42 protein-coding genes and 10 pseudogenes (1 of these 52 running past the window's edge) are annotated in these 57,671 nt (G+C 67.1%); 27 read left to right on the forward strand and 25 right to left on the reverse strand.

The window, feature by feature from the left end:
• Positions 1 to 220: 220 nt before the first annotated feature.
• The 6 genes and pseudogenes from KM933_RS29195 to KM933_RS29220 all read right to left on the reverse strand — a co-directional run bounded on the left by KM933_RS29195 (position 221) and on the right by KM933_RS29220 (position 7,577).
• Positions 221 to 1,596, reverse strand: a pseudogene (locus tag KM933_RS29195) (IS1380 family transposase).
• A gap of 209 nt (positions 1,597 to 1,805) precedes the next feature.
• Positions 1,806 to 2,669 (reverse strand): DUF1963 domain-containing protein, encoded by an 864-nt coding sequence (locus KM933_RS29200; protein WP_221357679.1) that lies wholly within the window; start codon positions 2,667 to 2,669, stop codon positions 1,806 to 1,808.
• 160 nt (positions 2,670 to 2,829) lie between these two features.
• Positions 2,830 to 3,477 carry a DUF6461 domain-containing protein gene (locus KM933_RS29205; RefSeq protein WP_221357680.1) on the reverse strand — a complete coding sequence of 216 codons (648 nt, stop codon included), beginning with the start codon at positions 3,475 to 3,477 and terminating at the stop codon, positions 2,830 to 2,832.
• Between the two features lie 253 nt (positions 3,478 to 3,730).
• Positions 3,731 to 3,874 (reverse strand): annotated as a pseudogene (locus tag KM933_RS29210) (IS5/IS1182 family transposase); the annotation flags it as partial.
• A 340-nt stretch (positions 3,875 to 4,214) separates the two neighbouring features.
• The gene (locus KM933_RS29215; RefSeq protein ID WP_221357681.1) at positions 4,215 to 5,918 is read right to left on the reverse strand and encodes an NAD-dependent malic enzyme; all 1,704 of its coding nucleotides are present in this window, start codon (positions 5,916 to 5,918) and stop codon (positions 4,215 to 4,217) included.
• A 339-nt stretch (positions 5,919 to 6,257) separates the two neighbouring features.
• Positions 6,258 to 7,577: an MFS transporter gene (locus KM933_RS29220; RefSeq protein ID WP_221357682.1), complete on the reverse strand. Its 1,320-nt coding sequence runs from the start codon at positions 7,575 to 7,577 to the stop codon at positions 6,258 to 6,260.
• Between the two features lie 107 nt (positions 7,578 to 7,684).
• Between KM933_RS29220 and KM933_RS29225 the strand changes: the two genes are divergently transcribed.
• Positions 7,685 to 7,996: an ArsR/SmtB family transcription factor gene (locus KM933_RS29225; RefSeq protein WP_221357685.1), complete on the forward strand. Its 312-nt coding sequence runs from the start codon at positions 7,685 to 7,687 to the stop codon at positions 7,994 to 7,996.
• A gap of 53 nt (positions 7,997 to 8,049) precedes the next feature.
• Here KM933_RS29225 and KM933_RS29230 read toward each other — a convergent pair whose 3' ends face one another.
• The gene (locus KM933_RS29230) at positions 8,050 to 8,502 is read right to left on the reverse strand and encodes a winged helix-turn-helix transcriptional regulator (RefSeq protein WP_221357686.1); all 453 of its coding nucleotides are present in this window, start codon (positions 8,500 to 8,502) and stop codon (positions 8,050 to 8,052) included.
• Positions 8,503 to 8,706: 204 nt separating this feature from the next.
• On the opposite strand from KM933_RS29230, the gene KM933_RS29235 reads away from it, so the two are divergent.
• Both KM933_RS29235 and KM933_RS29240 read left to right on the forward strand, forming a co-directional pair.
• Positions 8,707 to 9,561, forward strand: a complete 855-nt coding sequence (locus tag KM933_RS29235) for an enoyl-CoA hydratase/isomerase family protein (protein WP_221357687.1) — start codon at positions 8,707 to 8,709, stop codon at positions 9,559 to 9,561.
• Between the two features lie 166 nt (positions 9,562 to 9,727).
• Positions 9,728 to 10,642 (forward strand): alpha/beta hydrolase, encoded by a 915-nt coding sequence (locus KM933_RS29240; protein ID WP_221357690.1) that lies wholly within the window; start codon positions 9,728 to 9,730, stop codon positions 10,640 to 10,642.
• Positions 10,643 to 10,914: 272 nt separating this feature from the next.
• On the opposite strand, the gene KM933_RS29245 is transcribed toward KM933_RS29240, so the two are convergent.
• On the reverse strand, positions 10,915 to 14,406 hold the full coding sequence (locus KM933_RS29245; RefSeq protein ID WP_221357700.1) for a DNRLRE domain-containing protein: 3,492 nt from the start codon (positions 14,404 to 14,406) through the stop codon (positions 10,915 to 10,917).
• Positions 14,407 to 14,935: 529 nt separating this feature from the next.
• On the opposite strand from KM933_RS29245, the gene KM933_RS29250 reads away from it, so the two are divergent.
• The 3 genes and pseudogenes from KM933_RS29250 to KM933_RS29260 all read left to right on the forward strand — a co-directional run.
• The gene (locus KM933_RS29250) at positions 14,936 to 22,135 is read left to right on the forward strand and encodes a polymorphic toxin-type HINT domain-containing protein (RefSeq protein WP_221357701.1); all 7,200 of its coding nucleotides are present in this window, start codon (positions 14,936 to 14,938) and stop codon (positions 22,133 to 22,135) included.
• Positions 22,136 to 22,146: 11 nt separating this feature from the next.
• Complete coding sequence (locus tag KM933_RS29255; protein WP_221357702.1) at positions 22,147 to 22,593, forward strand: immunity 26/phosphotriesterase HocA family protein; 447 nt, start codon at positions 22,147 to 22,149, stop codon at positions 22,591 to 22,593.
• A 166-nt stretch (positions 22,594 to 22,759) separates the two neighbouring features.
• Positions 22,760 to 23,405 (forward strand): annotated as a pseudogene (locus tag KM933_RS29260) (IS5 family transposase); the annotation flags it as partial.
• Between the two features lie 182 nt (positions 23,406 to 23,587).
• Here the strand turns inward: KM933_RS29260 and KM933_RS29265 are convergent.
• Positions 23,588 to 23,684: pseudogene (locus KM933_RS29265) on the reverse strand (transposase); the annotation flags it as partial.
• Positions 23,685 to 24,049: 365 nt separating this feature from the next.
• Here KM933_RS29265 and KM933_RS29270 point away from each other — a divergent pair.
• Positions 24,050 to 25,284, forward strand: a pseudogene (locus KM933_RS29270) (IS110 family RNA-guided transposase).
• Here KM933_RS29270 and KM933_RS29275 read toward each other — a convergent pair.
• Positions 25,207 to 25,377 (reverse strand): hypothetical protein, encoded by a 171-nt coding sequence (locus tag KM933_RS29275; protein WP_221357776.1) that lies wholly within the window; start codon positions 25,375 to 25,377, stop codon positions 25,207 to 25,209. The pseudogene KM933_RS29270 and the gene KM933_RS29275 overlap by 78 nt on opposite strands.
• 200 nt (positions 25,378 to 25,577) lie before the next feature.
• Here KM933_RS29275 and KM933_RS29280 point away from each other — a divergent pair, with 200 nt between their 5' ends.
• The 5 genes from KM933_RS29280 (at position 25,578) to KM933_RS29295 (ending at position 30,291) form a co-directional block, all read left to right on the forward strand.
• Entirely contained in the window at positions 25,578 to 26,645 is a 1,068-nt protein-coding gene (locus tag KM933_RS29280) for a tyrosine-type recombinase/integrase (RefSeq protein WP_221357704.1), read from the forward strand.
• Positions 26,642 to 27,658: a hypothetical protein gene (locus KM933_RS39745; RefSeq protein WP_260334330.1), complete on the forward strand. Its 1,017-nt coding sequence runs from the start codon at positions 26,642 to 26,644 to the stop codon at positions 27,656 to 27,658. Before KM933_RS29280 ends, KM933_RS39745 begins: the two co-directional genes overlap by 4 nt.
• Positions 27,659 to 27,667: 9 nt before the next feature.
• Entirely contained in the window at positions 27,668 to 28,093 is a 426-nt protein-coding gene (locus KM933_RS39750; RefSeq protein ID WP_260334331.1) for a hypothetical protein, read from the forward strand.
• Between the two features lie 608 nt (positions 28,094 to 28,701).
• Positions 28,702 to 29,955: an IS256 family transposase gene (locus KM933_RS29290; RefSeq protein WP_221357705.1), complete on the forward strand. Its 1,254-nt coding sequence runs from the start codon at positions 28,702 to 28,704 to the stop codon at positions 29,953 to 29,955.
• A gap of 12 nt (positions 29,956 to 29,967) precedes the next feature.
• Positions 29,968 to 30,291: a hypothetical protein gene (locus KM933_RS29295; protein ID WP_221357706.1), complete on the forward strand. Its 324-nt coding sequence runs from the start codon at positions 29,968 to 29,970 to the stop codon at positions 30,289 to 30,291.
• Between the two features lie 96 nt (positions 30,292 to 30,387).
• Here the strand turns inward: KM933_RS29295 and KM933_RS29300 are convergent, their stop codons facing one another.
• From KM933_RS29300 to KM933_RS29310, 3 genes are all read right to left on the reverse strand, one after another.
• On the reverse strand, positions 30,388 to 30,609 hold the full coding sequence (locus tag KM933_RS29300) for a hypothetical protein (RefSeq protein WP_221357707.1): 222 nt from the start codon (positions 30,607 to 30,609) through the stop codon (positions 30,388 to 30,390).
• A gap of 7 nt (positions 30,610 to 30,616) precedes the next feature.
• On the reverse strand, positions 30,617 to 30,901 hold the full coding sequence (locus KM933_RS40715; protein ID WP_430727384.1) for a peptidoglycan-binding protein: 285 nt from the start codon (positions 30,899 to 30,901) through the stop codon (positions 30,617 to 30,619).
• 364 nt (positions 30,902 to 31,265) lie between these two features.
• On the reverse strand, positions 31,266 to 31,649 hold the full coding sequence (locus KM933_RS29310) for a hypothetical protein (protein WP_221357709.1): 384 nt from the start codon (positions 31,647 to 31,649) through the stop codon (positions 31,266 to 31,268).
• Positions 31,650 to 32,116: 467 nt separating this feature from the next.
• On the opposite strand from KM933_RS29310, the gene KM933_RS29315 reads away from it, so the two are divergent.
• A complete protein-coding gene (locus KM933_RS29315; protein ID WP_221357716.1) occupies positions 32,117 to 33,268 on the forward strand; it encodes a sensor histidine kinase in 1,152 nt (383 codons plus the stop codon).
• Positions 33,265 to 33,922: pseudogene (locus KM933_RS29320) on the forward strand (response regulator). Before KM933_RS29315 ends, KM933_RS29320 begins: the two are co-directional and overlap by 4 nt.
• 148 nt (positions 33,923 to 34,070) lie before the next feature.
• Here KM933_RS29320 and KM933_RS29325 read toward each other — a convergent pair.
• Positions 34,071 to 34,508: pseudogene (locus tag KM933_RS29325) on the reverse strand (transposase); the annotation flags it as partial.
• 163 nt (positions 34,509 to 34,671) lie between these two features.
• Positions 34,672 to 35,355 carry a hypothetical protein gene (locus tag KM933_RS29330; protein ID WP_221357717.1) on the reverse strand — a complete coding sequence of 228 codons (684 nt, stop codon included), beginning with the start codon at positions 35,353 to 35,355 and terminating at the stop codon, positions 34,672 to 34,674.
• Between the two features lie 250 nt (positions 35,356 to 35,605).
• Here KM933_RS29330 and KM933_RS29335 point away from each other — a divergent pair, with 250 nt between their 5' ends.
• The 7 genes from KM933_RS29335 (at position 35,606) to KM933_RS29365 (ending at position 39,264) form a co-directional block, all read left to right on the forward strand.
• Positions 35,606 to 35,860 carry a hypothetical protein gene (locus KM933_RS29335; protein WP_221357720.1) on the forward strand — a complete coding sequence of 85 codons (255 nt, stop codon included), beginning with the start codon at positions 35,606 to 35,608 and terminating at the stop codon, positions 35,858 to 35,860.
• The gene (locus KM933_RS29340; RefSeq protein WP_173894990.1) at positions 35,829 to 36,356 is read left to right on the forward strand and encodes a DUF6879 family protein; all 528 of its coding nucleotides are present in this window, start codon (positions 35,829 to 35,831) and stop codon (positions 36,354 to 36,356) included. Before KM933_RS29335 ends, KM933_RS29340 begins: the two co-directional genes overlap by 32 nt.
• Before the next feature lie 30 nt (positions 36,357 to 36,386).
• Complete coding sequence (locus tag KM933_RS29345) at positions 36,387 to 37,238, forward strand: helix-turn-helix domain-containing protein (protein WP_221357722.1); 852 nt, start codon at positions 36,387 to 36,389, stop codon at positions 37,236 to 37,238.
• A gap of 323 nt (positions 37,239 to 37,561) precedes the next feature.
• Positions 37,562 to 37,957 carry a DUF6415 family natural product biosynthesis protein gene (locus tag KM933_RS29350; RefSeq protein WP_221357724.1) on the forward strand — a complete coding sequence of 132 codons (396 nt, stop codon included), beginning with the start codon at positions 37,562 to 37,564 and terminating at the stop codon, positions 37,955 to 37,957.
• A 242-nt stretch (positions 37,958 to 38,199) separates the two neighbouring features.
• On the forward strand, positions 38,200 to 38,466 hold the full coding sequence (locus KM933_RS29355; protein WP_308013579.1) for a hypothetical protein: 267 nt from the start codon (positions 38,200 to 38,202) through the stop codon (positions 38,464 to 38,466).
• 149 nt (positions 38,467 to 38,615) lie between these two features.
• Positions 38,616 to 38,957 carry a hypothetical protein gene (locus KM933_RS29360; RefSeq protein WP_221357725.1) on the forward strand — a complete coding sequence of 114 codons (342 nt, stop codon included), beginning with the start codon at positions 38,616 to 38,618 and terminating at the stop codon, positions 38,955 to 38,957.
• Between the two features lie 43 nt (positions 38,958 to 39,000).
• The gene (locus tag KM933_RS29365) at positions 39,001 to 39,264 is read left to right on the forward strand and encodes a hypothetical protein (RefSeq protein WP_221357733.1); all 264 of its coding nucleotides are present in this window, start codon (positions 39,001 to 39,003) and stop codon (positions 39,262 to 39,264) included.
• 20 nt (positions 39,265 to 39,284) lie between these two features.
• On the opposite strand, the gene KM933_RS29370 is transcribed toward KM933_RS29365, so the two are convergent.
• Positions 39,285 to 39,488, reverse strand: coding sequence for a hypothetical protein (locus KM933_RS29370; RefSeq protein ID WP_221357735.1), 204 nt, complete (start codon positions 39,486 to 39,488; stop codon positions 39,285 to 39,287).
• Positions 39,489 to 39,595: 107 nt separating this feature from the next.
• Between KM933_RS29370 and KM933_RS29375 the strand changes: the two genes are divergently transcribed.
• From KM933_RS29375 to KM933_RS29385, 3 genes are all read left to right on the forward strand, one after another.
• A complete protein-coding gene (locus tag KM933_RS29375) occupies positions 39,596 to 40,129 on the forward strand; it encodes a P-loop NTPase family protein (RefSeq protein WP_221357758.1) in 534 nt (177 codons plus the stop codon).
• Between the two features lie 49 nt (positions 40,130 to 40,178).
• Complete coding sequence (locus KM933_RS29380) at positions 40,179 to 40,742, forward strand: hypothetical protein (protein ID WP_260334332.1); 564 nt, start codon at positions 40,179 to 40,181, stop codon at positions 40,740 to 40,742.
• A 401-nt stretch (positions 40,743 to 41,143) separates the two neighbouring features.
• Positions 41,144 to 42,466, forward strand: coding sequence for an AlbA family DNA-binding domain-containing protein (locus KM933_RS29385; protein WP_221357740.1), 1,323 nt, complete (start codon positions 41,144 to 41,146; stop codon positions 42,464 to 42,466).
• 97 nt (positions 42,467 to 42,563) lie between these two features.
• On the opposite strand, the gene KM933_RS29390 is transcribed toward KM933_RS29385, so the two are convergent.
• The gene (locus KM933_RS29390; RefSeq protein WP_221357741.1) at positions 42,564 to 42,875 is read right to left on the reverse strand and encodes a hypothetical protein; all 312 of its coding nucleotides are present in this window, start codon (positions 42,873 to 42,875) and stop codon (positions 42,564 to 42,566) included.
• 503 nt (positions 42,876 to 43,378) lie between these two features.
• On the opposite strand from KM933_RS29390, the gene KM933_RS29395 reads away from it, so the two are divergent.
• The gene (locus tag KM933_RS29395) at positions 43,379 to 44,101 is read left to right on the forward strand and encodes a DUF6461 domain-containing protein (RefSeq protein WP_260334333.1); all 723 of its coding nucleotides are present in this window, start codon (positions 43,379 to 43,381) and stop codon (positions 44,099 to 44,101) included.
• 48 nt (positions 44,102 to 44,149) lie between these two features.
• On the opposite strand, the gene KM933_RS29400 is transcribed toward KM933_RS29395, so the two are convergent.
• The 5 genes and pseudogenes from KM933_RS29400 to KM933_RS39760 form a co-directional block, all read right to left on the reverse strand.
• Positions 44,150 to 44,575 carry a hypothetical protein gene (locus KM933_RS29400; protein ID WP_221357742.1) on the reverse strand — a complete coding sequence of 142 codons (426 nt, stop codon included), beginning with the start codon at positions 44,573 to 44,575 and terminating at the stop codon, positions 44,150 to 44,152.
• Positions 44,572 to 45,420: an IS5 family transposase gene (locus KM933_RS29405; protein ID WP_221357744.1), complete on the reverse strand. Its 849-nt coding sequence runs from the start codon at positions 45,418 to 45,420 to the stop codon at positions 44,572 to 44,574. The genes KM933_RS29400 and KM933_RS29405 overlap by 4 nt, the downstream gene beginning before the upstream one ends.
• 405 nt (positions 45,421 to 45,825) lie before the next feature.
• Complete coding sequence (locus KM933_RS29410) at positions 45,826 to 46,713, reverse strand: GNAT family N-acetyltransferase (RefSeq protein ID WP_221357747.1); 888 nt, start codon at positions 46,711 to 46,713, stop codon at positions 45,826 to 45,828.
• Between the two features lie 111 nt (positions 46,714 to 46,824).
• A pseudogene (locus tag KM933_RS29415) lies at positions 46,825 to 47,181 on the reverse strand (transposase); the annotation flags it as partial.
• Positions 47,182 to 48,658: 1,477 nt separating this feature from the next.
• Positions 48,659 to 48,784, reverse strand: a complete 126-nt coding sequence (locus KM933_RS39760; protein WP_260334334.1) for a hypothetical protein — start codon at positions 48,782 to 48,784, stop codon at positions 48,659 to 48,661.
• A 192-nt stretch (positions 48,785 to 48,976) separates the two neighbouring features.
• On the opposite strand from KM933_RS39760, the pseudogene KM933_RS39765 reads away from it, so the two are divergent.
• Together KM933_RS39765 and KM933_RS29420 are read left to right on the forward strand one after the other, a co-directional pair.
• Positions 48,977 to 49,186 (forward strand): annotated as a pseudogene (locus KM933_RS39765) (helix-turn-helix domain-containing protein); the annotation flags it as partial.
• 474 nt (positions 49,187 to 49,660) lie between these two features.
• A pseudogene (locus KM933_RS29420) lies at positions 49,661 to 51,484 on the forward strand (AfsR/SARP family transcriptional regulator); the annotation flags it as partial.
• Between the two features lie 538 nt (positions 51,485 to 52,022).
• Here the strand turns inward: KM933_RS29420 and KM933_RS29425 are convergent.
• The 3 genes from KM933_RS29425 to KM933_RS29435 all read right to left on the reverse strand — a co-directional run.
• Entirely contained in the window at positions 52,023 to 52,388 is a 366-nt protein-coding gene (locus KM933_RS29425) for a hypothetical protein (RefSeq protein WP_221357753.1), read from the reverse strand.
• Between the two features lie 112 nt (positions 52,389 to 52,500).
• Positions 52,501 to 52,887, reverse strand: a complete 387-nt coding sequence (locus KM933_RS29430; protein WP_221357754.1) for an SCO4402 family protein — start codon at positions 52,885 to 52,887, stop codon at positions 52,501 to 52,503.
• Positions 52,869 to 57,671, reverse strand: partial view of an RHS repeat domain-containing protein gene (locus tag KM933_RS29435; RefSeq protein WP_221357755.1) — the 3' portion only. It continues 1,671 nt past the right edge of the window; only the last 4,803 of its 6,474 coding nucleotides appear in the window; its start codon lies beyond the right edge, outside the window; it ends in the stop codon at positions 52,869 to 52,871. The genes KM933_RS29430 and KM933_RS29435 overlap by 19 nt, the downstream gene beginning before the upstream one ends.

Here is a 57,671-nt window from a genome sequence, read left to right on the forward strand (position 1 = left end):
ACGCGGGCACAGCCCCTGAACTGCCCAGCACTCAGAACAAGCACCGTTGCAGTACTAACCTCGAAGTTTCGTGACGGTCCGCCGACGGAGTCGGTGGACCGTTTCGCATTCTGTGAGTGGTCGTGGGCAGGCCAGTAGCCCGAGTGTCGCGTCGGGTGGGCGCCGGGTTCCACTCTCCGGGCTGCGATGGTGCTGCTCGCAGGGACGGGGAAGCTGCTGTTCAGCCGGGGTTGGGGAGGAGAGCGAACCGGGCCAGGGCTGCGGTGATTTCTCGTGTCCAGGGCCAGTGGCTGGCGAAGCGGAGAATGCGCTGGCGGCCGGTGGTGACGAGTTGTCCGGCCGCGGTGAACAGGCGGAGCCGCAGGCGGCGGGGCTCCCAGAGCCTGACCTTGCCGGTCAGGGTGAGCATGGGCATCCAGGCCAGCAGGGCGAGTGCGATCTGGACGATCTCCAGCCAGATCCGGTTCTGGGCGGTGCGGTGCAGCGGCAGGTTGCGTAGGCCGCTGGCCCGGGCGGCCCGGATGTGGTCCTCGGCCCTCGCCCTCAGCCGGTGACGGAGTTCGAGTTCGGCGATCGGCCTGCCGACGGTGTTTGTCGCGAAGCACGTGAGACGCATGCCGTCCGTGTCCGTGAACCTCAACTGGGCTCCGGGATGCGGCCGTTCCTTGCGGACGATCAGCCGCATGCCCTGTGGCCAGCTCTCCAGCACGTCACCGGTGAGCTCGGCGATCTAGGCTCCGTCCCTCACCTCGCAGTCCGTCTCGACGGCCGGGGTCCATGTCGGCTCAGGGATCTTCAGTGCGTGCTGGTGGATCGCCTCGGTGATCGTCATTCCGACGGAATGCGGCAGCCATCGACCCCGCTGGGCGAGCCAGGAAACGAACTCGTGGGTGCCGCCTGCGGAGTCGGTGCGGATCAGGGTCTGTCGTCCTCGCCGGTATTTCTTGGGGAGTTGGGCCAGGGTGAGGCGGGTGGCGGTGATGTGGTCGGCGGCAGTATTCGATCCCGCGTTCCCCGGCCGCAGCAGGGCCGCGACGGGTTCGCCGGTTCCGCCCGAGCCGTGGTCGAGGAAGGCTGTCAGCGGGTGATGGCCGTAGGTCTTCTTCCAGGTCGCGGCAGCGTCCTGCTCGTCGGAGCCGGCGATCACGAGGACGCCGTCGATATCGACTACGACCTGGCCGTCGGCGTCCGGGACGTTCTCGCCGGCCAGCGACTAGACGCGGCCCCGGACTTCGGACCGTGCGGCTCGGGTGGCCTGCAGGGCCTTCTCGCCGGAGGCGGCGAGGGTGTCGATCAGGCGGGAGACGGTCGGGTCGGAGGCGACCGGCCCGAAGACGGCCGGCTCACACCGCAGCATCGCGACGTCCGCGAGGCAGTCCCCGCCCAGTGCGACCGCCAGGGCGACATCCAGGAGCATCTTGCCGGGATCGTGGACAGCCCGCGGCTTCCGCCACGGAGCCAGAGCCTGGGATACGGCCTGGTCAAGACCGTCTTGCGGACCGTTTCGACGAGCAGGACCGACCCGGCCTGGGAGACGATCTGGCGGCCGTCGTCCTGGACGCGGACGCGCGGGTATGACGAGATAGGCTCTCTCACCTGGAAAGTGCTCTTTTCCTTGCAGCCAACAGGACCCTCAGCAAGTCCTATCGTTGCAGGTCAAGAGCACTTTCCGTGTTTCTGATCAGCTCTTGGACAGCTCGCCTCGTGAAAGCGCGAGGCTAAGGCGGTCCCGTGCGCCGCTTGTACGCCCTCGTGGTCGAAGACCAGTGGCCTGCCGCTCCGGCTCGCCCCCCGTCATGGCCTGCTCAGGGGTTCCAGAAGACGGTGGTGAACACGCGCTCGAAGCGTCGGGCTGCGAGGTCCTCGCGCTGGATCACCCAGTGGACGGTCGCACCTTCCCGCTTTTCCACGTCCCTGCCGGCGTACCAGTCGGCGAGGAGCACCCAGTCGGCCACGTCGTCCGAGACGGGACCGTCCCAGCGGCTGGCGCCCACCGCCTGCGCCGCGACGGACGCCGCGACGTCGACCGGGTCGAACTCCACGATCTCCTCGTCCGCGTATCCTCCGATCTGCATCTGCGCCGAGGGCGCGATGAGGTCCTTGGTGTCCTCCCAGATCTCGACGAGTTCGGAGCAGTAGGGATGCCCGGGAAGGTATACGGCTTCCTCCTCACCGGGGGGAACGACGAACCGGTGGCGGGGGAGCGACACGTCGGTCCGTGCGCGGAGCGGCCCCTCCGGATAGCTCGCGAACACCCTGTCGTACTCGGCGATGTTCGCCGGGTTCCATGCGTACCGATCCCGTCGCGTGACGGCCGCGTCGGCTGGCACGTGGATCACGGCGCCCATGGAAGTGCACTCCCCGGTCTCGGGCAGGGCGAAGAACAGCAGCCGGCCGTCGGGCGGCAAGGGGAGGTCCGTCGCGCCGGCCGGCAGTGCGGCGAGGTCGACCGAGGCCACGAAGGGGTGTCCGGGGTCCGGGGTGTCGGCCGGAAGCATCAGAGCGCCGCCGAACCGTCCCACGACCGGTCCGGTGTCGTCGTCGGACAGTGCCAGGGTGGCACAGGGACGGGCCGTGGCCAGCCACCGCTCCACATCGTCGGCCGGCACGCCTTGGGCCTCGGCTTCTTCACGGAAAGGACGGAACCGGTCCCGTATCGCAGACGTCATGGGCGCACCGTACCGAACGAAGCGGAGGGCGGGGACAGCGCATTTCCCTTGTGGCGCCCACCCGTTGGCGTTCGACGACACGGCGTCACGAGCAGACCCCGAAGGCACCCCCGGCGGTCGGGCGCTGCCGCTCGCCCGACCGACGTCACGGGCAGCACCGTCAGCCGAACGGCAGGACCACCAGCGGAACCTGACGCAGGGCGCTCAGGGTGAGCGGGAGGCCGGCCAGAGCGCAGACGGCACGCATGGTGATGGAGCTGTCGGCCTTGCCCGGCTCGAGGTATCCCTCCTCCACGGTGCCGGCGGCTTCGAATGCCGCGCGCAGTTCGGCGGGCATACGGGGAAGATCCTCCTCCAGGGCGAGACCGTCGACGTCGACCCATGCGACCTGCTTGCCATTGACGGCATAGGTGAGGCTGGCGTCCCCGTTGATGCTGAACACGCTCGTGGCCGCCATCCGTCCATCGGCGGACAGTGCCTCCGCCGCGTCCTCGAAGGTGAACCCGGAGTCGTCGTAGACGAAGGTCCACTCGCCGACGCGTCCCGCCAACAGCGCCGCGGACGACCCCGGGTCCATACCGAGAGCCGCGCACGGCAGTGACGTCCACTCATCCGGCCTGCTGTCGGGCAGTTCGCAGGGCTGCATCAACCTCGTTTTGGCGCCGAGCCTTTCCAGCGCCTCCGCCGGTTCGATGCCGTGCACGACGTGCAGGACGTGGTTCGGGGCGTCGGAGGCCAGATCAGTGATCCATATTGGCGTTCCTTCGGGGTCGAGTGTGTGCGGCGGAAAGCCGGGCGTGGGCATCATGGACCTCTTTCCTCAGGGGCGCGTGTGGCCTTCCCGGCAGCGCTGCCGCAGGTGACGCCGGGAGGACCTGCGGCTGGCAACGCCCCGATCGGGGAATGACGACGGTTACCGTAGCCCCCGCCCCCCTCTCGCCACATCCCTCGACTGGACCTGTTGCACCGGTAATGCAGAACGACGAGATGCATCCAACGAGCACACGTGCTCGCCGTCCTGAGCGGCGAACTCGGCGGCGGGGCACTGGGCCTTTCCCAACCTCAGTTGAGGCATGGTGAAGGGCGAGAACGGTCTTCACGATGTCGGTGATCCGGTTGGTACTGCAGCGGAGCTTTCGCAGGAGGCGCCAGCTTTTGAACATGACCATGGCCTCCTCGCCGATGCATCGGTTCTTGGCGTGGCTGCTGCGGCGGAGGCGTACTGGTCGGCAGCCCCGCCCGCGCGGAGACGACGGACAGGACGTGCCAGCCCGTCCATATTCCGGCCAGTAGGGGACCGGCGAGTCCGGCGGCTCCCCGTGCCATCGTCGCGAAAGGCAACTGCGCCAGCGCCTTGGCGGCGGCGCGAAGAGGCCACCCGGACCCGGCTGCACGTGCCCGGCCCCAAGGAACAGTTCCTGTCATGTCCGGGCGCCCCTTTATGGCTTTCATGGGCATGGCTGCGTCCAGTGCACAGGATCGGATCGCGGTCGCCGCCCGTGGGACGCGCCTGCCCTGCTGCTGGTGGTCGGCGGGGGCTGCGGCTCAGACTGCCCTGATGGGCCGGTAGGCCGGCTGCCACATGGCGGCCCGGATGCGCTCTTCGATGCGCTCGTCGATCTCCGTGCGGGCCACGCCGTCGTCCGCGGCGGCCCGGGCGACGGCGACCGCGACCGCGACGGACGTCTCGTGGAGCTGTGTGATCAGGGGCAGGATCGGCGCACCGGCGGCGGTGGCGTCGGTCTGCGCGGCGACGGCGTGCGCGGCCGCGGTGAGCATGGCGTCGGTGACACGGTCGGCTCCGGCGACCAGGGCACCCAGGCCGAGTCCGGGGAAGACCAGCGCGTTGTTGGCCTGCCCGATCTGGTAGGTGACGCCCTCGTGGTCGACCGGGCCGAACGGGCTGCCCGTGGCGATCAGGGCCCGGCCCCCGGACCAGGCCAGGAGGTCGGCGGGAACGGCCTCGGCCAGACGGGTGGGGTTGGACATGGGCAGGATGATCGGCCGGTCGGCGTGCGCGGCCATGGTGCGGACGATGTCCTCGGTGAAGGCGCCGCCCTGGCCGGAGGTGCCGATCAAGATGGTGGGCCGCACCCGTGAGACCACTTCGGCCAGCGGGATACCACCGAGGGTGTCGTCGTGCTGCCAGCCCTCGACGTCGGCCGAGGAGCGGGCGTAGCGCAGCTGGAAGTCGCGCGTGCCGCTCTGGCCCTCGGTGAGCAGCCCGTGCCGGTCCACCGCCCAGATCCGGGACGTGGCCTGCGCGGGATCCAGTCCGTCGGCGACGAGCGCGTCACGCAGCTGGTCGGCGACACCGACGCCCGCGGTCCCGGCGCCGAAGACGACGATGCGGTGCTCGCGCAGAGGCAGGCTGCTGGCGGCGACGCCCGCCAGGACAGCGGCCAGATTGACGGCGCCGGTGCCCTGGATGTCGTCGTTGAAGGTGAAGGCATTCTCCCGGTAGCGCTCCAGGATGCGGCGGGCATTGGCCGGGCCGAAGTCCTCCCAGTGCAGCAGGGCCTTGGGGAACAGCGCCGTTGCCGCGCTGACGAAGGCGTCGATGAAGCAGTCGTAGGTCTGCCGGTCGACACGCTTGTGGTGGGTGCCGAGGTAGAGGGGGTTGTCGAGGAGTTCCTCGCGGTTGGTGCCGGCGTCCAGCATCACCGCGAGGGTGCGGTGCGGGTCGACGCCCGCGGCCGCGGTGTAGACGGCCAGTTTGCCGACCGCGATGTCGATGCCGCCCACGCCCCAGTCGCCGATACCGAGAATGGCCTCGCCGTCGGTGGCGACGATGAGGTCCACATCGCCGGGACCCAGACCTGAGGCACGCAGGGAACGTTCGATGTCCTGGGGGGCATCAGCGCTCAGGTAGATGCCGCGGGGACGACGGTACTCAAAGCTGTAACGCTCGATCGCCGTGCCCACGGTGGGGGTATACACGATGGGCAGCATCTGCGCCAGGTGGTCCCCGAGCAGCCGGTAGAACAGGACCTCGTTGCGATCGTGCAGCGCACTCAGGTAGACGTTCTTGGCCAGGTCGGAGGGCTGCGCCCGGTACTGCTGATACGCCCGCTCCGCCTGTTGTTCCAGGGTGAGCACTTGCGCGGGGACCAGACCCACCAGATCCAGCTCACGCCGCTGCTCCTGCGTGAACGCGGTGCCGCGGTTGAGGCGGGGGTTGGTCAGGACAGCTCGCCCGCGGGCGGTGGTCTCAAGGACGGCTGCCGGCTGCTGATGCTGCTCGGACATGGCTCAACTCCAGGGTGACGCAGGTGAAACGGAAGGAATGTCAACCAGCTTGCGCCCCCACCTGCCCATGCGCCCAATGCCTGATTACACCCAAAATCATACTCTTGGTGCATGCATTATCAGGTGTGGAGACGTACCGGGCGGGGGTTGAGGGGACATCAAGCGCCGGGCACTGGATGCCCGCTCATCGAAGAGGCGGACCGTTGCCGTGAGCTCGGCGGGACGCCGGTGCGCCGTGCCGTCCGGGCGGCAACAGGGTCTCGGACGGCACGGCGCCGGGACGCAGGACCTCGCAAGCGGCACGGTCGCCGGGGCGCAGCGGCACGGTCGCCGGGGCGCTCAGCGCCGGCTGGCCGGGGCCGGGGTGGTGCCTGCGGTGGGATCGGTGACGGTCTGCGGGTTCAGCGTTACCGCGGGCTGGAGGCCGGTTGCGGCGCTCTTGGTGCGGCGCAGGGCGGTGAGGCCGAACGGGATCGACAGCAGGGCGAGCGCGGCGACGGCGCTGACGTAACCGATCGCGGTGTCGCGCAGGCCCGCAGAGGGGATGAGGAGGCCGGCCGCGATGGCCGGAACACTGTTGGCCAGGTAGCAGACGACGTAGACGGCAGAGAACAGCTGGGCGCGCTTTTCGTGGGCGGCGGTCTGCGCCAGCATCCGGAAGGCGCCGAAGAAGGCGGTGCCGAAGCCGACTCCGGCGACGACGGTCGCGGCCAGGAGCAGAGCCGTGGACGGCATCAGGAGCGCCGGCAGGGTCATCAGGGCGCCGACGACCAGGGACACGGACCCGAGCAGCATCATCGGCAGCGGGGCCATGGCGCGCAGCACGACACAGGCGAGGGCCGCAGCCCCGGGGAGCAGGGCCACCACGAGTCCGGCGACCAGGTGGTTGTCGGTGTGAAGGATGTTGACGGTCAGCGACGATCCGAGGGAGAAGTACAGGCCGCCGATCGCCCAGCTGGCGACGAAGGGCGGTACGGCGATCAGGAAGGCCTTGCGGTCGGCGTGCGGCACCGAGACCCGGGGCTGCAGGGAAGCGCGTGTGCCCGGACGCAGCGGTGAGGTCTCGGGCACCAGCAGCACCGCTGCCCCCAGCAACGTGGTGGCGGCCGTGAGCAGAGCGAAGATGACGATGTGAGGAGAGGGCGCGAACTGCGTGAACACGCCCCCGACCAGGGCGCCGACGGCCATACCGCCTGCGGTGCCGGCGCTGTTGAGGAGCGCGCCGAGCTTGGAGCCCGGGTGCTGCAGATCGATCAGTCCTGCGCTGATGGCGCCGGTGGCGGCCCCGGTGGCAAGGCCCTGGAGGATCCGCCCGACGATGAGCTGGCCCACCCCTCCGGCGGTGAGCATGACGGCCATCGCCGCCGCTTCGCCGACGAGGGCGACGGCCAGAACCGGACGGCGGCCCAGATGGTCCGAGAGGCTTCCGACGACGAGCAGGGAGACCAGCAGCGCCAGCGCGTAGACGGCGAAAACCACGGTCAGGGCGGTGGCCGACAGACCCCAGCGCCGTGCGTACTCGGAGTACAGGGGGGAGGGTGCGCTACTGGCCGCCATGAAGGTGAGCTGGACGAGGCCCAGCAGCCAGAAGGCGGTTGCCCGCGACAGGCGCGGGGCACGGCCGCCGGCTACCGGATCAGGCCGAGGGACGGAGGACATGAGGACTCCAACGAGAGTTCTAAAAAACTCGAACAGTTGGAGCGTACGTCGCCACAATCGATAGTTCCAATTTTCTCAAACAGTTATGGTTCCAGTATCCTCGAACCATGAGTGCGAAGACGCGCGAGTTCACCCACCCGGAGACCGCCCGGCTGGAGATGACCGATGTCCTCTTCGCCCTGAGTGACCCCATCCGGCTGGAACTGGTGCGGCGCCTTGCGGCCGACGGCCCGCTCGAGGTGGCGGAGTGCCAGCCGCGCTCCGGCCCGATCCCGAAGTCGACGCTCTCGCACCACGTGAAGACCCTCCGTGAGGCCGGGGTCATCCGCAACGAGCCCCAGGGGCGCAGACGTTCGCTCAGCCTGCGCCGCGAGGACCTGGAGTCCCGCTTTCCCGGGTTGCTGGACGCCGTCCTGTGACCATGGGGTGACGCCGCCGGCCGCGGGCTCCGCCGGCCCGGGCCGGTGCGAGGTCAGGCCGCACCTGAGGTGGACTGGACCTCGACCTCGTCGACGGTGAGGGCGCGCCCGTCGTGGGCGCGCATCTCCAGGGGCGCCACCGCCTTACGGTCCTTGGTGTCGACGAGTTGCAGCCGTTCCTCCTCCTCGTCGAACAGGTAGGCCTCGCCCCACTGCCGCAGTGCCACCAGGGCGACGCGGAGGGCCTTGCCCTTCTCCGTGAGCCGGTACTGGTGATACAGGCTTCCGTCGGAGGCGGGCTCGGTCACCAGGACGCCCGCCTCCACCAGCTTGCTCAGCCGGGCGCTGAGGATGTTGCGCGCGCAGCCCAGGCTGCGCTGGAAGTCGCTGAACCGGCTCACCCCGTTCAGGGCGTCGCGGACGATGAGCAGGGACCACCAGTCGCCCACCTCGCCGAGTGACCGGGCGACCGGACAGGTCGCCTCGCTGAGATCCGTCTTCCGCATCGGTGTGTCCTCCCTCGTGCGTACGAGGTTTCAACTTTAAACCAATATGGCCGTAGGGCTCCGGATGGGCAGTCCTGCAGATCGCAGGTCTCACCAGCAGTGACTGTTCGGCACCCAGCGTTGCATCCAGTTGCATTTTTAAACCAGTCGGGTTCATGATGGCGAAGGCGGCACCCACCCGGGGCCGCCGACGGAGGAACTGAAATGCCAGACGATGTCCTGCCGCAGACAGAAACCATCCGCACGCGTGCCGACGGCGGCGTTTTGTACGCGACGTTCGACGCCCCGCCTCTCAACCTGATCGGCCCGGAACTCGTCCGGGACCTGGTCCACCTCATCGGCCACCTCAACGGCTCCGCCCCGTTTCGCGCGGTGGTGTTCGACAGCGCCGACCCGGACTTCTTCCTGCCGCACGTAGACCTGACGAAAGTCCCCGAATACACCGCCGAGGCCGCCAAGGCCGGCGGCCCCGGCGACGCCTCGCTCGGCATGCTCTACCAGCGCCTGAGCCGCCTGCCGGTCGTCACCATCGGCAAACTGCGCGGGCGGGCCCGCGGGGCGGGCAGCGAATTCCTGCTCGCCTGCGACGTCCGCTTCGCCGCACGGGAGACCGCGATCCTGGGCCAGCCCGAAGTGGGCTTCGGAGCCCCGCCCGGCGCCGGCGCGGTGGAGCGCCTGGCCCGGCTGATGGGCACCGGCCGCGCCTTGGAGGCGCTTCTGGGCGCCGACGACTTCACCGCCGACCTCGCCGAGCGCTACGGCTGGATCAACCGGGCCGTGCCCGGCGCCGAACTTGACGCCGTCGTTGACCGGTTCGCCCGTCGCGTGGCCGGCTTCCCCACAGACGCCGTCACCGCCACCAAGACGGCCGTCATCCGTGTCAACACGCCGTCCGACGACGAGATCCGCGCCGCCGCCGTCGTCTTCCAGCACTTGGTCCGCGAAGGCGCAGTCGGCCCCCGCACCGCGTGGCTGTTGAAGAACGGCCTGCAGACGCGCAGCGAGACCGAACGGGAACTGGGCGAAGCGATGGCCACCATCACCCCCCACCACCCCTGATCAGCAGACTGCTTACCGCCCCTCCTGGCGACCGCCGACACGAAGCGCACCTTCGACGCCTCCGTGCCGCCCCCCTCGCAAGGATCCGGCAAGAGTCGCCCCTCCCCATGATCTGCAGTCGCCCAGCACAACGACGCCTGGCCGACTTCCTCGAAAGGTGTTCACGATGACCGAGCGCATCGACGTACGCATCCCCCTTCCCGACGGCATCGAGCTGGCCGCCTGGCTGTTCCTTCCCGAGAACGCCGACGGGCCGCTGCCCGCCATCACCATGGCGCACGGCTTCGGCGGCACCCGCTACCACGGCATCGAACACATCGCCCGCCGCTTCAGCGAGGCCGGCTACGCCGTCCTGCTGCACGACCACCGCAACTTCGGCGACAGCGAAGGCACCCCCCGCCAGGACATCGACCCCTACCAGCAGATAGCGGACTGGCGATGGGTGATCACCTACCTCGGCACCCGCGACGAGGTCGACGAACAGCGCATCGCCATCTGGGGATCCAGCTACGCCGGCGGCCACACCCTTGTCCTCGGCGCCACGGACCGCCGCATCAAGGCGGTCTACTCCCAGGTCCCCACGGTCAGCGGCTACGAGACCGGACTGCGCCGCGTACCCCCGCACGAGGTGCGCGCTCTGGACGAGCGGTTCAACCAGGACGAGCGCGACCAACTGGCCGGCAAGCCGCCCGTCTACGTGCCGTTCGTCGACGCCAACCCCGACCACCAGGCGGCCTACCGCCAGCAGGGCGCCGTCGACTTCTACCTCAACTGGGCGCCGCAGGACAAGTGGACCAACGAGGTCACACTGCAGTCCAACCGCCGCGCCCGCGCCTACGAACCCGGCCAGTGGATCTCCCGCATCGCCCCCACCCCGCTGCTGATGCTCGTGGCCAAGGACGACGACGTCGCCCCCACCGACATCGCCCTCGACGGCTTCAACCGCGCCCGGGAACCGAAGAAGCTCGTCTTCATGGACGGCACCCACTTCTCCCCCTACGTCGAGCAGTTCGAGCTGTCCTCCTCAGTCGCGATCGACTGGTTCGACACCCACCTCAAGCCCGCCGCGGACAAGCAGTAAGACCGGCCCGGCCTGACAGCGGACGGTGTTGTCACGTTGTTGGCTGTGTGACTGCCTGACGCGTGTCGTGGTGTGGTGTGGTGGAGCCTGGTTCCGGGCTGTGTTCAGGCCGCGGTGGCGAGGCCGGCGAGTCCGGTGATGTGCTCCCAGATGGCGAAGCGTGGGGGCTTGGAGATGGCGGTGCCATCTGGCCTTCCGCGGTCACACCGGCGAGAGGGCTGCGATCTCCCGCTTCTCGGTAGGCAGGCGAGAAGCGGGAGACCGCTGGCGTGTCAGCCGATGGCGATGCGGGTCTTCCAGTAGCTGGCGGGCGCGATGACCTCGGTGCCGGAGCCTGGGAGGACGGTTTTACCACCGGTGTAGAAGCGGACGGAGCCGTCGGAGCGTACGGTCCAGATGTCGGGAATGGCGTCTCCGTTGACGTCGGGTGTTCCGATGAGCTGGGGGATGCTGGTGCTGGACCAGCCGGCGGCGCCGTATTCGAGGTCGGCGCCTCCGGAGGAGGCGGCGCCGGATTTCAGCGAGTCCAGGTTGACGCCGCCGCCGCTTGCGGCGATTCCCTTGCGCAGCAGGAGGCGTGAGGAGACGTCGGTGCGGTAGATGAGGTCGGTGATGCCGTCGCCGCTGACGTCCTGGGCGGTGACTAGGTCGCGTTCGGTCCAGGTGGTGGCGGCGAGCCGTATGGCCTGGTCGATGGTTGCCCCGTGGTAGCCGATGAGGGCCCACAGTTCGTCGCCGATGGTGGCGAGGAAGTCGGTGCGCCCGTCGCCGGTGGCGTCGCCGGCGGAGATGATCTGGGTGAGGCTGGCGGGGCTGGGGGCGCCGTCGGGCAGCAGGATCTCGCGGCGTTTGTCGATGTTGACGGCGCCGTAGCCGTCCCCGGGGTAGACCCAGAGTTTGCCCTCGACACGCACGATGAGGTCTTGGAGGCCGTCGCCGCCGTAGATGTCGCCGTTGTGGGTGATCAGTGCGCCCTTGAAGTGCCCGGAGGGTGCGGCGACGAACGGTGGCAGATCGTCTCCGTTGGGGTCCTTGTTCGGGTTGGTGCGGTAGGCGCCGGACATGGAGTAGTCCAGGTCGCCGGATCCCTTGGCGAGATTGTCTGCGGTTGCCTGGGAGGGGTACAGGGAGAGGTTGCCGGCCTCGGTGACGGCCATCAGGTCGGCGAGTTTGTCGCCGGTGAAGTCCCCGGGGGCGTCGGCCTGGTCGCGGGGGGTGACGTAGAAGAAGTACTTCGTGGGCTGGGAGACGTTGCCCGCGCTGTCTACGGTCCTGACGTAGAGCACGTTGGGTCCGGCGGTGGGCGGTTTGGCGCCGGTGATGGTGGCGCTGGTGGTGGTGGGCGTTCCGGACGTGCGGTTCAGGGTGCCGGTGTAGGAGGCGGAGTTGAAGCCGTACTCGTAGCGCACGACATCGGTGTTGAGGGCGCGCACGGTGAAGGAGCCTGCGGTGCCGAACTTCAGGGTGCTCCAGTTGGCGTCCTCGGCGTCGTTGCCGAAGCCGTTCTCGCTGCCGTCGGCGTTGGGGAAGTTGGTGGAGGAGACTTTGGGCGATTTGGGCGCGACGGTGTCCAGGACGAAGCGGCACGGTGTCTTGGCCGGGGTGTAGCCGGAGGTGGAGTTGGCGTCGTCGACGGCTCGCACCCGCCAGGAGTAGACGGTGGCGTTGGTGAGCTTGCTGGTGGAGAAGTTGTCCGTTTTGCGCAGGGCGGTGTCCTTGTCGCCGCCCACGGAGACCTTTCCGGTGGACTTCAGCAGATCGCCGGTGGTGTCCCACTTGCCCTTGGCCCACAGGTCGAAGTCGAGGTAGTCGAGGTTCTTGTCCTTGTCGGACGCGCGGGCGGTGAAGGTCAGATCACCCGATCCCATACGCACGTACGGCTCGGTGGTGGTGCATTTGCCCTCGGGGCCGAGATCGAGCGACTTGGAGTCGACGGTCGGCTTGCGGTTGTAGATGAGCGTCAGGACGGGCCGGTCGTCCCCGTTGGCACGGAACTTCTTCCACGCGTACTGCGAGTGCTCGTCGCGGGCCCGCATTCCGAACGTGATCATGTCTTTGCCCTGGTCGGCCCGCTTCTGCGCGGCCTTCTTCACGTCGAAGTCCTCGTAGGCGTCGCGGCAGCCGGACTTGTAGCCGTGCGCGAAGCTCTTGGTCGCGAACTTGTTGCCGTCGTGCAGCTTGGGGGCGTTCTTCCAGTTGGTGTGCGAGTTGATCTCGCCGGTGAGGTGCACGCTCATGGAGCGGGCACTGCACGACCAGGAGTACGTCTCGAGCACTTTCAGCTTCGCGCTGGTGATCTTCGTGCCCTTGAGGTCCTTGTCGAATTCGATGTTGAAGTAGGAGCGGGAGGTGCCCCAGGTGTCGGACTCGAAGCCGACACGGGCCTCGTGGGTGCCGCCCTTGTTGAAGCCCTTGCCGTTGTAGAAGGTGGCGTTGGGGTGGCGGCTGTAGGCGGTGGTCCAGTCCTGGGCGTGCTTTTTCACCGACGGGTCGATGAACACCGGATAGGTGGTGGCCGAGTCGGTGAGGAAGTCCTGGGCGGGGGTGATGAGCCAGTTCGTCCCGGACAGGTCGGTCTCGACGAGCTCGCCGCGCGAGTCGGGGGAGGGGCCGTCGAGCCCGGCCAGACCGAGGGTGGCCGAGGAGCCGGTTGGCGAGGGCGAAGGCGTCGGTTCGACCGGCGCGGTGGGCAGCGGTGACTCCTCCACGGTGGGCTCGGGGCCGTCGGTAGCCGCTGGCAGTGTCTCCGGGCTGGCGTCGGCCTGCTCGTCCGTCTCGATGAGTTCCTCGGTGGGGCTCGGAGTATCGCTGGGGGTGTCAGTGGCCGGGTCGGTGGGGCCGGGGCTCTCCGAGGTGGTCGGCTGGGCGGTGGCGCCGACGGTTCCATCGGTGACCGCCGGGGCGCCACTGCTGTCCCACATCAGCGGGGTGGGCGACATCGCCACCTCGTTGCCGTAGGCACTCTCGGCCACGACGATGCCCGAGACCGGGTCGAGCCGGAAGGTCAGGTCCTCGGAAGTGATGCCATACGACAGCTGCTTGGCCCGCGGATCAGCGGCGGCCTGCCGGTTCTTTAGCACTACCAACTGGCCGAAGCCTTCGTCGTCGGCGGTCAGGACCAGATCGGCGCCCGGAAAGATTTCCGGGTACAACGCCCTCGAACCATCGATGATCGGCGCGGGCACGGGGCCCGGCCAGGTGAGCTGGATGTCGTAGCCATCGACGGTCAACGTGACCAGCGGAGTTGCGGTCTCGGCTGTACCAGCACTCTTGAAATCCTTGACCAGGGAGACGCGGTGAGTGGCGCCACGGGATGAACGCTTTTGACCGTCACGTGTCTTGGAACCGGCCGAGAACACCATGCGTACATTGGTGGCCCGAGGCTCGAAGCCTGCCTTGGTGCGGTGAAGGGTGTAGTCGATGTCCTTCCATTCATTGCCCACTTTGGTTCGAACCGGGGTGGAGTAAAGCTTCTTGGCGAGGAGACCGTCGGCGCGGGCCCAGGTGGTTGAGCGCGCCGTGCGCAGGGCGGTGACTTCGACGGACTTACCCGTCCTGGCTGCCTGCACGGCAGCTGCCGTCTCGCTGATCGGTTTCGTCTTCTGATCACCGTTCGTCGTGCCGCGCGTGCTTGCATCGTCCAGGCCCAGACCCACGAACGCGATACCGGTGGCGGCGAGTGCAGCCGCCAGGACCGCAGCGGTAGTGCGGCTCCCGGGTGCGCGGTGCCAGCCGCGTCTTGTGCCCGTCTGGGTGCGCGTCATCCGGCGAGTCCCCTATCTCCCCTTGGAACCGGCACATGACAGAGCGCTGCCGGGCTCGCCGATGATGACCTATGAGCACGCTGTCGTCACCCTTCGAAGATGCAGAGGCGAGGTGAGTCGATCGGCCGCATCTGCCGTACTCACAAGTGAGTAGCCACGCAGACGACCGCCTGGACATGGATCTATCACGGCTACAAAACGCCACAAGACTGTCCGTAATACCCGTACGCGCGAGCTTATTTGTCATGGTAATTGATAAATTACGCGTTCAATGTCGCAAAATCTCAAAGGGACGACTATCGACGCAAAGCAGGCAACCTCGTTGCTACTGACCGTTGCGTAACGTTACATGCAGTGATGATGATCACATCGGCTGAGTTGATCTAGCGCAAGTTCACGAGGGCGTCACAGAATCTGCGCATCTGATACGCCTTACGCGTGGTCCGAACCTGGTCCCGCTCCTAGTGGTCCGGGGGACCCCACCGTGTTCGGTCGCCTTTCGCCTGCCCGGCGCCGCCGCGTGCGTCGCATGCGTACAGCTGTCGTCCCTGCCCTGGGAGCCGCTCTGCTGGTAGGTCTCTTGCCTACCCAGTCACTGGCGCTGCCGCCCGACCCGGCCGCCGCTGAGCAGGGCCGCGAGACACTCGACCTTGAGACACTCGGCCAGGACAAGCCGATCTCTGGTGAGGCCTTTGAGCGGGACCTGGAGACCCTGAAGGTCGACGTCCCTGAGGACCTGGAACAGGCACCCGCCGGCACGGCGACGCCCCCACTGGCTGCGACCAGGACGGTCAGCTTTGGATCGACGGCAAGCGCGACGCAGGCCGCGACGGCATCTGGCATGGGCAGCGCTGCCCGGCAGGTCGACCTGACCCCAGTCGGTGACCTACCCGTCAGCCTTGGACAGGCTCCCGATCAGGCCGCTCCCACCGGCACCTGGCAGGTTTCCGTCGCTGCCCGCACTGAGCCGGTCTCGCAAGGTGTCGATGGCGCTGTCGTGACCGTTCAGGCTCCGGCGGCCGGTTCTGTGCCGGTCTCGGTTCAACTCGACTACGCCAAGTTCAAGAATCTTTACGGCGCCGACTGGGCCTCGCGCCTGCGCTTCGTCCAGTTCCCCGAGTGCTACCTCACCACGCCGGACGAGGAGGGGTGCCAGGCGTACGAAGAGCTGGAGACTGTCAACGACACGAAGTCCCAGTCGATCACCGCCACGGTCGACACGGCAGCGGACGGAACGATCACTCCGGCTGCAGCTGCGGCGACGGGTGCACCGGCGGCGTCCGCCGCTCAAGCGTCCTACCAGGTTTCAGCGAAGCCAGTGGCAGCCGCGGGTGACACTGCGGTCATCGGCGCCGTCGACTCCGGTGGCGGCGCGGGCGGTTCGTTCAAGGCCACACCCTTGGCGTCCAACGGTAAGTGGGCGGCTGGCGGTTCAGCGGGCGCGTTCAGTTGGTCGTATCCGCTGACGGTCCCTGCGGCTCCCGCCGGACCGTCCCCCAATATCACCTTCGGCTACAACTCCCAGACGGTCGACGGACGCACGGCAGTCTCCTCTCCGCAAGCTTCCTGGATCGGCGAGGGCTGGAACTTCGATCCCGGCCATATCGAGCGCCGCTACCGCGCTTGTCAGGACGACCGTAAGGCGCTGAATTCCGGCACGCCCAATAACACGGCCAAGGCGGACAAGACGTCCGACCTGTGCTGGGCGTCCTACAACGCGGTGATGTCGCTGGGAGGCGCGACCACGGAACTGGTCCGCGATGCCGTTTCCGGCAGCAACCCGGAGACCGACACCGAGATCTACAGACCCCAGCAGGACGACGGCAGCCGTATCGAGCGGCGTACCGGCGGCAGCAACGGTGACAACAACGGTGAGTACTGGATCGTCACGACCAAGGACGGCACCAAGTACTACTTCGGCCTTAACCAGGTCGGCGGCGGCCACACCGACACCAATTCCGTCTCCACGGTGCCCGTCTTCGGTAACCATCCCGGTGAGCCCTGCCACGCCAGCGTCTTCGCCGACTCGCGCTGCGGCGCGGGCAAGAAGCAGGCCTGGCGCTGGGGTCTGGACAAGGTCGTCGACGTGCACGGCAACGCGATGGTCGTCTCCTGGAAGCAGGAGAGCAACCACTACGCGGTGAAGGAGAAGTTCAAGTCTCCCGAGCAGTACGACCGCTATGCCTACCCGACGACCATTGAGTACGGCATGCGCTCGGATCTGACCAAGCCGTCCGCGACGGTCGACTTCGGCGTCAAGCAGCGCTGCCTGAAGTCGGAGACGGCCTGCGATGCGGCGAACTTCGCCAAGACCGACGACCCGGGTGCCTACCGTCCCTGGTGGGACACGCCCGGCAACCTCAACTGCAAGTCGACGTCGAAGCTGTGCCCGGCCTTCCCGTCCTTTTGGACACAGATGCGCCTGGACACCGTGACGACGAAAGCCGCCCGCGCCGGCCAGAGCGGCCTGGGTAAGGTCGACACCTACACGCTCCACCAGTCCTTTCCCGAGGACTGGTACGACACCTCTCCCGGTCTGTGGCTGAACTCGATCACCCGCCGCGGCTTCGCACCCGGTGACACCACCGGCACCCTGCAGCACAAGGACGGGGTCAGCTTCGCCGAGTACTCGGTCGGCGCGACCTCACCCCTGCGGACCCGCCTCAAGGACCGCCAACTGCCGAACCTGGTCTCCAGCGGCCCGAGCGACCAGCGCCCCGGCTTCACCCGGCCCCGCATCGGCACCGTCGCCACCGAATACGGCGCCGACATCGAGGTCGAATACAAGGGCGGCTGCGCGAGTGAACCTGCCGAGGACAAGGGCAAGAACAACGGCACCTGCTACCCGATCCGCTGGTCTCCCGACGGCGACGAGAAGACGCCGGCGAAGGCGTGGTTCAACAAGTACGTCGTCGACTCGGTGACCGAGACCGACAAGGTCACCTCCCGCGGCAAGCCGGTCTACACGACGTACGACTACACGGACCCCGCGTGGACCAAGTCGGATGACGAGTTCACCCGCCAGGCCCTGCGCACGTACAGCGACTGGCGCGGCTACCGCAAGGTCGCAGTCACCAAGGGCAGTAAGTCCTCCTCTCAGCAAGGCGATCCGCAGTCCCAGTCCTACTCCGAAACCCGCTACTTCCTCGGCACAGGCGGTGAGGTCAAGGACTCCACGAACACCTACACGCTGCTCGCGGACGACGCTCCCCAGTACGCGGGGACAGCAGCGGAGAGCATCACCTATCTGAACTCCGACAAGCGGGTGCAGAAGCGCACTCTGAACTACCCCTGGTCCAAGCAGACCGCCTCCCGGGCAAGGGAAGCTGAGAACGGCACCGGCCTGGACCCGCTGCTCGCCCACCGCAGCGGCATCAAGCGCACGGACGAGATCCAGACGGTCGACAACAGCTGGCGAGCCGTCCGTACACTGACGACGTTCGAAGACACCTACGGACTGCCCATCCAGAGCGAAACAGCGGTGGTCAAACCGAGCGGCAGCAGCGAAATCCTGTCCGACCAGAGCTGCACCAAGACCTCGTACGTGCACAACACGTCGGCGTGGCTGATCGGACTGCCGAAGGAACAGCGCAGCACGGGGACGCCGTGTACGGGCTACGACGAGGCAAATCCGGCCACCAAACTCGTATCCGCGGTGCGCAACAGTTACGACGGCCTGGCCTACGGCGCGACCCCGACGAAAGGCCTCCTCACCGGTAGCGCAGGCGCTGACGGCGCCGGGACCTCGTACACGGCCGAGACGAAGAGCACCTACGATCCACTGGGCCGTATCCGCACCGTCACCAAGCCTGGCGCGGGCATGACAGAGACGCAGTACACCCCTGCCGACTCGGGCGGGCCGGTGACCTCGGTGAAGGTCATCAACGCCAAGAGCCATGCCGTCACCACGACCTTCGACCCCGGACGTGGCCTGGCGCTGACGGTCACCGACGCGAATGGACGCGTCACCCGCAACGAGTACGACGCCCTCGGGCGCATGGTGAAGGGCTGGTCACCCTCCCGCTCCTCGGACAGCAAGTCCCCGGATGTCGAGATCAACTACCAGGCAGCCATCGCCACCCCCGAGCAGACGCGCCCCGCCGCCGTCACGACCAGCACCCTCAAGGACGACGGCTCCTACAGCCGTCAGGTGACGGTCTACGACGGTCTCATGCGACAGGTCCAGTCCCAATCCGAGGCTCATGGGCCCGGCCGGATCATCACCGACATCACCTACAACGACCACGGGCTGCCCGACGAACAGACAGGCGCCTACCTCGCCAAGGGCGAACCTGCCACCGAACTGTTCGCTCCCCGCTCGAAGTCGCTGATTCCCAGCTGGGTCAAACTGCGCTACGACGGCCTGGAGCGCCAGGTCCGCCAGTCGACATATCACGACGGCGACTACGTGTACGCGACGTACATCACGCACAGCGACACCAGCACATACGTGAACCCGGCCGGCTCAACCATTCCCCGGACCCGGACCTACACCGACGCGCTCGGCCGCGTCACCTCCATCCGGCACTACAGCAACGACGACTCAGGCTCGGACAGCGGGCGCGTGACCGCCTACGAGTACGACGCCCGCGGCTACCGCACCAAGGTCACCGACCCGGCGAACAACGCCTGGACGTACACCTACGACGCCCGCGGCCGTATGACGTCCACCACCGACCCCGACGTGGGTAAAACGGATACCGGCTACGACGACGCCGACCGGCCCAACAAGGTCACGGACGCCAAGTCCCGCACGACCTACACCGAATACGACGAACTCAGCAGGATCAAGTACATCCGCGCAGGCTCCGCGACCGCCACGCCCGCCAAGTCGTTCACCTACGACACACTGCCCGGTGCGCTCGGTCAGCCCGTCGCCGCCACCCGGCACACCACCAACGGCGACTACACCAACCGCGTCACCAGCTATGACACCGAATACCGGCCCACCGGCAGCGAGACGGTCATCCCGTCCAGCACGATGACCACCGGCCTGGCTGGCACCTACGCCTACGCCTACACCTACACCCCCACCGGCAAACCGCTGTCGACCACGCTGCCCCCCGTCGGCGGACTGGCGAAGGAGAAGGTCGTCACCCGCTACAACAGCGACGGCCTCGCCGAATCGACCTCCGGCCAGGACTGGTACGCCTCCGATGTGACCTACTCGCCCTACGGCGAAGCCCTGCGCACGGTCTCCGGCTCCCAGCCCAACCGGGTCTGGACGACGAACTTCGTCGACCCCCACACCGGCCGCCTCCAGCGCACGGTCGCAGATCGCGAAACCGCCAGCCCACACCGCATCACCGACAGCTACTACTCCTACGACGTCTCCGGCACCATCACCTCCAACGCCCGCAAACTGACCGAGGCCTCGGGCACGACGTGGGACAACCAGTGCTACACGTACGACGTCATGGGCGAACTCGTCAACGCCTGGACGTCCAGTGTTGCGCCGGGCGGAAATGGCACAGGCTGCACGTCATCTGTCGGAACGACCTGGGGATACCGCACCGACTTCGCCGCCTCCTCCGGACCAGTGACGGACGCACCGGATGCGGCGAGCGACGTGTCGAGCCCGGACGCATCATTGACGGCGACCCTGACCGCAGCCGCCCCGGGCACGGGCACCGTGGCCAGCGGCGCCACGGCCTACCGCCAGTCGTTCACCTTCGACTGGCTCGGCAACCGGGCCGCCATGACCGAACACAACCCGGCCGACGCCACGAAGAATGTCAGCTACACCTACGGCTACGGCACCCCGCAGCCGCACACCATGAAGTGGATCAGCTCCACCCCCTCCGGCAAGGACAGCAGCTACACCTACGACGCCGCGGGAAACACCGAAGGCCGAGACCTCCCCGACGCCACCCAGAACCTGACCTGGACATCTGAGAACAAACTCGACACCATCACCGACGACGGCAAGAAGACGACGTACGTCTACGACGCTGATGGCAGTCGCCTCTTGGAGAACTCACCCTCGGGCTCCACCCTCTACCTGGGCGAGACCGAAGTGACCACCAACGCTTCCGGAACCATCACCCGCGCCTCCCGCACCTACACCCAATCCGGCGCCCCGGCCGTCACCCGCACCACGACCAACAGCGCCACAACAGGCCACACCCTCACCGCGCTGCTCACCGACCACCTCGGCACGGCCAACACCACGGTCGAACTCACAGCCAGCCAGCCTGTCGTCCGTCGCGCTTTCAAGCCCTACGGCGAAATCCGCGGCACCAAGCCGACGGCGTGGCCCAACAAGCGCAGCTACCTCGGCGTCGGCATCGACGACGAAGCCACCGGGCTGACCCACATCGGAGCCCGCGAGTACGACCAGAGCTCAGGCCGCTTCCTCTCAGCCGACCCGATCATCGATGTCGCCGACCCGCTGCAGATGAACGGGTACGCATACGCCAACAACAGCCCGGTGAGCAAGAGCGACCCGACCGGTCTGAAGGTGGCCTGCGGCGCCGGATTCGACACACCATGCGCAAAGGATGACCACAACGGCGACGGAGTCCTCGATAAGACTTCGTACGGCTCCAACACCGCAACCAGCTCGGGAAACGATTCGAGCACTGGAACGACATGGGTGAACAGCCAGACACCCAAGACGAACAACATCGACGACCTGCTGCGCCACTTCACCATGAGCAGCCCGAACGGTGACTCACCAGACACGGATTATTGGATCACCCCCGTTCACGAAAACAGCGGTGACAGCAACGCATGCTTTGGCAGGGAGGCATGCCGTCAGGCCCTGAAATATCTGCTCAAACACAATGACGCAGCGAAAGCCAAACGCATCGCCGCCAATTACTGCGTCGAAAACTTCAACAAGTGTGTGGCGGACGCCAAAGGGTTCGAACGTGCCAAGCTGATCGAGGACTTCGTCGGAACTCTTGTCGCCGGTGGGAAAGCAGGAAGCAAGGCGGCGAAGTCAGCAAGAGCGATCGGCTGCAAATGCTTCCTCGCTGGTACCGACGTTCTAATGGCCGACGATACTACCTCGAACATCGAGGACATCGAACTTGGTGACGAGGTCCAGGCGACCGACCCTGAAACCGGTGAGTCTGGCCCCAGGAAAGTGACCCGCCTCATCGTCACCAAGAGCGACAAGCAGTTCAATGAACTGTCCATCGCCACCGGCAACGGCATCGACAAAATCACGGCCACGCGTGAGCACCCTTTTTGGTCATCCTCCGAGCACAACTGGATCGAGGCCGGCGCCCTCACCGCAGGCATGACCCTGCTCACCGATGAAGGTGACACCGTCATCGTCACCGGCAACCGATCCTTCACCAGGCACGCCCGCACATACAACCTCACGGTCGCAGACCTGCACACGTACTATGTGCTGGCGGGAGCCACTCCGGTCCTCGTGCACAACAGCAACTGTCTTGGCGATCCGAATGCCAGAGGTGGGATCTATACACTCCGTGACGTGGACGGAAATGTTGTCAGAACTGGGCGAACGAACAATTTGCAGCGGCGAGAACGTGAGCACGCCCGAGGGGAAGACACCGCCGACTACAGCTTCCAAGTTGAATACCGAACCGACGTCTACCGAGAGCGGCGCGGTTTGGAGCAAATCGTATGGATTCAGAACGGGCGTCCTACGTTGCCCAGTGTGAGAAGGACATCCGGAGTTAGTGTAAAAAATCGGAACTACAACAATTATATGGATGCCGCTGGCAAATTCTTTGCCAAATGGTATCCAGGGTGAGGTGGTTAAGTATGACCCGAAAGTTGCCATACTCCCCGGGTAATATCTTCGCAGTGCCTCTTCGTGATCACGGATACGCGTTGGGTGTGGCGGCCAGGGCGGACGGTAAGGGTATCGTTCTCGGTTATTTCTTTGGCCCGCGCTTGGAAACACCTGAATTCCCGCCGCAAGGTTTTCTTAAGCCGAATAGCGCGATCAAAGTTTGTAGGTTCGGTGACCTCGGGCTTATTCGTGGGAAGTGGCCGATCATAGGGAGGATTGAATCGTGGAACCCTGCCCTATGGGGCGTTCCTGACTTCTGCAGAAATGAGGAAATCCGTGTCGTTTACGACGACGCTTCGCTCACCATGTCCCGCGAAGAGCGGCTGGAACCGGAGGAGTGCCGACTTCTTCCGCAGGACGGCCTTGAAGGGGCGGGCTTCGTAGAGATTAAGCTCACTCGCCTCCTTGGGGCGTGACGCCGCCGTCAGGACTGCGTGATCGGAGAAATTTTCGGACTCCGCCCTTCGTAACCACCCCGAACGGGACTGTAACAACGGCTAACACAAAGAGGTGGATCGGTCCTGGCTGCCGTGACTGGCGCGGGTGTTGAGCGTTCGGTCTGGTGTGGGGACGTAGTCATGGATCGTGTCGGATGAGTTGCGGGACCGCCTGGAGCCGCTGCTGCCGCAGCGTGAGCGCAGGTTCCGGTATCCCGGCCGCAAGGCATTGCCGGACCGGGAAGTGCTGTGAGGGATCCTGTCTGTGCTGCACACCAGGATCCAGTGGGAGTACCTGCCGCAGGAGTTGGGGTTCGGCTCGGGCAGGACGTGCTGGCGTCGTCTGCAAGAATAGAACGAGGCCGGTGTGTGGCAGCGGCTGCACGAGGTCCTGCTGGCGGAGTTGAACGCGGCATCGCGGTTGGACTGGTCCCGGTGTGTGGTCGATTCCTCCCACGTCAGGGCGTTAAAAGGGGGATCCATGCGGGCCCCTCGCCGGTCGACCGGGGCCGGGCCGGCTCGAAGCACCATCTGATCACCGACGGGCAGGGCACCCCGCTCGCAGTCCTGCTGGCCGGCGGCAACCGCAACGACGTCACGCAGCTGCTTACGCTGCTCGACGCGATCCCACCGGTCCGTGGCCGGGTCGGCCCCGCAGCAAGCCGGACTCCCTGTTCGCCGACCGCGGCTACGACCACGACATCTACCGCCACCAGGTCCGCGCCCGCGGCATCGTCCCCGCGATCGCTCGCCGCGGCACCCTGCACGGCACCGGACTGGGCACCCACCGGCGGGGCAGTGGCTGGAACCCGCGGACATCCTCGTTACGGCGGACGATGTCGAGGACGAGCCCGAGGTGCTGGCTGGTCCAGTCGGTGAGGTGGCCAGTGTAGCCGCCGTCGGCCCAGACCCGCGCCAGCCGCCGCAAGCGGTCAGCCGCCGCAAGCGGCCGGCCGCCGCTGGCGAAGGGACCGGGCGCCGTCCCGGTCGGTCACGGACGCCGGTGTGACCAGCACGGCCAGGAGAAGTCCGAGCGTATCCACCACTAGGTGTCGCTTGCGGCCGTTGATCTAATGGGCGAGAGCTGAGCTCGTTGAAACACCTCCTCGATGCCGATCGCCGGCGTCAGCACGACGTCCTCCGTTGATCCGGGCCTTGAGCCCCAAAAAAGACCGACGTGTGCTGGCGCTCGCGGTCGACATCGAGAGCGATCCCTTGATCACCGATGATGATCGTGGTCCAAGCCCCCTGCGGGGACTACCTCTTACGTGCTCGGGAGCTACCAGCTCCGATCAAGACCGAGGACCCCGCAGGTCGCTGGGGTCATGAACGGCTAATCGGATGTCGGGCCATCGAGCCCTTCCATTAGAGAGACGCATGCCCTGCACGGCTGTGACCAGCCATAACACAGGTTCGATGAGAAAGCGTGAGGCGAGTGAAGGCGTTCTGCGGCATCGACTGGGCCAGTGACCATCACGACATAGCCGTCGTCGACGAAACGGGTTCGCTGCTGGCTCGTGCTCGCATCGATGACTCCGCGGAAGGGCTCGCCCAGCTGCTTCAGATGCTCGCCGAACACGGCGATAGTCCGCAGGGCCCCATCCCGGTGGCCATCGAGACCTCCCGCGGACTTCTGGTCGCCTGCCTTCGGGCAACCGGCCGCCCCGTCTACGCCATCAACCCGATGGCCGCCGCCCGATACCGGGACCGTCACACGGTCTCCCGGAAGAAGTCCGACCACCTGGACGCCATGGTGCTGGTGAACATTCTCCGCACTGACGCCGCCGCGCACCGCATGCTTCCCGCCGACTCGGAGGTGGCCCAGGCCGTCGCGGTCCTTGCCCGTGCCCAGCAGGACGCCGTCTGGGACCGCACCCAGGCCGGCAACAAGCTGACATCCCACCTGCGCGAGTACTTCCCCACCTACCTGGCCGCCGTCGGGCACCGCCGCGAGGGCATCTATCACCCCATAGCCCGGGCTCTCCTGGCCGCGGCGCCCACTCCGCGCCAGGCGGCCAAGCTGACCCGGCCGCAGCTGCGGGCCGTGCTGAAGAAGGCCGGCCGCAAGAACGCCATCGACAGGGAGGTCGAGCGTCTGCACAGCGCGCATCGCAGATGCGTCATCTTCCCTTAGTCGAGGAGGCCATGGGGCGCCAGTCACTCGCGCTGCTTCGGCAGTTGGAAGCCGCGTGCACGAGCGCTGATGATCTTGCCGAGGCTGCGGTGGAAGCGTTCGGGGCACATGCTGATGCCGAGATCATCACTAGTTTCCCAGGGCTAGGTCCGCTCAGCGGAGCTCGGGTTCTGGCCGAGATTGGCGACGACAGGACTCGGTTCGCCGACGCCAGAGGGCTGAAGGCGTACGCGGGTTCCGCCCCGGTCACCCGGGCCTCCGGCAAGACCGTGTCCGTGGCGGCCCGCAGGGTGAAGAACCAGCGGCTGGCCGGCGTCGGCTATATGTGGGCCTTCTCAGCGATGGCCCATTCAGACGGAGCACGGGCTCACTACGACCGCCGACGCGAGGCCGGAGACCGGCACACGGCCGCTCAGAGGAACCTCTTCAACCGGATGATCGGCTGCCTCCACCACTGTCTAACCCACCGGGTCCCGCTCAGCGAGGCCGTAGCCTTCCCGACCTCGCGAGAACCCCGTCTTGCCCTTGCCGCTTGACGTGTTCTTCGCATCGGATGTCTTCTTGCCCGCGTCGAAGCCCCGGGAGCCGAAGGTGACGGTGGCGTCCGCTTTCACCGACTGCGAGTCCATGACCTCCGCGCTCGGCGCGGCGCTGCGGCCTTCACCGGCGCGGACGGCTTCCCTCAGCCGGTCGTGCAGCTCGGTGACCAGTCCCGTGTCCCGCCAGCGGGCGAAGAAGGCATAGACGCGCGGCCTATCAGTTACGTGGAATCACGCGCCGCAGGATGCGTCTCGTATCCTGCGGCGTCTCCATGAGCTGAGGAGGCGTGTTGGGCAGCGCGGTGGTGCTGGAGGAGAAGTGGCCGGTCCTGGGCCGGCATAAGAGGGCGGCCGAGTGGCTGCGGGTGTGGACGGACCTCGGGCGGGCTCCGCGGACGATCGACGCGTACGCGCGGGGTCTGGCCGAGTACCTGCTGATCTGCGAGCGGGACGACGTCGATCCGATGACGGCGGGTCGGCTGCACGTGGCCGCGTTCGTGAAGGACCTGTCCACGCGGCCGAGCCGCCGCGGTGCGAACGTGGTCGCGCTGGACTCCGGGGCGGGTCTGGCGAACGCGACCTTGCAGCAGCGATTGGTGCCGGTCCGCCTGTTCTACGACTACCTGATTGAGGAAGGGCGGCGGGAGTCGAACCCGGTCGGCCGCGGCCGCTACACGCCGGGACGGAAGTTCGGCAGCCACGAGCGCGGCCTGGTGCCGCGCCTGGTGAAGCTGCCGTGGATACCCAGCAAACAGCAGTGGCTCGACCTGCTGGACGTCGTGCGCGAGGAGCCGGCCCGCAATCGGGTGATGCTTGCCTTGGCCTACGACGCCGCTCTGCGACGCGAGGAACTGTGCTCGCTGCGGACCGACGATGTCGATCCAGCTCACCGGACGCTTCGGGTCAGGGCGCAGACGACGAAGACCCGCCGCGAGCGCGTGGTGCCGTACTCCGCGCCGACGGGCGTGCTGCTGTCCGGCTACCTCGTGCACAGAGCGACGATCAGTCGGGCTCGCGGCCCGCTGTTCCTGTCGGAGTCGCGCCGCAACCACGGTCAGCCGCTGAGTCTGTGGACCTGGTCGAAGGTGGTCCGCCGCGTCGCCCTGGCCACCGATCTGCCGCGCTTCTCGACCCACACCACCCGCCACCTCTGCCTGACTGACCTGGCCAGGATGGGCTGGGAACTGCACGCCATCGCGACCTTCGCCGGGCACCGCCACACCGAGTCGACCATGACCTACATCCACCTGTCCGGACGGGACCTCGCGGAGAAGCTGAACCGCGGCATGCAGCAGATCCACTCCTGGCGCATCGCCATGCTCACCCGCGCCGGCCATCCGGGCGGGGTGGAGCGTTGACGGCGACGACTCCGGCGACGTCCGCGGACGCCGCGGACTGGATATGGCCGCTCGACCCCGCCCGCTACGACCGGCGAGCCCTGCTGACCCACGCCGAGTCGAAGGTGCTCGGCGCCCTGGGAATCGAGCAGGTCAGACGCCGGGGACTGACGCCGGCGACGGCCCCGAAGCGGCTGGTCGAGCCGCTGGCCCACGCCCGGGACTGCCTCCGCTGGGCGCCGGGCACCGGCCACCAGCGACGGTTCGCCCGCGACGCGGTCGGCCTTGTCCTGGTCCGCTGCGGTGAACTCGGCCGTAGCTACTGGGGTTGGTCCGACCAGGACTGGGCCGACCTGATCGACCGGTCCGGGGCCGACTTCCGACGTCGGTGGGGCGGTCAGATCGGCCCGAACGCCCGCCCGTTCGTGATCGCCTACGCTTATCTCCTCGGCGGCTTCACCGCGTTCGAGCAGGTCGGACGCTTCCAGCGGCGCACTCTCGCCCGCCGGGTCTTCGGCGAGAGCGCGGTCGACGCCGCGGTCGGAAAGGTCCTCGCGGTCCTCGGCGACTGGGGCTACCAGCACCGTCCCAGCCGGCTCACCTCGGCGGTCTGCCAGATCCTGCTGCTCAACCGCAGCCCTCGGCTGGAGGAACTGTCCACTCCGGCCCTGGACGCGGTCCGCGCGTCGGCAGCCATGCAGGAGAGTGAGTGGGCCAGCGACCTGCACGGGATACACCGCGCCGTTGCCGCTCTCGGCCACGCCGATCCGCCGCCGCGTCCCCGGCACGGCCCCGGGCCCACGGCGATCGAGGGCACAGCGGGCAGCTGGGCCCACTGGGTCGAGCGCTGGCACGCGACCTCGACGCTGACGCCGGGCGTCCGCAGCAGCTACCGCAGCGTCCTCGCGAAGATTGGACGCTGGCTGGCCGCCGAATACCCAGAGGTCACCGGGCCGGAGCTCTGGACCCGCCAGACCTGCGCGTCCTGGGTCGCCGCGGTCGACCGCATGACGGTCGGCGAGTACTCCCAGTAGACGGCGGGCATGCGGTCGCAGGGCCGCATCGGCAAGCCGCTCACCGCGCAGGCGAAGTCCGGCTACCTGAAAGTGCCCCGCGCGTTCTTCCGCGACCTCCACGAATGGGAGTGGATCCCGCAACGGTTCAACCCTGCCCACGCGCTGAGGACGCCCCGCAGCGTCCAGGCCCTCATGGGCCCCGACCCGCGTGTGATCGCGGACGACGTCTGGGCCAAGCTGTTGTGGGCCGGGCTGAACGTCGAGTCCGGCGACCTGCCGACCACGGACGGCCGCACCTACCCGGCCGAGCTGATTCGGGCCATCACGCTGACCTGGCTGTTCGCTGGACAACGCAGTGACGAAATCGCCAGGCTCCGGGTTGGCTGCATCCGCTGGCAGCACGACGGCCTGGCAACACCAGGGTGTGACCTGGGTTTTTCTCTCGCTGCATGAGAGTGGGGATGACGAAGACGTTCTTCGAGCGGTACGCGACCAGGTCCGCGTCGATCTCGCCTTGGCCGATCAAGCAGAAGGGACAGCCACTCACTAGGAAACCTTCCGCCCTCGCCACGTTCTCAGTCGCCGGACGAGTACTTCCGCTGGAGGCTGTCTGCGTAATCGATCCGCTTCCGGACCTGTTCGGGCGTTTCCACTTGCCTTCTCTGCTCACGTTGCCGCTCGGTGAGGGGAGGGCCTGCTGAGGGTGTGTTCCCATCGCGGTCCGTCACTGTGAACTGACCGCCATGCCCTTCGCCTTCGTTCACGTCGTTCTGCGCAGTTGAGAGGGTGGAAGCACACACAAGCCCAACCCCCGAGAACACGCCGATGAGCACAGTCCTTCGGTGCATGGCCACCTCAGTCCAGCTGGCTACGTGTGAGTCAGAAGAGTACTTCCTCTCAAGGGCCTGCCGACCGCAAAGAACAAGACCTTCAGCGACTGAGTAATGCTCAAGACCTGTGGATCGGCCTCGGGTTGGACGCGAAGGGCGTACCTTCCCGGGTGATCGATTGACTGGAATCGAGTAGGCCGACGTTGGCCCGTCGGCTGGGAAGGTACGCCCATGCTCACGGTAGTCACCGAGGACGGCTCGACACGAAGCGGGTCCCTGATCGACGAGATCGTCCGGGAGGGCGCCAGGCGGATGCTGGCCGCCGCATTGGAGGCCGAAGTTGACGCCTACATAGCCGAGTTGGCCGACGAGAAGGACGAGCGCGGGCGGCGGCTCGTGGTCCGCAACGGACACCACCAGCCCCGGAACGTGACCACCGCGGCCGGGACGGCCGAGGTCAAAGCTCCACGCGTGAACGACAAGCGCATCGACGAGGAGACGGGCGAGCGCAAGCGGTTCTCCTCGGCGATCCTGCCGCCCTGGGCAAGGAAGTCCCCGAAGATCAGCGAGGTGTTGCCGCTGCTCTACCTGCACGGCCTGTCCAGCGGCGACTTCGTGCCCGCGCTCGAGCAGTTCCTAGGCTCCTCCGCCGGCCTTTCCCCGGCCACCGTGACCCGGCTGACCACCCAGTGGCAGGCCGACCACAAGGCGTTCGGCGAGCGCGACCTGTCCGCCACGGACTACGTCTACGTCTGGGCCGACGGCATCCACCTGCGCATACGCCTGGAGGAGGCCAAGGCCGCAGTCCTGGTTGTGAGGGGCGTGCGCGCGGACGGCACCAAGGAACTGATCGCCATGGCCGACGGCTACCGGGAATCCGCGGAGTCCTGGGCGAGCCTGCTGCGGGATGCCGCCCGCCGGGGCATGCGCGCTCCCGTCCTCGCCGTCGGCGACGGCGCCCTCGGCCTCTGGAATGCGCTTCACGAGGTCTTCCCCGAAACCCGACACCAAAGGTATTGGGTTCACAAGACGGCCAACGTCCTCGACAGCCTGCCCAAGTCGGCCCAGCCCGCGGCGAAGAAGGCCATCCAGGACATCTGCAACGCCGAGGACAAGGAGCACGCGGCCAGGGCTGTCAAGGCGTTCGAGAAACAGTACAAGGCGAAGTTCCCCAAGGCCGTCAAGAAGATCACAGATGATGAGGCCGAGCTGCTGGCCTTCTACGACTTCCCCGCCGAGCACTGGATCCATCTGCGGACCACGAACCCGATCGAGTCGACCTTCGCGACCGTGCGGCTGCGGACGAAGGTCACCAAGGGAGCCGGCTCCCGCGCGGCCGCCCTGGCGATGGTGTTCAAACTCGTCGAGTCCGCCCAGGCCCGATGGCGAGCCGTCAACGCACCCCACCTCGTCGCCCTGGTGAGGGCCGGAGCCCGCTTCGAACGCGGCGAGCCCCTCGAACGCCCCGAGACCCTCGCGGCATAAGGTCAGCCCACCATGACCGACTACGACACCTACGGCACCACCACACACACCGCGAGTGAACTGGTCCGCCTCATCACCGGCCACCTCGATGTGGTCTTCACCGAGCGCGACAGTGACTACCGGGGCGTCTACCACCTCGCCCAGGGCACCTTCGGACGCATCGAGATCCAGCCGAACGCCATCCCCGGCGATGACGGCCAGGACGACCTCTACACCCCGGAACACCCGGCGGTCCGGGTCCTCCTGCTCACCGACACCCCGGCCCCAGAGCCCACCCTGCACACCCGCCTGGGCACCATCCCAGGTCTCGTGCACCTGAGCCGCGAATCATGGTGAGCCGCTGCTGACCCACAACTCTTGACAATTACTCCAGAGTAGGCCCGTACCCCGACGCATCGTCGGGGTACGGGCCTGTGCCGGTTGATCACGGTGTCAGAGCATTCCGGTGGCCGTCACATCCTCCTTGCCAACAGCGGCCTCAAGAAGCGCGACGGCGTCGGCCTCGTACTGGTCGCAGTAGGCAAGGTGGTCGCTGACGTTGAACGGGGCGCCCTTCGCGGTGAGTGTGAACCCGGCCAGGACCGTGTCCGCTGGCCCTCCAGGGGGCGGTGAGGTGGTCGACGTCGCGGTCGGTGTGGCGGGTGGCTCTGTCAACGCCAATTCAATTGCGTATGCAGCGGCCAGTGAACCTTCCGTTTTCGTAGTACTCCGGCCAGCGCATGGCGTAACTCGAGTTCGGCCCGAAGACGCCGTCGGCGGTGACCCCGGCCCTCCTCTGCGCCGCGCGCAGGGCCCGCTTGGTCGCGGGGCCGAAGCTCATGTCCACGCTGATCCTCGCCCCGTAGCAGCGGACCAGCCCGGCTTGTAGCGCCGTCACACCCAGAGTCCGATGGCCCTGCCTGAGCACGCAACTGCGGCCGCTGGACCCGTAGCCTGGCAGGGTCATGTGCCCATCGCTTGTGCGCTGTTGAATGCCGTACTCGCAGATGGGCAGGCGCGCTGCGGCCGCTTCTGTCCGGGCCGTCTGTGCGGGCCGAGCGGTGGCTGCGGCAGCGTGGTCGGCGGCCGCCGTGGGCGGGACGAGAAGTCCTGCCCCGAGAGCCACAGCAGCCGCAGATAGTGGAATTCGGGTGTTCAACTGCACGATTGGTGTCCTCCAGTGATTGGAGCCGCTGTCCGTCCGTGACTGCACGGACAACCGGCAGTCGTCCTGGTAAAGGCACGACGCTGGCAGCGGCGCATTCCCGTTCAAGTTCGGTGACCGGCCGCACGACGGCCGGACTCATCAGGCCGCTCTCGCCAGGCGGCTTTCACCAGCAGGTGCCGCCGTTGGAGGTGGACTTCCCCCAGTCGAAGTTGTCGAGGGACATCCAGCCGTACGTCTGTGTATTCGCGATGCGCGCGTACACCCACCAGTTGCCGCTGGAGTTCTGCACCCAGCAGTGGAAGTACAGCTTGGTGCCCTTCTCGACGCGGGTGACGTTGTCGCAGTACGAGTACCACATGTTCTTGAGGTTGTAGGTGCCTGCCATGATCCCGTGCCCCGTGTCGACATTGCGGCCCGACTGGGTGTTGCACACTGCCGCCGATGCCGAGTTCGGGGCTGCGGTCGCGGTCGAGGCGGACACTCCGCCGAGTCCGGTGACGAGGGCAAGGGCCGTCATGGTGACGGCGAGCTTCCTCTGAATCTGCATGTCGTTCCTCTCTGATCTGCGGTGTTTGGCGGTTGGCGCCGTGTGTCCCCGGGCTGTGTGAACCGGGGCGGTTCAATCACCTGTTTTTCCGTCAAGGCGGCTATTGGGGGCGTCCTGGATCGAGTTCACCGCGTTTGGGGTTGTTGCACAGCCGTGTCCCGGGCGTGAAACAAAGCAGGTCGGGTCGTAGGACGTCACCTGACGAGGCTGCGCGCAGGTGGCGGTGCGATCAGTTCGAGCGCGAGCGCACATTCTCTTCCTGGTCAGATCCTTCATCCGTGGTGCTGATGCGTGGATAGCGCTGCGCTGCAGATGCTTAGAACGTACGGTCCGCCGCGTACGACCCGCGTCCCACGCGGGGTTGAACTCTTGTGCGGACCAGCGCGGTAGCCACGCGGTTCCTACAACTTCCGTGGTACCGCGAGAGTTTGACGCCCATCCACCGGAACCGGCTTTACGCTGCTGCAATGCGGATCCGCCCCCTCGCCGTCGACACACTGCTGGCGGCGGCGCTCACCAGTGTGGCCGTACTGCTGGGACCGGAAGCCGCGCGCCAGGGCCAGAACCCACTCGACAAGACCGCCTACACGCTGGTGGTCCTGGTCCACCTGCCGCTCGTGGCTCGCATCCGGGCCCCTGTCGTGGTCTGCTGCCTCGTGCACGCGACATGGCTGGTGTACATCACCGCCGGCTACTGGCCCGTGGTGTGCAGCTTCGGCCCCATGCTCGCCGTCTACACCGTCGCCTCCCTGCGAGCCCTCCGAGTCTCCATCCCCTGCGCCGCGCTGATGGGCGGGGTCTGGATCTATGCGGGCGCGGTAACCCACACCGACTCATGGCCGTCCGTCGTCGGGCAGGCCGTGGTTTACCCGGCGGTGCTGTGGCGGTTCGGCGTCGTCGCCCGCCGAACGACCGAGCTGACGCGGCAGTTACGGCGCGAACAAGCCGAGAGGGCCCAGCGCGAGGTGGCCGAGGAACGCGGCCGCATCGCCCGCGAACTGCACGACGTGGTCGCCCATCACATGTCCGTGATCTCCGTGCAGACCGGTCTCGCCCGGTTCGTCTTCGACACCGACCGCCAGACCGCGCGTACCGCACTTGACACCATCGGTGCCACCGGCAAGGAGGCTCTCGAAGAGCTGCGCCGCATGCTCATGGTGCTGCGCGCCGCCGACGATGGCGCCCCGGGCGGGCCGATGCCAGGCCTGGCCCGTATCGAGGAGATGGCCGAACGCCTCCGATCCGGCGGGCTCCCGGTCGTCCTGAGTGTCGAGGGCACTCCGCGCCCGCTCGCCCCCGGCATCGAACTGTGTGCCTATCGCGTGGTGCAGGAAGCACTCACCAACGTCCTGAAACACGCGCCCGGCGCGAGCGCGGAGGTACGGCTGAGGTATGACTCGCATCACGTGACTGTTTCGGTCACGGACGACGGAGTGGGGGTGATTCCGGACAGAGTACGAACTGATGGCGGGCATGGCTTGCTGGGCATGCGTGAGCGGGCCAAGCTCTACGGCGGGCAGATCAGCATCGGCCCGCAGGAGCAAGGGGGCTTCGCCGTGCGGCTGGCCCTACCGACCTCCGCGCGGGCCGCAGGGCGGGGGGATGACGCCACCACATGACCACCGTGCTTGTCGCCGACGACCAGTTCCCCATTCGCGCTGGACTGGTCGGGCTGCTGCGCGCCGCACCCGGCATCGAGGTGGTCGGCGAGGCGAGCGACGGCACGGAGGCCGTGGCGCTCGCCTCCGAGACCGCTCCTGAGGTGATCCTGATGGACATCCGGATGCCCGGTATGAACGGCATCGACGCCACCGAACGCATCCTCGCCCAGGCCGCCGACCCCCCCGCCCCGCATCCCGGTGCTGACCACCCTCGACCTCGACGAGTACGTGTACGGGGCGCTGCGCGCCGGAGCATCCGGGTTCCTGCTCAAGGACTCCGGACCCGAACGGCTGCTCGCCGCGGTCGCCGCGGTCGCCGGTGGCGACGCGCTCTTCGCGCCCAGCGTCACCCGCCGCCTGGTCGAGGCGTACGCCCGCCAGACCGCCAGCGAACAGCCCGCGGACCTGGATGCATTGACCTCCCGTGAGCTGGAGGTGCTGAAACTGATCGCCCGCGGTCTGTCCAACCTTGAGATCGCCGACCGCCTCTACATCAGCGAGGCGACCGTCAAGACCCACCTCAACCGCACGATGACCAAGCTGGACCTGGACAGCAGAGCACAAGCGGTAGTGGTGGCGTACGAATCGGGCCTCGTGGCCCCGGGGAGATAAAGGCCGCGCTCTGGCGGCTCCATATGGGTGTGGAAGTTCCGTTCGGCCCTACTGCGGCCACACGGACCAGTAACAGCACACGTCAAGCCGTGGCTGGGGCTGGGGAAGGTATTAGCTTGACTCTGTGGGGGTCTTGGTGTCGGCGGAGTCAACTGCCGAAGGTGCGCCAGGACTTGGGGCGAGGGATCTCGCGTTGGTCGAGGTAGTTCTGGAAGGCAGTCGGCCGGCGGGGCGTGGAGGCTTCCTCGGCCGGTGTCAGTCCGCTGAGGCGCTCGATGTTGACGGCGATGGCCGTCAGGACGTGCTGGATGTGGGCCTTTCCCTGTCCTCGGTAGCGGCAGCGTCGCATGCCGTGTCCATGGGCGAACTCGTTGACCGTGCCCTCCACTCCGGAGCGGACCGCATAGCGGGCCTTCCAGTCAGGCGTCTGCTGCTCGGCGCGGACGCGGAGCTGCAGCTCGTGGAGCTCGCGTGGAGGGAAGCCCACGGTGCGGACGTTGTCGGCCGTGCTGGTGCACTGGGCGCGTGCCGGGCAGGGACGGCATTGGCTCTTGGCGAACCTGGCCACGATCAGTGGGGCCGCGGTGGGCGAGGAGGTCGGGTAGGGGCCGTGCCAGCCCGCGCTGACCTGCCCCTGCGGGCAGGTGACGGGCCGGGGCCGCGGCTGGTTCCGCCGGCGGCCCTGACGACACCCTCCGCATCCGGTGCGACCACGAGCTCGGGTGCGGAGGGCCGCATCCGCAGCAGGACTACGCGGGTACCGGCGCCGGGGGCAGCGAGGCGAGCGGGGAGCGCCGGCCTTTCTCCACCGCGCGCAGCTGCTCCCAGTCGACCTCGGGGTGGGCGGGGACGATCGCGTCGACGGACGCCGTGGTGTAGAGCGCGACGTCGACGGCTCCGGCCCTGCTGGTGTCGAAGCGGACCTCGATCGACTGCGGGGAGCGGACCCATCCGAGTCGGACCATGTGGCCGAAGTCGGCGCGGCGAACCCGAAGGCGGGCGGCGGCCTGCTCGGGTCCGAGCGGGGTGTCGGCGGCGACCAGGTCCGCCAGGTCCTCGCGGCGGCAGACCTCCGCGACCTGGTCGGGGTGGTGCAGCGTCCCGTCCGGGTTCGCGCTCAGGTCGGCCAGGAGGCCGCGGTCGACGAACCGGCGCACCACGAAGGCGGTGAGGTTCGCCTTCTCGCCGATCACGTTCGGGGTGCCGAGCGCGTCGGCGATCCGGTCGGCCGCCGCGCCGCCGGAGATGGGCGGAGAGGGCATCGCGGCCCGGATGGCGTCGGCATCCAGAGCCTCCACGGCGGCCCGGGACCACTGGCAGGACGACGCGTCCGGGGCCGGGATCAGGCCGGTGTGCCGGGCCCACCGGAAGGCGGCTGCGGGCACCTTCAACCGCTTGGCGGCCTGTCCCGCGTCGTACTCGGTTCGTCGCATGAGATCACCTCTCGCTCATTCGCCGGAATCAGCGGACATAACATGACAGAACACATGAAAAGCTGTCAAGACCCCTTGAAAACAGGCAAGTTGGACACGCACCGCTAGGACTGCGCCCGCGTACACGAAGGAAAATCACCCGCCCGGATGGCAGGGCGACGGCCCGCCCGTCCGCGGTATTGACCGGGCGTGCAGGGCGCGGGACGGTCGTCACGCAACTCCGCGCAACCGGCTCGCTTCGGAGGGGATCATGGCGTTACTTTTCTTCGGCACGGACCCGAACTCGGGCGGAGGGAACTGCCCGGCGGTGTGGGTGGACACCGACACCGCCCAGGGCCCGGAACTGGTTCTGCAGGGCAAGTTCGCCGACGCGGCGACCCGGGCCACCTGCCGTCAGGACAGTCCGCCCGCAGACGACGAGGGGATCGTCCGGATCCCGCTCAGCATGGTGGAGCAGATCAGGAGGGCGTGCGATGCCGCAGAGGCCGCCGGCACCCAGCTTTGAGGACCTGCTCAACTCCGCCCAGGCCCACGCCCTGCACCTGGAGCTCCGCGACGTCTACGCCGTGGGGGAGGAGCGCGAGGTCTACGACGCCTTCCTGCGCGATGGGAGCGTGCCCGCGGACGACTCGGACTACTGGAGCGGATGGCTGCCCCTGGTGAAGCGGACCGTCGCCCGCGGGGTGAAGGTCCGCCGGGCCCGGATCGTCTCCGAGCCCGTCACCGACTACATCCGCTTCGAGCACGCCATTACCGATGCGAACCTCCGCGCCGGCGAACAGGTCCGCTGGCTGCCCCGCCGCCGCGCCTCCACTCTCGCCCTGCCGGGCAACGACTTCTGGCTCATCGACGACCGCATCGTGCGGTGGAATCTGTTCTCCGGTGACGGCCAGGCCCTCGAGCCCGACCACACCGACGACCCGCAGGCCATCAAGCTGTGCGTGGAGGCGTTCCGTACGGTGTGGGACCTGGCCACCGAGCACGCCGACTACCGCATCTGACCGACGCGCAACCCAAGGGCCACGCACCTCATGACGACCGCCTCCCCCTCGTCCAGCGCTCAGGCGGCCCGCGAGGCGCTCGCCGTCCGGCTCACGCACCTGCGCAAGGACGCTGGCCTCACAGGGAAGGAACTCTCCGCCCGGTGCGGCTGGCACCCCGCGAAGACCACCCGCATCCAAAAAGGTGCAGCCGCGCCCTCGGACGCGGACATCCGGATCTGGTGTGCGGCGTGCGGCGCGGACGATCAGGCCGACGACCTCATCGCCACCGCCCGCGCGGTCGACTCGATGTACATGGAGTGGCGCCGCCTGCACCGCAACGGCATGCGACAGGTCCAGGAGGACTGGCTCGCCCTCCATGAGCAGACCCGCCACTGCCGGGTCTACCTGTCCAATGTGCCGCCCGGCTTCCTCCAGACGCCGGCGTTCGCCACCGCCCTCATGCAGCAGATCACCCGCTTCCAGGGCACCCCGGACGATGTCGCCGAAGCGGTCGCGGCCCGGGTCGCCCGCTCCCGTTTCCTCTACGAGGGCGGCCACCGCTACGTCGTCCTGATGGAAGAGTCCGTCCTGCGCTTCCGCACCGCCGACCCCGAGGCGATGCGCGGGCAGCTGCGCCATCTCCTGGCGGTGATGCCGCTCGCCTCGGTCTCGCTGGGGATCATCCCGTTCACCGCGCAGCGCACCGTGTGGCCGCTGGAGGCGTTCTACGTCCACGACGACACCATGGCCGTGGTGGAGACGCTGACGGCGGAGATCAAGGTGACGCAGCCGCGCGAGCTCGCCGACTACGCCAAGGCGTTCGCCGGCCTCGCGGAGATGGCCGTCTACGGCGACGCCGCCCGCGCCCTCATCCGGGCGGCGATCGACGCCCTGGAGTGAAGTTCCGCAATTCTCCGCAACTTCGTTGAGGGCGCGGACCACAGGCGCGTAGCGTCGACGGCACCGACGGACCACCAGCCGGAAAGGCGGGGCCCCCTGCGCGCATACACCGACTCCACCGCCCCGGCCTCGGAGGGCCGCGGCCTCCAGTCACCCGCCCACGGCGTCCCCTCCCCGGCCCTGCTGGCCCGCCCGGACCGCGGCTTCGCCCGGTTCCTCGGCCAGCAGACCCAGGACCAGGACGACGGGACGGACGGCAGCGAGAACCCCCAGCGGTGACCGCCGGCCACCCGCACACGACGCTCCCGGCAGCGAGGCCCGCCATGCACACCAGCCCCCACACGGTCCTGCACGACCCCGACGGCCTGATCGAAGCCGGGCTCCCGCTGGACCGCGAACCCTACGAGTGCCTCGTCAAAGCCGTACTCGCCTGGACCGGCGAAGACACGCTCACGACCCGGGACTTGGAGCAGATCGTCCTTCAGCTGACCGGTCACGCCCGCGCGCTCGCCGCCGACGTCCGCCGCCGCGCCGACCGGCTGCCCAAGGACAGCGGACCCAAGGCGCTCGCCGACCTCATCCTCAAAGAGGCGGAAGGCCGGCTGTCCGCGACGATGGAGGGCACCGTGCACTGTGTCCAGAACCGCGCCCGCCTGGTCCGCGCCCTCTACGAACGCCTGGACCGCCTCGAGGCCGCGCCCGCTGCCGGGACCGTCTGAACTGCCGCGCACCCGGGAGCGACCACGGACCCCGGGCGCGCGGCGCAACCACGATCCCTTCGGGTCCGGGGTCCGGCGCGGCCGCGGAAGGGTACAAGTACAAGTACCTCTATGGCGCGGGAGCGGATCCGGTGGCCGGCCGTTGCGGAGCGGGCCCGGCAGATCGTGGAGGGCTACGAGGGCGGTGTGACGCTGCGACAGGTCATGTACCGGCTGGTTTCCGACTGCTCACCTACGACCAGGTGATCCGCGAGTACGAGTTGTCCGCAACCGAGGGCAAGCGCGGCGATCCCCGGTGGTCGGCCCTCGCCCGCCGTCATGGCTTCGACATCGGCCACCCCGTCCAGTGGGAAGTCGAAGCGCTGGATCCGGCGGAACTCCAGCGCCTGGTCCTCGCCGCCGTTGACCCGTACGTCGACCGCGACGTCCTCGCCGAACAGATGGCACGCGAGGAACAGCAACGCTGCGCCTTGGAGGAGTTCATCGGTCGGCTGGGGCGCGGCAGGTAGAGCGGGCGAGAGACCGTCTTAGCTCAAAGGGCTGTGGTCCCGGACTGCGCAGTTGCGGCTTGCCGGTACCTGGGCGGGTCAGACGCGGCCCCGAGGAGGTTTACCGAGAACGGGCCGCACCGCAGGAGGGCTGTCGATACCGTGCCCAGGTGATTGACTCTTCCGGGTTCATTAAGCAGCAGGTGGCCTCGCGTCTGCACCGGTCGGACGGCTCGACGCAGACGACCCGGGCTCCGGCGGTGTGGACCCTGGCGCACCGCGGCTACTCCGGCAGCGGACGGCTGGACGTGTGGGTCTACGCAACCAAGCGGGACGCCCTGCGTGAAGGCGCCTTCTTGGCGATCGCCTGCGGTCTGGACGGCGAGAAAGACCAGGCCCGCCGCGACTTCGAGGCGGGCCGGTACCAGAAGGTCATGGACTGCTACGAGAAGACCTACCCCGAGACGCATCTGCTGCGAGTCCAGGCGGCGTTCCTGCAGTCTCTCGGCTGAGAGCGGCTTCCCGGCCGTGCGGCGCCGCGGCTACCGTCGCAGGATGACCGCGAGCGAGCCGCACGAGCAACGGCTGACGGAGTTCCTCGCCAGCGAGGCGCACGGGCTGACCGCGACGGTGGTGGGGGGCCGCGTGGCCCCGCCGGTCGTGCTGCTCGCCCGCGCACACCGGGCCTTTGCCGTCGCCGGGCTTGTCAGCACCGTCCTGGTCGACCACGCTTCCCCGGCGCGCGAAGCCACGGCCTTGGCGTCGTCCTCGCCGACGAGGCATGTGCTGTCCTCGATCCCGTCGTCGGTCCGGAGCTGATCGCCGCCTACCGCGCCGACCTACGCCGCGGCGAAGCTGGTCGGCTTGCCCAGCTCGCCGAACTCGATTTCACCTTCCACGCCCGGATCGACGAGCCGGTGATTGACGACGCGATGGTGACGTTGGCCGCCGCGCTGTGTGACGTTCTGGACAGTGTGGTGGCCAACGAACGGGCGCTGCCGGGGCAGCGGAGCGCCGCCCGCGTCGTTGCTGGCCAGTCCCATGAGCTGTGGGCGCAGTACGGGGGAGACGCTGGCGGCTGGTAGCGCGAGACCGTCCCTTCGGTGGCTTCGACATGCTGTCGCCGGCTGCCGGTAGCGTGACCGTCGTGATGGTGGGCACCGAAGAAACCCGGCTGGTCGTGTTGCGGGGCAACAGTGCGTCGGGGAAGTCGTCCGTCGCAGCCGGCATCCGTGACCGCTTCGGCCGCGGACTGGCTGTTGTCGGCCAGGACAACCTGCGCCGGATCGTCCTGCGTGAGCGGGACCGGCCGGGTGCCGCGAACATCGGCCTGATCGACCTGACCGCCCGCTACGCTCTGGATGCCGGCTACCACGTGATCGTCGAAGGCATCCTCTACGCCGACCACTACGGCAACATGCTCACCAAGCTGCGCACCGATCATCGCGGCCCGACCCACAGCTACTATCTGCACGTGCCGTTCGAGCAGAGCCTCGCCCGGCACGCCACCAAACCGATCGCGAGCGAGGTCAGCGAGCCGCAGCTGCGGGAGTGGTACCGGGAGCTCGATCTCCTGCCCGGCGCCGCCGAGACCGTCATCGGCGCCGACAGCACCTTGAAGGAGACTGTCGACCACATCATGCTCGACTCCGGCCTCGCTGGCCTTCCCGCACTCGACCGTTGAGCGCCCCTGCCCGGTACGGACTGTCACAGACGTGCGGCATCATCGGCAGATGGCCGCCACACCAGCCCCGCCTCCGGGGATGACGCCGCAAGAGCTCGAGGATCAGGAACAGATCCTGAAGCTGATCAACAGCGAACTCGCGGCGCGTCTGGCGCGGCAGGCGGAGTCAGGCGCGAAGGTAGACACCAAGGCGATCTTCCTGGTGGGGTTCGCCGCCACAGCCGCTCAGTTCCTGGCCTCCCGGAACTTCGAGCCGTTCACCGGCGCCGCAGCCTACGCGGTCGCCATCGGCTTCGGCATCGCGGTCTTCAACCTTGCCGCATACGAGGACCTCAAGCCTCGCGAAACCCTGGGCACCTACGCACGCTCGACAAAGGGCGCAACCCTGGGGGCCCTCGCTGGAACGAGGGTGGGCTTCTTCGAGAAGAACGACATCCTGCACCGACGGAAGACGAAACGCTGGACGGTCACGCTGACCGCTGTCGCCGCCGGGATCTTCCTCTCGACTGTCAGTCTCGTGCTGCACACTGACGGCCATGACAAACGCACAGAACCAGGGGAACCCGCCCCCACCTCCTCCGCCTCCTCCTCCGTCCCCGCCCAGCCTCACTGACTTCCTCGCCAACCCGGCCCTCGTAGGCACGGAGAAGAGGAACGAGGACAAGCCCGCGCGTAACAGAGCTGTCACCAGGGGACAGACCAGGGAGCGGCGCTGACCCGCACTGCCAGAAAGCGGCCCTCACCCGCCTGGTGAGGACAACACGAGACCCCGGGCATCTGCGGCCCGGGGTCTCTCTGTGCTCTGGGGTGTCCGACTGGTTCGACGACCAGCTGGCGGGAGCGTCACGCCCGCTCTACGTACAGCTCCTGCAGCGCGTTCTCCTGGCCCTGGGCAAGCCCGACGACGGGCGGCGAGCTCAGTTTCGGAAATGCGTGGTAACGGTTCGGTGATCCCGTTTAGCGTGATCTGGCTGGCGATCGCCAGCAGTATGTGGTGAACACACTGGAATTCCGATGGCCCTGCCCGCACGGCTCACTGCCGCCCTGGGGCGACACCCCGACGACCTCACCGAAGACGATCTGCAGCGTGCGGTCGACAGCCAGATTCCCGAGAGCGTCGACCTGGACTGGAAGAAGGACTTCTACCAGGGCACCGACGCGGGCAAGAAGGAACTCGCCAAGGACGTGTCCGCCATGGCTAACACCGCCGGCGGCATGGTGGTGATCGGCGTCCACGACGGTAATCAGGACCACGCCCACCACCTGGACCCCGCCGATCCGGTGCCCGGCCGTGGTGAGGAGTGGATTCGCTCCGTACTCGCGAACTGGATCCAGCCCGTCGTCCCCAACGTGGGCGTCCGGGGCGTGAAGTCCGCGACCAAGGAGGGCAAGATCTACTGGGTGCTCACCGTGCCCCCGAGCCCTCAGGCCCCGCACGCGGTCGCGGCACCGGGCAACGACTACAACTTCCGCGTCCACGTCCGGCACGGCACCACGACCCGCACGCTCGCCGAATCCGAGATCGCCCAGCGCTACCGTGACCGCTTCCAGGCCGCTTCCGACGACATCGATCGCCTGCACCAGGTATCAGACGCGGGCTTCGGCTATCTGTCGGGCTACTTGAACAGCACGGCGCATGGCAGTAGCCCTCCCGCGACGTACTACCCGGGATGGGTCAGCCTGACTGCGGTTCCAGCCGTCCGCGGCACCTATCCACTGACCAACCAGACGGATCGCAACGTGGCGTTCGACCGCTTCGCCAAGCTCGCCAGCGAAGGAGTGACCACCAACGCGCAGCCGGAACGCCCCGTGCTGGTCGGCCGCCGCCAAGTTCGCTTCGAGGGCATTCCCTCAGGTCAGCTCCACCAGGACGGCAGTTTCTACGCCGCGCTGACCCTGCACATCCAGGGTGACCAGTTCGATGCCGACGGCCCCAAGCGACTGTCCCAGCGCGCACTCGAACTCGACTTAGTCACTCTGGTACAGGCTGCCGCAGCCTGGGCGGCGGAGACCGGAGCGGCAGATGATCTGATGTTTTCCGCCATACTCCACCGCTTCGATGGCAAGGAAGGGCCCGTGCGCCTGGTCGTGTCGGAGAGCGCCTTTCAACACGGCCCCCTGATGCCGCTTCCAGCAACTCCAGCGCAGACCACAGCTGATCTCGACGCCATCGTCACCGACAAGCGAGAAGCCGTTGTCGTGGCCTGCGCCCTCGTCTCCGACCTGCTGGCCGACATGGGAGCGCACCAGCCTCATGTTCTGACTCCCGAAGGCGACATCCTGATCGACCGGCTCAGCACTGATTTCCGTCAGTCGCTCACAGGCTGGGACGTGTAGAAGCGGCCGTCTTCGGCCAGCCGACAGCACGAGACCCGAGCCACGGATCAGTAGCTTCAGCCGAATGTGGCAGGCAGGGGGTCCATCCGAGCGCCCTTCAGCGCACGACGGCCAGTTTGCCTGCAGACGGAGGAGGCGAGTGCATGAGCCAGGCGACGGCAACTTGCTTCGGGGTCGGGACCCATCCGAGAGCGCTGGCATGGTCTCGGGCGTAGTCCGCCACCGCCTCCCGCAGTTGGGGATTCACCGGTGCGGAGACGATGGTCATGTCCTCGCGGGGAAACTGGTGCTCGGGTTTGGGCGGGAAGAAGTCGCCAGTCAGAAAGCAGAGGTAGCCGTCTTCGATCCTCTCCTGCCACGGGCTGCCATTGATCCTGTTGAACAACGCCTGCGACATGTACAGCGACACACCTGTCTTTGACGCTGCACTCTGGCCGCCGGTCGCATCGGCAACTGACGTACTGGCCCCCGACGGAGTACAAGGAGGCCTCAGTCTCGGCTTTGGCTCCGAAGCAGTCGCTGGCTCCGGGTGCCCGGAGCCGGATACGGCGCTTTGCCACAGAGCGTGAAAGCGGTCGAGCTCCTGCTCGGGAGTAGTCCCTCGGGCGCGGCTGCCGAGAGTTTCCACCAGGGCGTCGACCACCTCCCAACGCGGCAACCGACCGCTGGTGAACGCGTCATGCAGCCGACTGCGAGAGATCCCTCCCTCCAAGGCCCTGGCCAGGTCGGACAGCGTAGGGCGCCCTGCTCTGAGATGAAGTTCGTGTAGGGCATCAATGAGGTCTTTCAGAGGGCGGTTCGTGAGTTGATGTCCATTCCCGGCTGAGGCTGGGACAGGCTGCTGTCGCTGAGCGCTTCGCTTGGCCAGCTGAGCGCCGTCAACGGCGGCTCCAGCGCTTCCCGGTCGACAGCTTGATCAACTTGGCGCTACACGATGAGATCGCCTTGTCGGTGGTGCTGCATAGTGTGCAACCCGAGGATCAATGGCTATGGGTGAGAGGCGAAGGCATGCGCGACGGGATTCGGTGGCTGGTCGATCTGGAGCACTGGATGTCCAGCGTGGTGTTCGCACGCGGGATATCCGCGCAGGAACTGGCGGTGCGCATGGGAGGTGACCGGGACGGCGCCACCGAACCGATCACCGACGCCGAAGCGTGGGACCTCGGCCAGTGGTACCGACCCAGCGAGGACGGCGATGGTGTCGTACGGGTCGGAGAGCATGAAGGCTGGTCCTTCGCTCTGGAGTACGGGGACTCGACCGGCGGGGACCGTCTGGCAGAGATCTCCCGAGAAGGGGTCGAAGCCGTCCACTACGTGCCGATGCAAGAGCACCCGCCGGCCACAGTCTTCTACGCTCGGGACGGCGTGGACCTGTGCGGCTTTGGGCTGGGCGAGGAAGTGTGGCGCTGGGGTCGGGAGCCTGACCTGCTGCTTCCCGAGCTCGTTAGCGGGTACGTGCTGCAGCCCGACGGGAAAACGCTCATCGCCCCCGAAGGCGAGCACTACACGGATACCTACCGGCGCACCCTCGGCGTCATCGAGCAAAGGTTCGACCTCTCGCTCTCCCCGGCCTACCTGAAGGAAGCCCGCCTGCCGGCGTATGCAGTTCGCGGCACCCCGGACATGCACATCTGAGCGATCACGGCGGTCACCAACCCATGTGTCACTCGTCAGCTGAAGCGCTCAGTCACAACTGCTGGTCGCGGTGGGCTGCTGCTTCCTGGTGAAGCTGCCGACGACGACTTCGGTGAGGACACCAAGCTTGACCAGGCGTTTCAGCTTGGCACGGGTGCCCTCGATGTTCTTCGGCAGCAGTTCGTGATCGAGGACTTCACAGACGTCTCGGGCCCGCAGCGGGCCGGTGGTCTCGTTGAAGACACCGAGGATGCGGGGGTAGTCCGGGTGCTCGGGCAGGTCCGGCGGGGCGGCCGGGAGCCGGTCGGCGAGGGCGGTGACGGTCTTCCGCGTGATCGCGAGGTGTTCGAGGTGGGTCTCCGCCTCCCGAAGCCGGCCGTTCAGCTCTCCGATCTGGGTGCGGAGGTCCTCGGCCAGGGCCCGGGTGGCGTCCTCTTGGAGGCCGAGCGCGTCAAGGAGGGGCTCGATGTTCACGCTGCCACCGCCAGCGGTCCGCGCCAGGTGGGGGTGTTCGCGCCGGTGAGCCGTCGGGCCATGACCTGGGTCATCGCCCAGTAGACGCGGGAAGCGGACGAGGCCGGGCGGTGCTCGTAGTCGCGGACCAGGCGTCGGTGCAGTATGAGGATTCCGTAGGTCTGCTCAACCCTCCACCGCTTCGGCTGTGGAATGAACCCCGTCTCCTGCGGGTTGCGTTCGACGATCTCCACGTCGATGCCGAGCGCGGTGCCGTGGGCGACCACGGCTGTCTTGAAGCCCTGGTCAACGAGGGCTTTGCGGACGGTGCCGCCGGTGTGCTCGGCGACCTGGTCCAGCAGGGCGATGCCGGCTGCGTTGTCGTGGGTGTTCGCGGCCAGGACGATGACGGCGATGACCAGGCCCAGTACGTCCACGGCCAGTCCCCGTTTGCGGCCCGGCACCTTCTTCGCCGGGTCCCGGCCGGTCGTGGAGGCGGGGACCCCGGCGGCCGCGCGGACACTCTGGGTGTCCAGTACCACCAAGGTCGGGTCCTCTAATCGGCGGGCTCGTTCACGGACCTGGCAGCGCAGGAGCTCGTGAATGACCTGGTCGGTGCCGTCGTCCCTCCAGACGGCGAAGTAATAGTACGTCGCGCTCTTGGGCGGAAGATCGTGCGGGAGGTAGGCCCACTGGCAGCCCGTCCGGCCCTGGTAGAGGATCGCGTTGATGATCTCCCGCATCTCGTAGGCGCCCTGGTGGCCGCTGACCGAGCGGTGCCGGTCCTTCCACGCGGCGATCGCTGGCTCGATCAACGACCACTGCTCGTCCGATACGTCGCTCGGGTACGGCTTGCGTTCACTCACATCACCACACCAGCAGACGAGCGGCTGAGGACCGGCGAATTCCGCCCCGCACCCACACCATCAGGCGACGGCAAAGCCGCCCGAAACCTCACGAAACGCCCTCTGAGAGGTCGTTTTCATCTACGAAGCCCGTTTCATCCCAACAGGTCGCAGTGTCGAGACGTGACTATTGGGGCGATGGCTTCTCTAGAACTCAGAGTGACTGAGGCGGTGCTTCAAATTTCCGTTTCATCTGAGCAAGTTCCGTCTCATCCCAAATATTGCCTGCATGGGCGATCCGCCCCGTAGTTGCCCCCGCCGGTCCGGCACTCAGGAAGCGCAAGTATTCCAATGAGGCAGTTGTGGCGGTGCAAAATAGATGAAAACGACCTCTGAGGACAGGTGCGTCTCGCGTCGGTCGTGTTCCTAACCGGCTTCTGGCGTGCCGAAGGAGAACTTGTATCCGGTGAAGTCGGCGAGGTGGACGTATCCGATGCGCTGGTAGAGGGCGTTGCTGGTGGGGTTGTCCGGGTCCGTGAACAGGACGACGTCCGCCGCGCCTGCGGCCAGTGCGGCCCTGCTCACCTCGACCGTCACGGCGCCCGCGTAGCCGTGGCCCCGGAGGTGAGCTGGGGTGTAGACGGGGTCCACCCGGACCATGCCGCCGACGATCGAGGTCGCGGCCGCCATGGAGACGGGAGTGCCGTCCGGGCTCTCCCAGAATGTGAAGTGTCTGTCGCCGAAGCGCGAATCGGCCCAGGAACCGGCGTCGATCAAGTCGATGGAAGGCTGCTCCCCAACAACGACGCAGAACTCACGACACCAGCGGACGACTTGTTCGTGGTCCTTTTCACCCGTGACGCGACCCCGGCCCTCTGGGCATGGCTGCGGTGGGGTGAGCGGGCCGAGACGGTAAAGATGCGTCCGCCAGAAAGGGGCTGGCGCTGCGCCCGTATGCCGTTGCCATGCATCCGCGAAGGCGGTGGCGGTGTCGTGGTCCGCGAGGACACCGGAGGGGGAGTGGCCGAGGCCGGCCAGGTGAGCCGCGAGGGTGCCAGCCTGCTCGGCAGAGAGGGGAGTAACCCACAGGTATCCGCGCGGCGTGCGATAGAAGATGGCGCAGACTTCGCCTCCCGCCTCCAGTCGCCCGAAGACGGTGGCTTCGACACCATGCGCGCCAGCCCCGCGTGTTCGCAGTTTCTCGATGTCCATCAACGGCGTGTTGTGCAGGGCGGGCCGCGAGCGCAGGAAGTCTCCGGCTCGGGCGAGGAAGTCGTCGACGTCTTCGGTGAGTTGCCAGTCATCCGGGAGCATGGTTCATGATCCCGGATGTACTCGACTCAGGGGAGCACTTTGCTCAGAGGTGCATCGTCGCCACGACTGATGCAACGCCTATCAGCCACGTGACGTAGCTGCTCCTGATCAGGCACGAGTTTTCCTCGTCCACTGGCTGGTCCGCGGGCTTTTTCGGGTCAGACGTCGGGTCATCACGGTGATGAGTGCCCAGTTCAGGTGTGCTTCGGAGTGCTGGGGCAGCCGTTCGTAGTCGCGTGCGTTGCGGCGGGCGTTCATGCACCAGCCGATCGTCCGCTCGACCTTCCAACGGCGGGGCAGGACGACGAAGCCCTTGGCGCCCTCGGGCCTGGAAACGATGCGCAGGGTGAGCCAGAGGCGTTCGCGGGCCCAGTCCACGAGTTCGCCGGCGTAGCCGCGGTCGGCCCAGACCTGGGTGATCTGCGGCTGGGTGAGACGCAGGCGCCAGAAGACGTCGCGGGCGGTCGCCCTGTGGACAGCGGCCAGAGATTTCGCCCTGCTCCACGGACCAGGGCGTATCGGGCTGCAAGGGCCAAACCCAGCCCCCTTGTCCAGCACGGTCGGTCCGGCCACGGGCCCGGCCATGGCCCCTTGTCCACCTCTGCTACCGCCCGGCCCACCGCTGCATTTCCCCTTGTCCACGCCCGCTACCGACCGCGGTCAGACTGCGGCCAAGGGGGTCGTCTGCACGCTGCTTTTTCGAAACGACCGCCCCGGCCGGGGCGGCGAAGGAGGCGAGACGATGACGACCACCGAGACGACCACCAGGGCGAGCACCGGTCCGGGGGCGGGGCCGCGGCACTGCTCGGGCCGGCCACACCGGAAGGCCGGCCCGCGGCGGACAAGCCGAAGGGACCTCCCCGGGTGCCCCCTTCGAAAGGCCCTGGAGAACCCCCTTTGGCGCCCGGCACCCTGGGCCGGGGGAAAACCCCTTGTCAGGGCTGCAATCGGCGCGAAAACCGCGCCGTCACAACCCTCTTACCTACTCCTGATGTCCGTAGTGGAGGAGATCATCGGGTTCCGGGAGGGGCGGCCGGACGCCCTCCCGGGCCGGGCGCGGCCAGCGGCAGCAGCCGCGTCAGTTGGCCGGCGGCCAGCCGCGAGCGATGAGGGAGCAGAGCTGATGGCGGGGAAGCGGATCACCAACCCGGCGGAACCGGACGGCTCTACAGCGGAACACCCCCGCGTCGGCGGGGAGGACGCGCCTTCCTTCACGGTGTGGGTGACGGTCTCCGGAACACCCCCCGGCTTCGATCGATGCTCATCTCGGTCGGTCTTGCCCTCGCGGGCCGATTCGGCGCTCGTATAACGGGCGTCAGAGGAATGGGGGTCCGATGTCTTTCCCGATGCGCAGGCGAGCGCAGCTCGCCGGCCTGGTCCACGGGGCGCGTACAGCTGCGGAAACACGCAAGATCGACGCCCTGTTCCCAGAGCGTCGATCTTGTGCGGTTTACGCGGCAACGTATACCCGCTTGGTTCCTGATCGCATGGGTGGAGCCCGCAACTCTCAGGAGCAGTCGGACGAATCCGATGCAGAGAGCTTCTCGCGAAGCCGCAAACGTCCGCTGAACCCTTGTTCCTGACGCCGTCTCACTACTGACAGGCGCCTTTGCAGAGCGCGTAACGACAGGCCAGAGCCGCAAATAGCTCTGCAGCGGTCTGGCGCCAGCGCAGCGACGACCAGCGTCACCACAGTCTGACTGGGATAACACCGCATCTATCTCCTGACAGGTCTGACCCTACGAGAACCCCGCAACGCCTATCACCAGATCACGGTCACGATTGCTCTCCAAGGCGATTGATGCTGAAGCTCCGAGCTGTGGACATCAGCGCATCAACAGTTGCGAAGGGCTCGCCTGGTACGAGGGAACGGTGCCACGATGCAGATCCCCATCTCGGTGTCGGCAAACACCAGTTGGGCGGCAGACCTGGAGCCCGCAACACGTCAGCGCGCCCTGAGCGCGGACGTTGAACTCAGGAGGTAGAACATGCCCCGTACGTCTCCCGCGGTGGGGTGCGTCATCCACGACGCACCCCATGCCAGGCTCGCGACACCCGATGCTGTGGTCATCGTCGTCATCACGGTACTCGCCTGCGTAATGACAGACAGCGGCCTGGACCTGTTGCCGACCCTGGCGGTACTGGGCGGTGCCGGCCTGGTCTCGGCGACCACACTGCTGGCCTTGCGAGGTGCAGGACAGCGGCTGGGGAGCCTGCTCGTGCGTGTAGCACACGCAATCCCGGCGCCGTAGGCGCACTGGCCGTGGGGCGCAGGGAAAAGCCGATAACCACGCCCAATAGGGCGCTGGAGAAGTTGGCCCGCTGGCTGCGCGCTCAGCGCGCGAGCACAGGCTGGTCATATGCCCAACTGGCGGACCGGGCCGGATGCCACGCCACGACACTCCAGCGTGCAGCCTCAGGACACGATGTGCCCAGCGCCCGTGCCGTCCAGGCATATGCACGCGCCTGTGGTACTTCAGTCGAAACAGCGATGGATCTATGGAGGCAGGCTCGCAGAGGCGAGCATTACGGGGGCGGCTCCGCTCGTTCGGCGCCGAGTCCGATGTACATCGACGGAATCGACAAGTTCAAGGCCGGCTTGCAAGAGCTCTACGCGCGAGCTGGTCGTCCGACAGTGCGCGACATGGAGCAACGTGCGGGGGAGTGGGGGAGACTGCCGCACAGCACCGCTCACCGCATCGTGCAGGGTCAGACGGTGCCACGCGACGAGCAGCAACTGATCGGGTTCCTGGTCGCCTGCGGGGTCACCGAACCCGAGCATCGCCTATGGATTGATACGTGGAGACGCATTCTTAGGCGTGCTCCACGCAAGGCGATCCCGCCAATCCGGCGGACAGCAACGGACGGTGTACTGCGGGTGCCGGAGTGGCGGCGTCCCGAGGAGTCGGTGGCCCACCGCGCGATCCTGCCAATCCGACGGGCAGCGATGGACGGTGTACCGGGAGTGCCGGAGCAGCGGAGTCCCGAGGGATCGGCGGCCCTGCGCTTCAGCGTGCTCGGCCCGGTGCGCGCCTGGCGCGGAGCGGAGGCGCTGCTCATGGGATCCCCGCAGCAGCGCGCCCTGCTGGCCGTCCTCCTGCTGCGCGAGGGGCGCACGGCCACGGCGGGCGAGCTGATCGACGCCCTGTGGGGCGACGAGCCGCCCTCGCAGGCCCTGGCGGCGGTGCGTACGTACGCCTCGCGGCTGCGCAAGGTCCTCTCCCCCGGCGTCCTGGTCAGCGAGTCGGGCGGGTACGCGATCCGGCTCTCCGACGCCTCCGGTCCGGGCGGCGCGGGCGGCACCCTGGACCTGGCGGTGGCCCAGGAGCTGGCGGCCGACGCGGAGAAGGCGAAGGCGGCGGGCGACCTGTGCCATGCGCGCGCCCTGCTGAACAAGGCGCTGAACCTGTGGGACGGGGAGGTGCTGGCGAGCGTCCCGGGCCCGTACGCGGAGACCCAGCGCGCCCGGCTGGACGAATGGCGGCTCCAGCTCACCGAGACCCGTCTGGACATGGACCTCGAACAGGGCTGCCACGCGGAGGCGGTCTCCGAGCTCACCGCGCTCACCGCGGCCCACCCCCTGCGGGAGCGGCTGCGCGAGCTGCTGATGCTGGCGCTGTACCGCTCGGGCCGCCAGGCCGAGGCCCTGGCCGTGTACGCGGACACCCGGCGGCTGCTGGCCGACGAGCTGGGCGTGGACCCGCGCCCCGGCCTCCAGGAACTCCAGCAGCGCATCCTCCAGGTCGACCCCGGTCTCGCGGAACCCTCGGCCCCGCTGGCCCCCAAACCCCAGACGCTACCTATGCGACCAGCCCAACTCCCAGCAACAATCCCTGATTTCACTGGACGCGAGCCTTTCGTAGCGAAGCTCGGTGACGTCCTGGCTACGGCTGATTGCCGGGTGATGGCGGTCTCCCTGCTCACCGGCATCGGCGGCGTGGGCAAGACCACGCTCGCGGTGCATATGGCACACGCGGCCCGCGCCCACTTTCCCGATGGCCAGCTCTACGTCGACCTTCAGGGAGCAGACGACCAAGCGGCGAAGCCGGAAGCGGTCCTGGGCGCCTTCCTGCGCGCCTTGGGCACCGCGGACTCGGCCATCCCGGACACCCTGGAGGAGCGGGCGGCGCTGTACCGCTCGGTGCTGGACGGCCGCCGGGTGCTGGTGCTCCTCGACAACGCGCGGGACGCGGCCCAGGTGCGGCCGCTGCTGCCCGGCACCGAGGGGTGCGCCGCGCTGGTGACCTCGCGGGTGCGGATGGTCGACCTGGCCGGCGCCCATCTGGTCGACCTGGACGTGATGTCGCCGGAGGAGGCCCTCCAGCTCTTCGCGAAGATCGTCGGCGAGGAGCGGGTGGAGCCGGAGCGAGAGGCTGCCCTTAATGTCGTCGAAGCATGCGGCTTCCTGCCCCTGGCGATTCGCATTGCAGCCTCCCGCCTTGCCGTCCGGCGTACCTGGACCGTGGCGGTCTTGGCCGCCAAGCTCGCTGATGAACGAAATCGGCTGGATGAGCTCCGGGCTGGAGACCTGGCCGTGCGGGCGACGCTCGACTTGAGCTATCGCCAACTCAAGGCAGAACAAGCCCGCACCTTCCGCATACTTGGTGCCCACGCCAGCCCATTTATCTCGCTGCATTTGGCACGCAGTATGCTCGATTGCAGTACTGATAAAGCGGAAAACCTTCTTGAAGATCTAGTGGACACTGGACTGCTCACTCCGCTGGACCCCGGACGTTACCGACTGCACGACTTTGCTTGGCTCTATGCCAGAACGGCGGTCTCGAGCAGACCTGGCGACCATGCCATGGATGAGAGAAATGATGTATAGGTGCGCCAATCGTGGAGCGGCATGGCGGTGTTACTGAGGCGTTGTTTCACTTGGTGAGGCGGCGGTGGTTGATGAGGCTGGTGGCGATGGCAGTGGAGACCGGGAAGTACTTGGGTTTGCGTTTGTAGCGTCGGTGGAATCGATGGTGGCCACGAACATGATGGCCGTCAGATGTTCAGGATCCCAGCCCGCCGACGCCCCGCCCCTGCGGGCGCACCACCGTCTCCCGCACCACCCGCCGAAACAAATCCTGCAAGTGATCCGAGACCAGATGCTCAGCAAGGTTCGTTACATCAACACAACACCCCGCCCCGCCAAAGCCTACCCATCGCGCCGCTCGGCGATATTCCTGTCGACCGCAGCAGGGCCCGAGCATGGTTTGCTCGGGCCCCGTCTTGGTATCGGATCCGCTGACATATCGGAACGCGCGAACTATGGGAGATGCGTCACGGCGCGGATCTCGCTTTTCAGTGCTTGTTGCTCACGCTCCAAGATAAGCGTGTCGTTCACTTCCTGGAATCTCATGCAGTTTCCCGTCGCGGATCTGCCACTCAGTCAATCCGTCGACTTCGTGTGTCACCAGAAACAGGCCCTCCACTCGAGATTCCTCCTCATCTCCTGTCGGCAACGCGGCCATCTCGGTGAGCTGGTCACGCAACCAAGGCACGTTCGTCACTTGTAGATCACCACCGTAGAAAGCGTATGACGTCCAGTTGAACGGTTGAGATGGAAAACCCCATCCGCCGGAATATGCGTTGCCAGAGTGCTTGGCAATGATGCTCTTCAGGAGCTCCAACTGCCCCGAGTCGCATTCGAGCCACCCTCGAATTGACACGTACACAGCCATGATTTCTTATCCTTTCTGCTGCTAGCCTGCCCGCACCCAGATGCAGAACACTTGATGGCCCACCGATGTATTCGGTGGGCCATCAAGAAAGTTCGAGGCTAAAAGTTTTTCGTTACCGAGTCATGAGTCGGTGCGCGAAGATCGCCGAATTTACCACGGATTCCCACAAAGGTGAACTCATGTATTCTGCGTCTTCTTTTTCTTCGCCCTCGTGTGCCAGGAGAGTGTTAATGGAGGTAGCCAATGCCTCCATCACCGTCACCTCATCATGGCATTTTAGTATCGTGCCAACCTGAGAGGCTGGGTCTTCCAGCACCAGGGTGTCATCGAAGAGGATGTGTAGATTCATTGCGAAGTCGTCGTAATAACCCTCTTTCGGGAAAATTCGATCAACCCAGACTCGTTTCTGATAATCTCTGTCCGCGAGGGCGCCAATCGCAGAAATGACACTTCTACGCATTTCGGGAAGCGTCACGTCGCTCAATTTGGGGAGTTCCATGACTTCCATTTCATCCAATCGCGGAGCGGGATGTGGGCGTCGTAGGCGTTCGATTTAATATCCCCCGCCAAAGGATTTCCGTCCCGTCCGATTATTTTTCCGCCGGAGTTGATGACGACGTGATCAACCTGCTGATACTCCTGAGAGTTGTTCAGATTTCCCTTGTCGATTCGAACTCCATTTCCCTTTCCGTCGTTCCAGCGCCATCCTATTCCTTTCTTCGTGGCCTTCCCGTCCCCGAAGGATCCAGGAAACTTTTCGCTGGCCGACTTTGGTATCCAAGATGGTGCCCCGCTGCCAGCGGAACTACCACTAGCTTGTCCCTCAACTTCCCGCAGAGCCTTGCTCAGCCCTTTATTGATCCGTCCGATGCCGTCTGCGGCGCCGTAGGCGCCCATGCCCGCCAGTGCTACGCCGCCTGCTGCGGCCGGCGCGCCAAGGACACAGCCGACGCCCGTGAGACATACCAGTGATCCGCCGATGGCAATTTCGCCGCCGAGGTTCATCAGGGCGATGCTGCCGGCCGTTTCGGCGGCGCCCCACCAGGTCTCTGGTTGCGAGAAGATCGCGGAACCGTAGTTGACGACTGTGTCCACGGCGTTCGGGATCCAGTCCCATCCGAAGCCGCCGCTGTCCTTCTTGGTGGTACCGGTGCTGTCTGTGTGGGAGGTACCGCAGTTGCTGTTGCAGGGATGGTACGGAAGGGGCTTGGAGTGGTCGACGGCCTCGTTGGGGCGTCCGTTTCCGGGTGTTCCGTCGGGGCGGTCCGGGCAGGCTTCTCCTGATCCGCCCGCTCCGCCGCACGCGAGACCCATGCCGCTTGGGTCGGACTCGGTCACGGGGCTTTGAGCGCCGTAACTGTAGCCGTTCAGGGTCTGGTGCCTGTCGAGTTCCAGGAGCGGGTCGACGCTGATGAACTGTCCCACGGCGGGGTCGTATTCACGGGCCCCGATATGGGTCAGTCCTGTCGATTCGTCCGCGGGCTTGCCTAGGAACGCCTTGTCGTCCGGCCAGGTGGTCGCCTTCGTGCCGCGCGTGCCGCCGAAGGGCGTGCTGTAGCGCTTGGTGATGGCGTACGTGGCCGCGTCCAGGGCGATGCTCGATGTGCCGTGGTGGTCGGCGGCCAGGAAGCTGAGCTTCGTGCCCGAGACTCCGGAGGTCGCTGTTCGGACTGCGATGGTCTGGCCGTTGGCGCTGTAGTACCTCGTGCCCGACAGGGTCTTCGTGGTCCCCTTGGTGGTGAGCCGGACCTCTGTGCCGCCCAGGTAGAGGACCGTGTCGCCGTCCCCCTTGGCCCTGCGGATCAGGAGTTCGCCGCTCGCGTCGTAGAGGTAGTTTGTCTCCTTCGCGCTCTCGGTGAGCTTGCTCAGGTCTCCCTCAGGGTTCCAGGCCAGTGTCTGCTGGCTCGCTGCGCCGGGGCGGGAGGTCGTGTTGCCGGTGCTGTCGTAGGCGTACGTGGCGGCCTGGGCGCCCGTCGTTTTGTCCAGGGTGTGGGGCTTGGTGTCGGTGGTGCCGTCGTAGGTGTAGCTGGTGGTCTTGTCGCCCGAGGACGCGTGCTGCGTCTCCGTCTTGCGCTGACCGCCGGCGGTGTATGTGTACGACGTCCAGTACGGGGCCGCTCCATCGATGTTGGAGGTGCTGCGACCTGACGTCGCGCAGTCCGCCGTCTTCGGGGTCCATGCCTCGGTCATGCGGCGGTAGCCGTCGTAGGCGAAGCACTGGTTGTCCGTCTTCGCGGTGCCGCCTTGGGTGGTGGCGTCGAAGATCGACGTGACGTTGCCCGCGTCGTCCTGGGCGAACTTCAGTTCCTGCGGCATGTAGCCGTGCACGTCGTCGGTGACGTAGGAGCGGGTCAGGCGGCGTGTACCGGTCTCGTAGTCCCAGTTGAGGTAGGCCTTCTTCGCCGAGCTGGTGCCGTCCGTTGCGAGGGTGAGCTGGCGCAGGTCGCCCTGCGGGGAGAACGCCGCGCCCTGCAGGTAGCCGCTCGTGCCCTTGGAGGTGAGCTGGCCGCCCGTCGCGTTGTAGGTGTAGGAGACCGTTTCAGCGGCCAGGCCGCCCACCGCGGGTGCGCTGGCCTGGCTGACCGTGCCGTCCAGGTTGTACCCGGTGCTAAAGGACAAGGTCTTCGGCACGGAGCCGCCGGCGACCAGCGGTTCGGTCTCAGGCAGGAGCAGCTGGCTGGCGCTCACCCGGTACAGCGGGTCGTACGCCGTAACCTTCTGGGTATACGCCTTTCCGGCCATGCCGCCGTCGTAACGGACCGCGGTGTCCTGCTGTCCCTTCCTGAGGGTGTCGAACGTCCAGGCCGCGAGCTTGTTGGCGTCCGTCTTCGACGCCTGCCACATGCCTGTCCTGCGGCCCAGGTCGTCGTACTCGTAGAGCAGCTTCTTGGCCGCGTCGTCGTTCGGGGTGGTGCTGACGACCTGGTCCAGGTCGTTGTACTCCGTGACGCTCCCGCCCTTGTCCGGGTCCGTCACGGTGACCTGACGGCCGAACAAATCGTACGAGTAGGACCACTTGGTCTTGTCGGGACCGGTGATCGTCTCCTGCTGTCCGGCAGGGGTGTAGGTGTAGCCGGTCGTCGTGTAGTCGGTGCCGGTCGGGGTCGGGCCGGCGTACTCGCGGCGCTCTGTTGTCTGTCCCAGGGCGTTGGTGACCGTCGTGGTGGCCTGGCCGCCGGCCGGTGCTGTGGTGGAGACCGAGTCACCCGTGTAGGCGGTGTTGATCGTCCAGCGGGTGACGCCGTGAACCTTCGTCACCGTCTTGGACGCGCGGTCGGCACCGTCGTACGTCGTGTCCGTCTGGAGTGGGGCCTGACCGCCGTCCGTCTGCACCGGGGTGCCGGAGGGAGTTGACGTGTTGTCCCAGATGTCCGACTGCTGACTTACCGCCAGGCCTCGGTCGTCGTACAGCGTCAGCGACACGAGCCGGCCACCGGCCGGACTGGGCGTCTGCGTCTGGCGTGAGCGCAGCAGGGAGTCGTAGAACTCGTAGCCGGTGTTGTAGCCGGAGCCGTCACCCTTGAGCGTCCCGGTGGAGACCCAGGACATGGCCGTGTTGGTGACCTTGTAGTCGTAGACGTAGTTCGGCGTCTTGCTCAGGGCCTTGGAGCGGTTGGGCAGCCAGACCTTGATCACCCTGCCGAGGCTGTCGTACTCGGACTCGGTGACGTTGTTGTTGGCGTCGGTGGTCTTCAGGACCGCGCCGGTGGCGAAGTCCGATGCCGTAACCGTCTTGTGCGTCTTGATGTTGGTGATCGTCGTCGAGGTCAGCGGACCGGTGGCCACCGGATCGTAGACGGTGTTGGCCACCACCGCGCCGTTGGCGTCCTTGACGACGAGGACGCGTCCGAGCGTGTCGTAGGTCGTCGTGGCGGTCTTCTGCCAGAGGGCTGCGTCATCGCTGCCGTAGGATTTGGCCCGACCGGTCCACGTCACGTCACCCTTGGTCGGCTTCTGCGAGGCCGACCACGTGGTGGCCGTGGTGTCGTCGTAGACGGTGGCGGTGTCGGAGACGACGTCACCGGACCGCTTGGAGTCCGCAGGAAGGTCCAGCGCGGAGTCCGCCGTCGCGCAGGTCTTGGCCACGGTGCGCGTGCGGGACACCAGGGAGTTGATGCCGCTTTCGGCATTGCGGGCGTACCAGGTGCGGGTGCACTTCTCGTCGCCTGAGACGGCGTCATCGCCCTGGTCTTCGACCTTTTCGGCCATGCCGTAGTCGTCGTAGGTGGTCTTCACCGTGCGCACCCGGTCGTACGGCGTCGCCTTGCTGGTGATGTTGGTACGGGTGTGCGTGGCGTCGGTGCGCACGAAGTACGCCTCGGTGTCCGCGTACGACTTGTGCTGGGTCGCCGTCCGCTTCGACCAGGGGTCGTTGACGGTGCCGGTGACCTCGGTGTCCCCGTTGTAGCTGGCCGTCTCGCGGGTGAAGCCCGTGTACTGGTCAAAGTCGGTGACCTCATTGGCCTTGATCCCGGAGACCTTCACGCTCTTGCGCGCGTCCGGGTCCGGGGTCTTGCCGTCGGAACCAAGGACACGGTCACCGTTCATACCGCGCAGATAGACGGTGACGGTCTTGCTCTGGGTGCGGCCGGAGACACCGGTGAGATGGGTGACCTTGCCGTAACCGCGCCAGATGGACCAGGTGCGCTCCTTGGCGGGCGTCATCGGGTCCTCGTTGTAGCGCCAGGCACCGCCGTCCGAGGAGTACTGGTAGGTGTGCTGCACCGCCTCCGAACCGCCGAAGGGGTCCGTCGTCGACACCGACGTGACCGGGTACTTCTGGAACCAGTCAAGGATCGGGGTCTTTTGACCGTTGGGCGACCAGTACACGGGATAACAGCGCTTGGTGTTCTGATCGAGCTTGGGCTTCGTGCCGCCGGCCGTGCACTCGGAGGGCGCGTAATTGACGATCGTCTGCGCGCCCGTCTCGGAGACGACCGTCTTGATGCGGGGTTTGTCGAGCGGCAGGATGTCATCGGCGGTGCCGTCCACCCGGTTGGACATCATCACATGGTCGAACTTGACCGGGTCCAGCGCCAGATCGGTGCCGCGCTTACCCGTGTGCTTGATCTCGTCCAGCCACAGCGACTGGTCGGTTGAATCACCCGTGTCGCCCGGATCCAGGTAGAGGTGCTTGAGCGCCCAGGCATCCACACTGTCGTAGTCGGGCGTCGTGGCCTTCGCGTTCCACGCGTAGGTAGTGACGGTGGTCAGCCGCTTGCGTGTGAAGAACGTCGGCCCGACGTTGCCGGTGCACTTGTCGCCGTCCTTGCAGAGCGCGTC

Origin of the sequence: Streptomyces beigongshangae (genome assembly GCF_019710745.1) — a bacterium.
Classification (GTDB): domain Bacteria; phylum Actinomycetota; class Actinomycetes; order Streptomycetales; family Streptomycetaceae; genus Streptomyces; species Streptomyces beigongshangae.

Excerpts from the sequence above, each read along its gene's own strand:
- KM933_RS29200 (WP_221357679.1), bottom strand. The coding sequence starts at position 2,669 with ATGACGTCTGCGATACGGGACCGGTTCCGTCCTTTCCGTGAAGAAGCC.
- KM933_RS29205 (WP_221357680.1), bottom strand. The coding sequence starts at position 3,477 with ATGATGCCCACGCCCGGCTTTCCGCCGCACACACTCGACCCCGAAGGA.
- KM933_RS29215 (WP_221357681.1), bottom strand. The coding sequence starts at position 5,918 with ATGTCCGAGCAGCATCAGCAGCCGGCAGCCGTCCTTGAGACCACCGCC.
- KM933_RS29220 (WP_221357682.1), bottom strand. The coding sequence starts at position 7,577 with ATGTCCTCCGTCCCTCGGCCTGATCCGGTAGCCGGCGGCCGTGCCCCG.
- KM933_RS29225 (WP_221357685.1), top strand. The coding sequence starts at position 7,685 with ATGAGTGCGAAGACGCGCGAGTTCACCCACCCGGAGACCGCCCGGCTG.
- KM933_RS29230 (WP_221357686.1), bottom strand. The coding sequence starts at position 8,502 with ATGCGGAAGACGGATCTCAGCGAGGCGACCTGTCCGGTCGCCCGGTCA.
- KM933_RS29235 (WP_221357687.1), top strand. The coding sequence starts at position 8,707 with ATGCCAGACGATGTCCTGCCGCAGACAGAAACCATCCGCACGCGTGCC.
- KM933_RS29240 (WP_221357690.1), top strand. The coding sequence starts at position 9,728 with ATGACCGAGCGCATCGACGTACGCATCCCCCTTCCCGACGGCATCGAG.
- KM933_RS29245 (WP_221357700.1), bottom strand. The coding sequence starts at position 14,406 with ATGACGCGCACCCAGACGGGCACAAGACGCGGCTGGCACCGCGCACCC.
- KM933_RS29250 (WP_221357701.1), top strand. The coding sequence starts at position 14,936 with ATGCGTACAGCTGTCGTCCCTGCCCTGGGAGCCGCTCTGCTGGTAGGT.
- KM933_RS29255 (WP_221357702.1), top strand. The coding sequence starts at position 22,147 with ATGACCCGAAAGTTGCCATACTCCCCGGGTAATATCTTCGCAGTGCCT.
- KM933_RS29275 (WP_221357776.1), bottom strand. The coding sequence starts at position 25,377 with ATGGACTCGCAGTCGGTGAAAGCGGACGCCACCGTCACCTTCGGCTCC.
- KM933_RS39750 (WP_260334331.1), top strand. The coding sequence starts at position 27,668 with ATGCGGTCGCAGGGCCGCATCGGCAAGCCGCTCACCGCGCAGGCGAAG.
- KM933_RS29290 (WP_221357705.1), top strand. The coding sequence starts at position 28,702 with ATGCTCACGGTAGTCACCGAGGACGGCTCGACACGAAGCGGGTCCCTG.
- KM933_RS29295 (WP_221357706.1), top strand. The coding sequence starts at position 29,968 with ATGACCGACTACGACACCTACGGCACCACCACACACACCGCGAGTGAA.
- KM933_RS40715 (WP_430727384.1), bottom strand. The coding sequence starts at position 30,901 with ATGACCCTGCCAGGCTACGGGTCCAGCGGCCGCAGTTGCGTGCTCAGG.
- KM933_RS29310 (WP_221357709.1), bottom strand. The coding sequence starts at position 31,649 with ATGCAGATTCAGAGGAAGCTCGCCGTCACCATGACGGCCCTTGCCCTC.
- KM933_RS29315 (WP_221357716.1), top strand. The coding sequence starts at position 32,117 with ATGCGGATCCGCCCCCTCGCCGTCGACACACTGCTGGCGGCGGCGCTC.
- KM933_RS29330 (WP_221357717.1), bottom strand. The coding sequence starts at position 35,355 with ATGCGACGAACCGAGTACGACGCGGGACAGGCCGCCAAGCGGTTGAAG.
- KM933_RS29335 (WP_221357720.1), top strand. The coding sequence starts at position 35,606 with ATGGCGTTACTTTTCTTCGGCACGGACCCGAACTCGGGCGGAGGGAAC.
- KM933_RS29340 (WP_173894990.1), top strand. The coding sequence starts at position 35,829 with ATGCCGCAGAGGCCGCCGGCACCCAGCTTTGAGGACCTGCTCAACTCC.
- KM933_RS29345 (WP_221357722.1), top strand. The coding sequence starts at position 36,387 with ATGACGACCGCCTCCCCCTCGTCCAGCGCTCAGGCGGCCCGCGAGGCG.
- KM933_RS29350 (WP_221357724.1), top strand. The coding sequence starts at position 37,562 with ATGCACACCAGCCCCCACACGGTCCTGCACGACCCCGACGGCCTGATC.
- KM933_RS29365 (WP_221357733.1), top strand. The coding sequence starts at position 39,001 with ATGACCGCGAGCGAGCCGCACGAGCAACGGCTGACGGAGTTCCTCGCC.
- KM933_RS29370 (WP_221357735.1), bottom strand. The coding sequence starts at position 39,488 with ATGGGACTGGCCAGCAACGACGCGGGCGGCGCTCCGCTGCCCCGGCAG.
- KM933_RS29375 (WP_221357758.1), top strand. The coding sequence starts at position 39,596 with ATGGTGGGCACCGAAGAAACCCGGCTGGTCGTGTTGCGGGGCAACAGT.
- KM933_RS29380 (WP_260334332.1), top strand. The coding sequence starts at position 40,179 with ATGGCCGCCACACCAGCCCCGCCTCCGGGGATGACGCCGCAAGAGCTC.
- KM933_RS29385 (WP_221357740.1), top strand. The coding sequence starts at position 41,144 with ATGGCCCTGCCCGCACGGCTCACTGCCGCCCTGGGGCGACACCCCGAC.
- KM933_RS29410 (WP_221357747.1), bottom strand. The coding sequence starts at position 46,713 with ATGCTCCCGGATGACTGGCAACTCACCGAAGACGTCGACGACTTCCTC.
- KM933_RS39760 (WP_260334334.1), bottom strand. The coding sequence starts at position 48,784 with ATGACCACAGCATCGGGTGTCGCGAGCCTGGCATGGGGTGCGTCGTGG.
- KM933_RS29425 (WP_221357753.1), bottom strand. The coding sequence starts at position 52,388 with ATGGCTGTGTACGTGTCAATTCGAGGGTGGCTCGAATGCGACTCGGGG.
- KM933_RS29430 (WP_221357754.1), bottom strand. The coding sequence starts at position 52,887 with ATGGAACTCCCCAAATTGAGCGACGTGACGCTTCCCGAAATGCGTAGA.